Raw genomic sequence first — 42,860 nt, forward strand, 5'->3', positions numbered from 1 at the left:
CACGTACAGTCTGTTGCCGCACGCCGGGGACTGGCGCGCCGCCGGGGTCCTCGCCGAAGCGGCCGCGCTGAATGCTCCATTGCACGCAACTCCGCTACCGTCCGACCAGTCCGGCCCGTTGCGCGAGGCGTGGGCACCGTTTACACTCGAGCTGCTGGGAGCCGTGGCCGTCGAGGTGACCGCCCTCAAGCCGTCCGAGGAAGATGACCGGTTGATACTGCGCCTGGTCGAGCTGCACGGCGGCCGCGGGGCCGTGCGAGTGCATTGGCACCTGCCTGTCACAGCGGTGAACCCGGTGGACTTACTCGAACGGCCGTGCGAATGGAGTGGGGGTGAACATCACCGCGCGACGGGCACAACGGTGGTACCGTTGCGCCCGTTCCAGATCGTGACACTCGCGGTGACGCGCGCGTAAGATGGGCGCGTGACGTCCCGGTCAGCGACTCGGCACGTAGCGCTCGTAGTCATACGTGAGTTCGCGGCGCTCACGCGGCGCGAGATACAATACCCACTCGACCCAGCCACGTCGTTCTTCGAGCTTCAGTTGCTCGCTGTCGTTGGAGATGCGCCCGTTGTCCGACGCTGCTGTGAGCCGGCCCGGAACCAGTCGGCGGATCGTGAGTTCCACCTTGCGGTCCTCGTAGTTTTCTACCACCAAGCGGCCGCGCAGCGAGACCTGGTCGACCCAGTAGTGGAGCGTCGGCTCGTGGGCCTTCAGCTTCCGCTCAACCTCCGTCTCTTCAGCATTCGTCGCAATGTTGATCGCCGTCGTCACCGGCAGGTGGTGCCGGCCGCCGCGCGGCGTATAAAGAATGCGGTCCTGGCACAACGGTCGCGCCGCACTGACAGCGACCACCGGGCCGGTGGTCCAGGCCGTATCGGTGTCGTTGTGCAGCACGAGGAAATGCCGCAGCTCACCCGGTGATTCCCAGCGGTACGTGTGTCCATAACGGATGCGCTTCTGGAATATCGTCACGACCGCTTTTTCCCCGCAGCGCAACGTCAGCCCCGCACGGGTGTAGACCGTGTAATCACTCGCACCGGCTCCGTCCATCTGCGGTAAACTCCGGAGCATGCCGTCGACCGCTTCCGGGTTGCCCCCCGCAGGGGCCGGCTGCAGGATCAACTCGGTGCCGGCCCGGCTGTCGATCGCCAGCGCCGCCCTGTTCCCAATCGCGTTACTGGCGATCTGTGTGAGGAACTGCTCCGGCACCGCCGCGGCTGCCGTGCGAATCATCTGGCCGACCGCAAGCGGTGTGAGGTAGTCCGCGTAGGCAAAGTGGGGCACACCCACGACGAAGTGGACGTCGGTGTTGATGAGGTCTTCGACCTCGTTCACCAGCGTACCGCGCAGGGTCAGTTCCGCGGTTTCCTCGTCGATGATCCGTAGCGCGTACTCCGGAATCCAGGTAATCCCCTTGCGCAGGTAGGCCATGCCGAGTCGCACGGGCTTGTCCGCCGGCGCATCCGCGACGTGGACGCGCAGCGCATAGTCGAGAATCTGAGCTCGCCGAATCTGACCGATGAGCACCGCGTTAAGCTGGCCGTCATTCTCCAGAATCGCATACTCCCCTTCCACCTGCTTGAGCTTGCCGTGCGCCTCACGGTCGGCACCCGCAGCCGGGCGAAACGTCAGATTCAGCCGGAGCCCGATGTAACTCCGCAGCCACGCGAGGCGCCCGGGGATATCGGCGGGGCCGTCGACGCCATCAAAATCGACCACCTCCCCCTGCCCGGCGCCAAGGATGTCCACGTGCGCCCGTTCGTCCTCGGCGTAGACGGCCAGGGTGCCCAGCAGCGCCGGGGGCACCGCCCGCGCCACACACCACCCGTCGCGCAGTTGCACCTCCCCGTCACGAATAAAAAAACCAATGCCGTTCTTGAACACGGCTACACTGCGGACCGCCGGCTCCCACACCAGTGGGTGGGCCTCGTCTGCGGCCAGCACCACTTGTCCCACAAAAAGACCAAGCCCGACACCCCCGATCAGCAGTTGATGTCTCATGGCGATTGCTCCCTGGCTCACCCACCGAGCGCTGGCGGCGGCACAGCGCTGCCGCTCCGCTGGAACCATACGCCATGTTTGCTCCCCCGGGCGCAACCGCCGCGCAACAAGCCCGCTCCAGGCGCGGAGGCGACGAACCGCTTCAATTCGCCAGGCGCTGCCGCAGCAGTTCGATGACTTCCGGCAGCTTACGCGCTTTCAGTGCGGCAAACTCCGGTGGCAACTCATCCTCGCGGAGAAGGTAGTCAATCGTCGTGCCGTCTGCGCCCACCGGCACTCGCAGAATGGCCACAATGCGCGGGCCGCGCGCCACACCCGCATCGGCAACCGCCTCCGCACCGATCACGATGCCCGTCTCGTGCACCGCGTACCAGAGCCCCGTCCTCCCCGAAAGCAGCTCCAGCACCTGCCGCGCAGTCGTGCCGCGCTCCAGCAGGTCCACACGCCGCTCGGCCGCGTCCACGCGCTGCAACGCGCCCGGTTCAAATTGCACTGTCACGCCGGCCCGTCGTCCAAGGTCGAGCAGCAACTGGTCAAGCGGCATCTGCCGATAATGCACATCCAGGGGGCGATCCAAACGCTGGGCAACGTTCTCACGGGCATCGTAGATCAAGACGGTGCGCCCATCCGGTACCCACGACCAACCCAACCTTTGCGTCGCGGTTTCGAGTTGCCGCAGAGCATTGAGCTGCGCGGGGGCCTCGCGCAATGCGGCTTCCAGCCGCACGCGGCCCGGCTCGTCCCCCGGCAGCCGAAAACGCAGCCCAACCGCCTCCGCAGGCAGCGCATTCCATGGCTGAACTGCGAGTTGCCGCAGGACTCCGATCTCATCCACTGTCAACCGCCGCCCCAGGCGATCGAGCCACGGCGCCGGTTCCACATACACGAGGTCCCCCTCGACTCGCATCGCGAGCCCCAGCCCGTCAAGCACGGCTGTCAAACCCGCCCGCACCGACACGCGCTCGAGCTCGATCGTCAACCGGGTCTGCTCACCGTAGGGCATCCAGTCGATGGCCAGCCCGTGCACCTGAAACCGCAATCCGGTGCGCTGCTCGAGCCCCGCGAGCGCCTCTCGCATCGGCAACTCGCGCAGCACGATCGCCTCGGCAATCTGCTCGTCGAGAGCGGCCTCGACAAGGTCACGTATGTCCTGGGCTTTGAGCGACAAACCCGACAACAGGCCCACCACCAGCACCGCGAGATGCCTTAGCGTTGTGCTCCGAAACCTGGAGTGGGGCAGGTACCATCGCGTCATACATTATCCTTGGTACAGGTCCAACACGCTACCGCCCGAGCGGGCCGGCCGGGCGGGTTCGATGCTAAAGAACACGGGGGTTCGTTCCGGAGGGCTCCCGGTTGCCGGAGCCAGCACGGCAACGCGCGCAATGGCATCCGGCCCCACCGAGAGCGCTGGTCCACCGAACTCGACGCGCACCACCACCGGCCCATGTTCCGTCCATGGATCTGGGACACGGACGGCTGGGTCGCGGTCGGGCGAAAACGAGAGGTATAGCACGGCCGCTGCCGCGGTCGCGGTGGCCGCCACGGTGAGCCAGGTCCAATTTCGCCACCTGCGCCACTGACGATCGCCCGACCGCTGCACCGCTCCGGAGATCCGCGCGTGTAAACGCTCCCAGTTGACCGGTGGCGCTACCGCGGCGGCCCCCACTAGCAGGGCATCCAAGCGGTCGTCATCCTCGCCAGCGTCCCTCTTCGAATCGACCGGTAACGCCAACAAGATGCGGCTTCGCAGCCGATCCCAGTCGACGGGCAGACCCCGTTCGGCCGTGCGATGTAGCCAGCTCTCCAACTGCTCGTAATCCGCAAGCATCGCTGCGAGCGCCGGGTCTTCAGCCGCTGTGAGTATCTGTGCGCGAAGCTCCTCCCGCGCCGGTTCATCCAGCCACGCGCTGACCAGTGCTGCGAAGGCATCGGGAGTCATCGCTATGGGCACCTCAAACTAAGCTGGGGCCAACCGGCCTTACAGGTAGTCTGCAAGAAAAACACGCATGCGCTTGCGCGCTTGAAAAACGTGCCACTTCACCGCTTCGACGCTGCACGCCATGATTTCCGCAACCTCTTTCTGCGGCATCTGCTCCATGCTGAAAAGCACCAGGGCGGTCCGCTGCTGCTCGGTCAGTTCCCCGAGCGCCGCCTGGATGCGCTCCTCCAGTTCGAAGGCGGACAACCGGGCACCGGGGCGGGTGTCGTGGTGCTCTGCGTCCGCCAGTCCCGGCGCCCGGCTCGCGTCGTCGCCAAGAATGCAGTCCTCGAACGAGATCCGTGGTCCGCGCGAACGGCGATAGTTGAGCGACAGGTTGCTTACGATCCGTAATAGCCATGGTCCAAACCGCTCCCGGTCCGAGAGGGTCGCCAGCTTCGAGAATGCTCGGACAAACGACTCCTGGCATACTTCCAAAGCATCGTGCAGGTTACCGAGCAGCCGATAACTCACGGCAGTCGCCCGCCGCTGATACCGCTCGATCAACAAGTCGAATGCGTCGCGATCCCCGGCCAGCGTCTGCTGTACCAGATCCGCATCGGCAGGACCTGTGGTCGGCGGTCGTAGCTCCACGGGCTCTCCTTCCAGGAGAGACACGGTGGCGGCCCGGAAGTTGGTTGGCAAGGGGCTCCCCCCCTTCCCTGGGGAGCTTGTGGGTAAATAACCGGGCGCGGGTTCAGGCCAGTACGTGGGTGGAGCGCGGCAACAAGCCGTGCTGGCGCAGGGCATCTTCAAACTGCTGCCAACGCTGTTCGAGCGTGCCCGTGTACCCAATGGAGAGTCGGACGTAACCGGGTGAGATACCGGCACGGGACTGGTCTTCGGGTGCCAGTTCGCTCGAAGTGCTGGCCCCGGAACAGGACATCAGCGTGTCGAAATAACCAAGCGAAACAGCCATGAATCCGAAGCGGTCCTCATTCTGCAGGGTTTCCATGAACGCGTTGGCACGGGCGGTGGTGCCGAGGTCGAGGCCGAGCAGGCCACCGTAGCCGTAGTCGGGGTTGGCTATTCGCCGGAGCACTTCGTGCTGGGGGTGTGTGGGCAGACCGGGATAGGTGACCGGCAGGCCGAGCGCCGCGAGGCGCTCCGCAAAACAGGCCGCACGCCGGCTGTGCTCAACCATCCGTAATCCCAAGTGCGGCAGGCGCAAACTGATGTTGAACGCCACATGCGGATCCATCGTCGGGCCAAGCAGCATGAGCGCCCCGTCGTGGAGGTCCATCAGGTGGATGATGAACTCCTGCCGGCCGCAGATCGCGCCCGCGATGCAGTCCGCGGCGCCGTTGATGAACTTGGTCAGACTGTAAACCACGACATCGGCACCGAGTTGTGCCGGTGAGACGATCAGCGGGGCAAACGTATTGTCGATGACAAGCTGGGCCCGATGACGGTGGGCGATCTCAGCCAGGCGCGGGATGTCAGCCACCATCAGGGTGGGATTGGTCAGCGTCTCAAAGTACAGCACACGGGTACGCGGTGTGATTGCCGCCTCGATCGCAGCCCAGTCGTCCACGTTCACGAACGTCGTTCGGATGCCACAGTTGCGCGGGAAGAATTCCTTGAGGAGCGCAAACGTGCCACCGTACAGGGCATTGCCGGCCACGATATGATCGCCCGTCTCGGTCAGCCCCAGCAAACTGCAGGCAATCGCACTCATCCCGCTGGCACAGCAGTACGCAGCCGCGGTGCCCTCGAGCGCCGCCAGTTCGCGGCCCAGCACATAGACGGTCGGGTTGAAGTGCCGGCCGTAGAGATAGCAACCCCCCGCCTCGGGGCCGCGGGCCCCCTGAAAGATCTCTGGCATGGTCGCGGCACGGAGCACCGTGAAGGTTGCACTGGCCTCGACGGACATGTTGACCCCGCCATGCTCGCCGAACTCGTGCCGCATGTTTGCAAGGGCCGCAATCGGATCAAAGGGGGGCATCAGTATTCTCCGGGGCCGCCCAAGGCCGGGGCGGCGGCGATATGCGTATCGATATATCAGGATAGTCCCGCGGCGGGGGTGTCGCAAGCGCAGCGGTTTGCAAGGCGGCGTTGCGTTTTCCGGTCTCACGCCCGACAATACCGGGCTCCGGTCGTGGTGCCCTGCGGGCCCGCTGCCACCGCGAGGAGTAGGACCCGCGCGCTCCGTGGCCGAGCGGCCCTCTGGTGCGTGGAGCAGGTGGACGGAACCGGCCGTCCGCCGAGGGAGTTTGGATGGCACGACGTCGCAAGAAGCTGGGCGAGATTCTCACCGGCTGGAACATCATTTCGCCCGATGCGCTGCAACAGGCAATCTCGTACGCCGCTGAACATGGGATGCGGATCGGCGAAGCGCTGGTCAAGCTGGAACTGGCCAGCGAAGAGGATGTGACCAAGGCGCTCGCGGCCCAGTTCGACCTGGAGTACGTCGACCTCGACAAGAATGTCCAGGTTCCAGCGGCCATGAACCTGCTGCCCGAAAAGGTCATCAAGGACGAGCGGGTCCTGCCGCTCAAGCAGGAGGGGAACCGGCTCAAGATCATCATTTCCGACCCGCTCGACCTCGAACTGCAGGACAAGCTGCGGTTCCTGCTCAACATGGAGCTGGACTGCGCCCTGGCGCCGCTCAGCAAGATCCAGCGGTTCATCGACCACTTCATGAACCGCGTCGACGAGAAGAGTATCGACGAGGCGATCCAGGAGATCGACCGCGACGCCGACCTGCATGCCAAGGAGACCGAGGCCCTCAAGAAGGCGATGGAGGAGGAAGCCGAGGCCCCGATCATCCGGCTCCTCAACCTGCTGATCGGCGAAGCCGTACGCATGCGCGCATCCGACATCCACATTGAACCGATGGCCGACCGCGTGCGGGTGCGCTATCGCATCGACGGCGTCTGCATCGAGCGTGATACCATCCCCAAGAGCATGCAGGGGCCGGTGATTGCCCGTCTGAAGATCATGGCAGGTATCGACATCGCCGAAAAGCGCCTCCCGCAGGACGGCCGCATCAAGATGCACTTCGGCACGTCGGCAATCGACTTCCGTGTGAGCGCGCTGCCGGCGTACCACGGTGAGAGCGTGGTCCTGCGTATTCTGCGGCCGGACTCCGTGAAGGTCGGCATCACCGGCCTCGGTTTCGAAGAGGACGACTACGAGCGGTTCCAGCAGATCATCCGACAACCCAACGGCATCTTTCTCGTCACAGGCCCGACCGGCTCGGGCAAGACCACCACGCTGTACGCCGCCTTGCAGGAACTCAACCGGCCGGACCGGAAGATCATCACGGCGGAGGATCCGGTCGAGTACAACTTCACGGGCATGAACCAGTGCCAGGTGCGCGATGAGATCGGGCTGTCGTTCGCCCGTATTCTGCGCGCCATGCTGCGCCAGGCGCCCAACATCATCCTGGTGGGTGAGATTCGTGACCGCGAAGTCGGCGAGGTGGCCGTACAGGCCGCCCTCACGGGTCACCTGGTCTTCAGCACGCTGCACACGAACGACGCGCCGAGCGCCGTCACGCGCCTGATCGACATGGGGATCAAGCCGTTTCTCGTGGCGTCGTCGATCCAGGCGATCATGGCGCAGCGGCTCGCTCGCACGATCTGCAAGGAGTGCCGCGAGATCGACGCTTCCCCCGACCGCTTCGTGCTCAAGATGGTCAACATCACCGACGACGACCTGGTCGGCCACCATCTCTACAAGGGCCGTGGCTGCAATCGCTGCCAGAACACCGGGTACCGCGGCCGGCAAGGCATCTTTGAGATGCTGGAAATGACGAACGAGGTGCGCGAACTCGCCTTCCACCGGGCGCCGGCGAGCGATCTGCGCCGGGCCGCCGTCGCCGCCGGAATGCGTACCCTGCTGCAGGACGGCAAGCGTAAGATTTTGCGGGGCATCACGACGGCCGAGGAAGTTGCCCGTATCACGCAGGCCGAGGGTATTATTGCTGACGAGTAAGCTGCCGATCTCCGGCACCGCGCGCGGGTGCGTGGACCGGGGCCTGGTTGAGGATCCGCCGTGGCTACCGTACACATTGATCGTCTGTTGGAAACGTGCATCCGCGTCGGCGCATCCGACATTCACCTGCATGTGAACCGCCCGCCCGTACTGCGGGTGGATGGCCGCCTGCGTTCGCTGGAAACCAAGTCGCTCGAACCGGATGACACCGTCGCGCTGATGAAGTCGGTCACACCCGAGCGCAACCAGCAGGAACTACAGGAGGAAGGCGGCACGGACTACGGCTTCGCCTTCGGCGACAAGGGCCGCTTCCGTGTATCGGTGTTCCGGCAGAAGGGCAACATCTCGATGGTGCTGCGCCTCATTCCGTCGAAGATTCTGTCCTTCGACGAGATCGGCCTGCCCAAGATCGTAAAGAGTCTCTGCCACCGCCCGCGCGGACTCTTCCTGGTCACGGGGCCGACGGGTTCCGGCAAGACGACGACGCTCGCGACCATGCTGGACTACATCAACCGCAATCGCGATGACCACATCATCTCGATCGAGGACCCGATCGAGTACTATCACACGCACGTGCGCTGCTGCTTTACGCAGCGCGAAGTGGGCGTCGACGTGCCGAGCTTCGCGGAAGCTCTGCGCCGCTCGTTGCGCATGGATCCGGACGTCATCCTCGTCGGCGAAATGCGCGACTTGGAGACGATTGAAGCCGCCATCCGCGCGGCGGAAACGGGCCACCTGGTGTTCGCCACGCTGCACACCACCGGCGCCCAGGGCACGATCAACCGCATCATCGACGCCTTTCCGGTGAACCAGCAGGAGCAGATCCGCGTCCAGCTCAGTACCAACATGCTCGCGGTGCTGTCGCAGACGCTGGTGCCCAAGAAGGGCGTCGGCGGCCGTGTGGCCGCGTACGAGTTTCTCGTGATCACCCCCGCCATCTCCAACCTGATCCGCGAGAACAAGACCTACCGCATCGACTCGGCCATCCAGACCGGCAAGAAGTTCGGCATGCAACTGCTCGACGACCACCTCTGGAACCTCTACGAGGCCGATGTGGTGGCGGCCGAGGAATGCGTCGACCGAGCCCGCAATCCTTCCGAGTTCCAGGCCAAGATCGATGCGAAGCTGCGCGGCCTGGCCGGCCCCGGCGGCCTGATGCAGAAGAAAAGCTACGAGGAGAAGCAGCTTGAGGAGGAGGCGGGCAGCTGAGGCCCGTCGGAGCCACAGCGCGGGCGGTGGTTGGGGATCCGTCGCGCTTCACCGGCATATCGGCCGGCCACAACACCTTCCGCCAGCGCGCGAGCTTCGCCCTGCCGGGGATGCTATGATTCCGCGCTGACAGGCAGACAGCATGGCCCCAGTGGCGTCAGGGAGTAAGATGAGCAGCGACAACACGGCGAAAGTAGTGATCATTGGTTCGGGACCGGCGGGTTTGACGGCGTGCATCTATGCCGCCCGAGCCGCTCTGGAACCGGTGTGTTTCGAGGGTTACAACGCCGGCGGACTGATTCCCGGTGGCCAGCTCATGTTCACCACCGATGTGGAGAACTATCCCGGGTTTCCCAAGGGCATCATGGGTCCCGAGATGATGAAGGCCTTCCGGGACCAGGCCGAGCGCTTCGGCACACGCCTGATTCGTGAAGACGTCGAGAAGGTCGACCTGTCGCAGCGCCCGTTCGTGGTCAAATCCTATGAGCACGAGATTCGGGCGCACGCCCTGATTATCGCAACCGGCGCTCGGGCCAATTGGCTGAACCTCGAGAATGAGCAGCGGCTCGCAAAGAACGGCGGCGGGGTTTCGGCCTGTGCCGTGTGCGACGGGGCGATCCCGCTGTACCGCAATCAGGATCTGATCGTGGTGGGCGGGGGCGACTCGGCCGTCGAAGAAGGCACCTACCTGACGAAGTACGCCCGGAAGGTCTACCTCGTTCACCGCCGGGACGAGTTACGCGCCAGCAAGGCGATGCAGGAACGTTTTTTCAAATATGTCGAGCAGGGCAAAATGGAACCGCTCTGGAACACAACCATCGTCGATGTGCTGGGCGACGACCTGATCACCGGCGTCCGCTTGAAGGACGTCCACACGGGTGCGGAGCGCGACTTCCCGTGCAAGGGACTGTTCCTCGCCATCGGGCACACTCCGAATACCGAGCTGTTTCGAGGCACGCTCGACGTGGACGACAAGGGCTACTTGCGCATTGCCAAGCCCGGCTCGACCTATACGAACGTCGCGGGTGTTTTTGCCGCGGGTGACGTCGCGGACCACGTCTACCGGCAGGCCGTGACGGCCGCCGGCACGGGCTGCATGGCCGCACTCGATGCGGAACGCTGGCTGGCGGCGCAGGGCATCGACTAGAAAACCCGCCACAGCCACCCTCCGTCACGGCTGACCGGCGGCTCACTGAACAATCACCGCTCCATCACCGCCCCGAATCGTAAGCGGACGGCTGAGCACGCGCTGGACGGTGATCACCCGTGCTTCGAGACTCCAAAGCTGTCCGCCGGTGGGGGTCTGATTGTACCGGTGCGGCCACGACTGACATGGCGATCCGTGTCTTCGTTGAGCTGGTGTTCATGGGCCGTACTCCGATCCGTGCCGCGCGCCGCGCCAGAGCTGGCGCGGGACACGACGGGTTGTGCTGCTTACTCGCCGATGACGGCGCTCGCTCCCGGGCTGGCCAGGCGCACGACGCACGGCCGGCCCAGATAGGCACGACCCCCATGTGAACTTCCAGGCGCGATCAGGATTGGATCCGTCTTCACCACTGCGAAAGCGGCGCGGGCGAGGGAGCGCAGGGGCTCGGCCGCGGTGCCGCGTTCAAAGCCGACGTGCGCCGGGTTCACGTAGATCGGCCGAACAGGGTCGATGAATGGACGCAACTGCGGTTCGGTGAGATCAAGGCGGGCGCCGCTGGCGGCCTGGACGACGCCGCAATCCGCGGCCGTAAGGATGCAACTGAGCACCGAGATGATCCGGTTGTCGCCACCGAGGAAAATCGGGGCACCATGCGATCCCGGCTCGGCCCGGCCATCACCCACAAATACGAGTCTGTAACCATTGGCCGCGGTACATGTGCCTACCGAGCTGCGCAGCGGCTCTTCATCGAACGGGCCGCACTTCTCGAGCGCCGTGTGACGCAGGTGCGAACCCTGTGGGTGATGCAGCATGAATCCGGCAGACGAGAAGACGCAGGAGGTGGCGAACCAGTAATTCGTTGTGGGGGCATTCCAAGAGTAAACCGGAACACTGGCGAAGGCCTCCGAGCCGATGCCGAGCAGGGCGATATCCGTCTGCGAGTTGTTGATCAGTACAGTTTCGGCGCGTGCCTGCGGCAATGTCGCGAGGTCCGGCGGTGGACCGCCACACCCGGAGGTGTAGTGCTTGAAGATCAGCACCGTCGTGTGCAGATTCTGACTTGTCACACCGCAGCTCGCCGCGGTCAGGAACATCAGCGGATTGTCGTGCGCGCAGGACCACTCGTTGTTCCACCAGTTACACCAGTTGCGATTCATCAGCGTGCCGCTGCACAGGTTGCAGCCCTGGCTCGTGCAGACAATCCATGTCGCCAGCGCATCCCGGTCCACGGTGGGGAGCGGGCCGACGCAATTCCAGTCCGTCTGGCAGAAAAGGGGGCCGCCGCGGTCCGGCGCCGAAGCAGAACCCACGGCTCCAGGCGATTGGACGTCGAATCCGCGGTACCCGCAGACGACCAGCGCGAGACGGGCCGTGGCTTCGCGAGCGTCGATGCCAACGGCACGATACTCGACGATCACCTCGTTCGTGAAGAAGATCGGCGACCAGTACGTACCGTCCGGACCTGGGGCGCCTTCCAGCTTTTGACTCGGAAGCTCGGGACGCCTGGGATCACTGACGGAGATCGCGGCCGCGGCGGAGCCGGCCCAGTCCTCGAAAACCAGCCGCAGCCACGCCGCTTCCGGAGCATGGACGCGTACAAGAGCTGTCATCGCGCCGCTCTCCTCCAGTACCAGGAGCCCGGCATCAGGCAGGACCGTTTCAAGCGGCTGAATAACGGCCACGCGTAACGGACCCAGGGGTTGGGCCGCGTCTTCCGCCGCCAGTGCTGCGAGATCGAGCGGGGCGGTCTCAACGACGGGGATTTCGCCGGGACCGTCGAAATCGCGCCAGTCGAGGGCGGCGCCATGCGCCGCAGCAAACATGCCTAGCGTCAGCGCCGCCAGGCACCAGCAGAAAACACGAGTCAAGGGTGTTTCTCCTGCCATTTTCCCGCAGTGATCCCAGGCACTCAAATGCCGATCGTCGTGCTCCCGTTGAAGGCGTCGAGGACGGCCGCGCGGGTATAGGTTCCTTTTTCACCAGACGAGCCGGACTTGATGACGACCCGCCCACCCGTCGGCACGCCATTCAGCCCGGCGCTGAGAGTGGTATACGGATTCGTGAAATCTCCGTTCGGGAAGATGCTGGATGCGCTGAAGTCGACCCAGGCGATGTTGGGCTGACCCGCCTCGATGAGACTTGGACGCAGGTTCGTAAGTGTCGCGAGTGCACGGGCGCGCTGGCCCGGGCTGAGTCGATGCGTGCAGATCATGGGAGCATAGGACATGACATTCGTCTGGTCGGGACTAAATCCGGTGCCGCAGCGCTCCTCGTCTCCCACGTATTCGCAGAGATCATTGACGTTCTCAGAACTCAGGAAGGGGTCGGCGGGCGTGTCGCAGAGCAGATCGCCGGCGGAGGTGCAGTTCGAGCCGTTCGGACACTCCGCTCCCCATACCGTTTCATGCGTGTGGTAAAGATCGAAGTAATGGCCCAACTCGTGAGCCAGCAGGGAATTGAAGCCCACTGTGCATGCGCCGTTGGTTGATACAACAACGCCCTGGATCGGACTGAAGGTGAAGCTACCGATTCCGCACAGTACACTCGTTTCTGTGTCGGTGGTGAAGCCGCCCACGAAGTAAATGTTGACGTGATTGGCAACGACGTTTGTGCTCCACAGAAACGGTAAGCCAACGTCTGGATCGAGAATGAAGAACCCAGTGTCATTCATCATGTCCACTGGCACAGTCCGCACGAAGCGCACACCGGTCGCGGCCCAGAACATGTTCGCGTTGTCGACTTGCGCATCGGCATCGCCCACACTGATGCCACCCGTACCATTATTACGCCGCACGATGTGCAATGCGACTGGGATGTTGATGACATAGCGTTCGTCGGCCGCTGCTTCATAGTAGCCGCCGGCCTGAAGCTGTGCGACGATGCGGGCGTCCTCAGGACTTAGTTGCGAGCCGCACCACGACTGCTGACCGAGCGCGGCGTGTGCAGAAATGCACAGAAGCAGGAGCGCTAGAAAGCCCCTGAGCGCATGAGCACATGACCACGACGTTGAGTTCGCAGGCATAGTCCGTCAATCCTTATTGCAGGTTGATGAGCACCAGCACCAGTCCCCTGCCCGTGTCCAGCGATCCCATCGCCTTGCCGATGATCGCGCCCTGTGCCGCCGCGTAATCCTGCACCTTCATGGCGTGGCCAGGCGTCTCGGAGGTGGTCAGCATGTCACCCGGCCGCACCGGGGCCGTGTCCGCGTCGACCCAGACATAAACTCGGCCGGCCAGTGCGATCGGCGGATGGTCCGCGCTGTCGGTCTTGCTCCCCAGGATTGCACCAACGGAGAAGCCGTTCGCGCCACTGGCCACGCCAGCGACCGTGCGGTTGTAGGCCCCGCGGGCAAGGCAGAGCTGGCCCTCGTTACGCGTGTCGATCGCGACGACCATCCCCGGCGCGATCACCTCAGAGGTGGGAAACTTCTCGGCGAGGTCGGCGCCCGTGATCTCCAGTACGTCCGTGATCACGCGGCCGACACCGGTGTTGTTGTAATTGCCGGTAATCTGTACCGTCGCCACCGGTGTGGCTGCATTGTTCTTCATCACGATATAGCCGCGGCCGGTGTCGCCGTAGTCGGCGTCAATCTCAATAAGGGGCAAACCGGCGTTGTTGTACAGTGTCAGGTCGGCACCGCGGTTGAGGCCTTCATCCGCATTCAAGTCGATACCAAGTTGACCATTGCCGCGCCAAAGCATGATCCGCGCGCCTTGGCCGGCATCGTCCTCTGCCTGAATTCTGACGGTTTCAGTTGTTCCATTCGAGCGATACATCCGTAACTCAGGGGCGCTGTTGCTGGAATCGGAGTGAATCTCCACGGCATTGGCGCCCGTACCGTCGTACAACTTCAGATAGGAGGCGCCGCCGGATCCGGTCGGGGCCGTTGCAATCCCAAGTTCGACTCCGGTCTGATTGGCCTGATTCACAAGTAGCAACCCGGCTCCAGCGCGACCGGTGTCCAGCAGGTCGGAGGTGCCGGCCTGTAATGAGACGCGCAGTTGACCCAGATGGTTGAGCCGCAAGTAGGAACCAAGGCCGGCTACGGAGATATTACCATTCAGGAAGCCGAACTGGGCATTCGGGTTGGTCTGGGCACCGATGCGCACGAGTGCGCCGAGCAGGGTATCGCCGACAACGTGCAGCTTACTGGTCGGCGTGTTCGTTCCGATCCCGACGTTGCCCATGTTGTTGTTGAAGATGTTTGTGCCGCTGACGCTCCAGAAACCCGTGCCGCCCGTCGCCGCCGTCGTCTGCGTCGTCCCGTCGGGGAAGACGAAACCGCCGCTGGTCGAATGAATCGCACCGACGACGCTGAGCTTGTTGTCCGGAGTATTCGTGCCGATGCCGACCTGGCCGCTGCTCGTGATCGCCAGACTTGCGGGATTCGTTGCGTAATTGTCGCTGGGACCATAAGTAAATAGGAGCGCAGAGGGATTGCTCGTGGTCGAAGTCCGGCGCACGATCGCCCAAGTGTCCACCAACGTCCCTGCGCTGATTTCCTTGAGAGAGACTGCCGACCCCCAGGCACCCGCTGGTGAACTGTAGAGCCCGAGCGACGCATCCTGGGACTCAATCACGATGCCGTCGTTTTCCAACGCGGCGGTAGTCAAGTCGAGTTCGAAGGTAGCGACGTGCAGCCGCGCGAGCGGTGCCGTATCGCCGAGACCGACTCTGCCCGCGTTGTCAATCGTCATGACGGAGTGCGTCAGGTTCACGGGGTCGTCGTTGGCGGAGGGGTGCTGAAGAAAGTGGAACTTGCCGCGCCCGAACGTCGCCGTGCGCTCGTACGCGAGCGCGGCCTTCGGCACGATCGTTCCGGTGACCTTGAAGCCGATCGAGGTCGAGGTCCCCGCGGTCGAGCTGACATTGTCGATGCGCAGCGGCATCGACAGCTCGCCGGGGAGCGTGTCGACGACCTGGAGCCGGTGGGCCGGGCTGGTCGTACCGATGCCGACGAGCCCGTCATCGTTCACATACACAGCACTCGCCGGACTACCGTCCCGCGCGTCGAGTGCCGAGGCCGCGTTGGCCTTCAACGCGTAGGGCGTGGGAGCAACGCGCTGACGGGGTGCAAGGGCCGTGTAAGGGCCGGTGCTCGCCCCGTCACGCATGCGGATCTCCATATAGCGTTCATTGCCGTCGAATCCCGCGGCGCCGAAGTTCAGACCGCTGATCGTGAAGGCGCCTGTGCGGGAGAAGGCGGCGAAGTCGTTCACGGTCAGTAGAGACCCGGCCGTGTTGCCCAGGGTCAGGGCATCATAGAGTTGGAATTGAAAGTCGATCGTCGAATTCGGTCCGCTGGTCGGGGGCGGGGAGCCATTGATCAGCAGTACGCCCTGGTAGGTGATCCCGGCACCGATATTGACGCGGCCCTCATCACCGTCATCGTCCGGATCCATGAGGATCTCCAGCTCCTCGAGTTCTTCCGTCGACTGATAGGGTGGCTGCCCGCCGCCCTGAGCCAGGGACCATGCCGTCATTCCCAGCGCCGCCGTTGCAATTCCAAGCCACGTGCTCAGACCATTGAACGATTTCATGTACCACGACTCCTCAAGATGTGGATGCCGGAAGGTCGCCTGCCGCGCGGCCCGGGCGCGGCATCAGCCCAGTGGTAAACTACCGGTAGGCGCAGCCCAAGCGTTTGGCCGCTACTTCTGCGTGACCCGACACCCAGACGCCTCCTACGCATAGATAGAGCCGCCCAACGCCCCGTTGGACAAACTGGGGTGTGAGAAATCGCGCTATCCTGGCCGCGTGCTGCTGGTCTGGGGCGAATCCGGGGGAACCAGCTCTGCCCCCCGGGAACCATTCCCTTTCGGCCAAGTCCCGACGCACCGATCAACTACGGAGCGGGGCCGGCGCAATCCAGCCGCAGACACCGGGAAGTCTGCCAACCCTGATTCCGGGGGATTGGGTAGCACCTGGCCGGCCAATCCGCGGGCTGAAGGGTGCCCCGCTGTGCTGCGACATCCCCAGCGTCGGCCGAGTCGATCCCGCGAGTCCGCCACATGGGCTGCTAAGCGGAATCACGGCGCCGGCGCCGGTTCAAGTTCCGCAAGCAAGCCCCGTGCCTGCTCCGCTTCAGTGTGAAGGTGTTCGCCGGCCGCGGAGTAAATCGCAACCGCCGTGCGCAGGTGCTCCGTGGCGCGGTGCGCCTCGCCGACCTCAAGGAGTAAGCGCCCGAGGGCGAGATGCACGTCCGCGGCGCGCGGGTCTCCGGCAGTCGTACGGGCCGCGTCGACCACCAGCACGTCGACAAGCCGCGTGAGGGCCTCGCCGACACAGCCCGAATCGCGGAGCACTTCGGAAACCTGCACCGTGTTGGTGAGCACATCACCCCACCGCTCGTTCGCGAGGAAGATGGTTTCGGCCGCAGCCAGGAGTTCGAGGGCTTCCAGTGTCCGGCCGTCGCGCGAGAGGAAACGCGCGTAACGCTGCAGGAGCAATCCGAGGCGCGGGTGTTCTCGGCCGTGCAACGCCACCAGCATGCGCTGAGATTCCTCGTAAAGTGGTTCTACTTCGCTGGCGGGTCGGCCGCGCTTCGTGAGTACGTCGGCGAGATTGGACATGGCCCATGCGGTGTCGAAATGCGGCGTGTCCTGATGCAGACTGCGACAGCGTTCGACCGACTCGCGCAGGTGCGCTTCGGCCTGCTCGAATTGCCCCAGGTGAACATGCACGATGCCGAGGTTGGTATGGAGCACGGGCATGGTGTTGTTGTCGGGTCCCCAGCACTCCGTGTAGCGTCGCAGGGCTTCATGATACCACTGCAGAGCTTCGTCGTATTTACGTAGCGAGCGTTTGACGAGTCCCATGCTGCTGGCCGTCACCGCCAGGTAGCCGGAATCGGGCGGCAGGATCCGGACATAGATCTCCCAGGCACCTGTCACGGCGGCCTCGGCCTCCACGGGACGCCCCAGCACGCGGTAGGTACGACCAAGCGCATCGAGACACTGGGCAACCTGCGCGGAATCCTCACCGAACACTTCCCGGCGGCGTTCGAGTGCCATGCGGTAGTGCGGTTCCGCCGCGGCATCTAAACCCAGTTCGCGGTAGGCGTCACCGATCGTGAGGCGCAGCGCACCCTCGGCCGCCGCATCCATCCGCGTGCTGGAGTGGTCAAGGCGCTCGGAGGCCCGGTCCAGCATTTCGCGGACGGTGAGTGTTGGCCCCTGCACGGAGCCAGTACGCCCAGCGGACAACAACATGTTCTGTAGGAATTCACGAATGGCGAAAGCCGAATGCGACTCCCGGGTGGCCTGCCCCAGTGCGACCTGTGCCTGCTGGGCTTCGGAGTCCGCGCGGCTGCGCTCCTGCTCCGCACGCCAATAGAGGGTGGTACTGATCGCGGTCGCAGCCGTCGCCAGCAGCACGTATCCCAAGGCGAAACCGACAGTGACGCGGTGACGCAGGGCGAATTTGCGCAGGTGATACGCCAGGGTCGGAGGGTGCGCGAGTACCGGCTCTCCGCGCACATAACGTTCGAGATCCAGTCGCAGCGCATCGACCGACGCATAGCGATTCCGTGGCTCGGCTTGCAGGGCCTTCCTTACGATCGCACACAGTTCGCGACCGATGCCGGGTGCGAGGCGCTCCAACGGTCGTGGACCTTCACGCTCGATACAACGGGCAAGCTCCCCAGGGGGCAGTTTCGGGTCCACCGGCGGCTCGCCCGCCAGGCACAGGAACATCATCGCACCCAGGGAATAGACATCGCTGCGCACATCCACTTTGGCAGCCGCACAACGCAACTGTTCCGGCGGGGCGAACGCAGGCGTGCCCAGCATGGCGCCGGAGAAGGTCAGTCGAGCGGTGGCAGCCGAATCATCCGGCCGGGCCGCAAGCCCGAAATCCAGGACGTGGGGCTCTCCGGCCGCATCGACAAGCACGTTGGAGGGTTTGAGATCGCGATGGATGACGCCGCGCTGGTGGGCATGCTGCACGGCGTCGCAGATCTTGCGGAAGACGCCCACGACCTCGCTGATGTCACGCGGCCGGGTTCCCGCGGGACGGGCCCAGGCATCCAGCGGCACGCCGTCGATCCATTGCAGGGCGACGATCAGTTGACCGTCGACGTCCTGGGCGCCGAAAACCGCGACAATGTTCGGGTGATTGAGGGCCGCTGCGGCCTCGATTTCGCGCTCGAAGCGGGCGCGCATCGCTGGTGTCGCGAACACCCCGGCCGCAAGTCGCTTGAGTGCCACATCGCGCGCCGGCCGGGACTGCCTGGCACGGTAGACCACTCCCTGACCGCCGCGACCGGCTTCCACGAGCAGCTCGAAAGGCCCGACGTGCCCGAGGATCGGACGTTGCACGTACTCGGCGACTTGTCGAAACCACGCGCCATCTTCCAAGGAGCCGGTGCATAGGGCGCGGATCGGATCCGGCAGCGGAGCCGATCCGCCGTCGACAGCGCTGCTCCACGGTTCATCGGGTTTCATTCCATCTGATCCTCTTCCGCTACCTGCGTTGCGATCAACTGCTCGAGGCGGCGCCGGATTCGCTGTCGCGCCTTGTAGACGGCCTGCTCCTCCATCGCGAATTCGCCAGCCAGTGCGTGGATGTCGATGCCGGCCAGACTGCGCTCCAGGATCAAGAGATCCCGCGGGGAAGCGTCGGCTCGCAAGGTCGCAAAGGCGAGCCGGAAGTGGTGTGCCACCCACTCCTCTTCCCAGATCCTCGCTGCGGCCGGGTCGCTGTCACCATTTATGGAATCACCCAGGTCCACCCTTATATCTAGCGGTCGATGCCGGTGGCCTGGACAAGTTGCCCAAGCAGATAGAACGTGCTGGGCACAGCGGAAGAGGTAGCCGCGGAAACTCCCGCGCTTCCGATCGTAGACGAACTGGGGCAGTCCCTTCAGCAGCCCGGAAAAGACGCGCTGAGTGAGATCCTCAGCGTCGATGTGGCGTACTCCACGGCGTCGAAAGAAGCGGATCAGCCAATCGCGGTAGCGACGGTCGAACTCCGCCCAGGCGACGTGGTCCGCGGGATCACGCACGCGCATCAATAGCGATGGAGGCGTCGTATCCATCTCGTACCAGCCATGTCGAGGCCAGAAGCCGCTAGGCAGAAGTGTGCGAAATTCCAGAGGACCCCGCAAAGCACTGGCGGGGGCCGGTTTCAGCCCGATTTTGAATCTAAATCATTCTAGCGGCGGGAGTAGTGTTCTTCCAAGTCGAAGTCGGCGGAAGCTTACATGCCGGAGTCGGCCGGGCATCCGCCAGGAGCTGGACGCGGACGAACGTCTCCGCCGGCGACAGGCCGAGGCCGTGCCGCTGCTGGACGCGTTGCAGGCCCTGCTGGTCGAGCAGAAGGAGAAGTTGCTGCCCAAGCATCCGCTGGCCCACCTGCCCGACACGCCCCTCTGCCAGCTCGACGCGTGGCTGCCGGACGCGTGGAAGCAAAGGTCGGCCAGCCCATCCTCGAACTGGGCCCCCACGCAGTCCTGACCGCGAACCCACGCCGCACACGCCACCCACGCCGAATCCGTCCTCACCCACCCGCCACCGCACCACAAGGGCGCCGTTCGTCCAACGGACACTACCGTTCCCCCCCGAGAAGGAACGTCAACGCTTCGCCCGCAAGCCCGGCTTCAGCTTCAGGACGAACTGGTGTTCCGGAGCCGTCAGGTAACGGTCCAGCGACGGCGAGTACGACTTCATCTGGACGGTCTCCCCGTCCGGCAGAAATTCGATGATCCGCAGGTACCCCTCACCGCCTTCGCGCCAGGTCTGGTAGTTGCAGAGCACCTGATGGATACGATCGCCGTGGGCGCCCTCTTCCGTGAGCAACGCCTGCCCATCGTTCAGCACGTGCCCGTTCATGGTGAGGATGAAACCCGAGTGCTGACTGACCAGCCGCTCCCACAATTCCTGGCCATCCGTCACGCCGCCGGGTTGCTTCGACGTCCCGTACAAGTGCGGATTCCAGCGCTGGTCCGCGCCACGTGTCTTCCAGTTGTAGCGGGTTTCGTCGGAGTACATGTAGGCGTGTGTAATCAGTATCTTGCGGTGCTCCGGATGCTCGGCCGCAATGCGATTGGCCCAGGCGACGGTGTCCAGCCGCGGCCCCCACTCGAGCGCCAGGACCAGGAATTTCGCACCGCCCGCTTCGAAGACGTGGTACGAGTTATCCAGCTTGCCCGGTTCCATCACGCCGCCAAACGTCGGCCACTTGGTATGTTCAGCCACACTGAAGTACTCGTTCAGGAGGGTCGTTCGGTCGGAGGCGTTGCCCCCCGGACCGTAGTCGTGGTTACCCGGTGCGAGCGCATAGGGCACCTTACCGTCCAACCGGCGCAGGGCCGCCTGGGCCACCTCCCACTGCTCCGGGGTGTTGCGGTTGGTGATGTCGCCTAAGTGTAGAACGTATTGGATGTTGAACTTTTCCCGATGGTCCACAATCCACTGCGTCTGGTTGTGAAAGTGCTGCGGGTAGCGCTCCGCGTACATCTGTGTATCCGGTAAAGCAATCAGCGTGAAGGAGCCGGGGACAAACGGCAGCAGCTCCGGATCCTTGTAGGGTGGCGTCACCGTCACCTCAGGCGACTCCCCCGCCACCACCGCCTGCACGTAGCCGCGCAGATTGCCAAAGAGGGAGCGGGCCGCCGCTTCGTATTCTGCAGGTGCCGCGAGCGTCCCATCAGGCGCGTACAGCGCGTCGAGATACAGCGAAGACAGCACGTACCGCCCCTTTCCATGCTGCCCCTCGAGCAGGATGGGCCGCCGATTCGCCTGATCGACAGACATCAGCACCCGCATCCCTTCGAAGCCGGAGAGCGACTCCCAGTTCCCGGGGCGGCCGAGGTAGGTGGGCAGCCGCAAGGTCGGCGGTTCGCCGATGGTCACCAGTCCGGCCACCAGCGGGTGGTCGGGGACGCGCACGACCAGGGGCGCGATATCGTCGTCGCAACGCTCCGCGCGCATGCCTTCCGGCAAGAATGGCACCCGCGCCTCCGTCTGGTCGGCCTGCGTGAGTTGGAGTACCACTCCGCCGCGCTCGACAAACTCGATCAGCGACGGCCCGTGTCGCTGCATGTATCCTTTGTAATCAGCGTGCTCGCTGCTGAAACTGCTGAACGCAATCAGCGCTGCGCCCTGCTGCGTCGCCGGCTTCTCGATGTCCAACGCCTGAACGGAGAACCCCGCCTGCTCCAAGCCGCGCGCGAGCCCCGTGGCGTTTTGCAGCCACTCCTCGTGCGTTCGCTCGAGAACGGCCGCGCGCGGCGTTCCGGCCTGGCTCGTTACCATTGTCGCCCACAATGCACACGCCATCGCGAGACCTTGTCTGCCAAAGCCCCGGCTCCAAGCGTACCCCATGCTGCAACTCCTGGCGCCCCGCACTTCTTAAAAATCAACCCGGTGACCGCATGCAAGGTACAACCCGGGCGGCCACAACATCCTCACGGCCGCAGTGTGAGCCCGCGCCCCCGTGCCGGCAACCGCTGAGTCCGCGGATGCACAACTCCCCAACACCCAATTAACCAGGCGTTCACACAATGGCGTGCGGCGGCTACCCGCACTTCGTTTCTCAGCCACGTGTCAACAGCAACTCCGCGAAATTTGTGATCACCGCATGTTCACTGGTAGGTACGGACTTATTTCCAGGCCGTGTCACGAGCACCGTAAGCATCCCGACCGCAGCGGCGGCATCGAGTTCGGCGGACACATCGGACAGGAACACGATCGTGCGCGGCGCCAGCCCGAACTGCGCTGCGATCTGCGTATAGCTCGCAGCCGCCTGTTTCGGACCCATGGTGGTGTCGTAGTGGCCGCGCAGCCACGGCGTCAGGTCACCGTACTCAGTATGTGCAAAGAAAACTTGCTGTGCCGTGCTGCTGCCTGACGAGTAGATCCGCACGTCCAGGCCTGCCTGGTTCCACCCCGCCAGCGCCGGCGGCACATCGGCGAACACGTGCGACCGCAGTTCCCCGGCCGCATAGCCGCGCGCCCAGATGAGGCCCTGCAGGGCCTTCAGCCCCGTGGCCTTGACGTCACGCGTCATGAGATCGTGCAGGTGAGCCACGAGCGCGCGTTCGTCCGTAAACTTCGCGCCGGCGTCCGCCTCGACCTGTGCCCGGGCCTGCCGCACCTCCGGATCCGCGCCGTGCAGGGCGAGAAACTCCGCGAGCCGCGCGCGCGCGTACGGAAAGAGCACGTCGTACACGTAGGACACCGCCGAGGTCGTGCCCTCGATATCGAGCAACACCCCACGGACCCGGTAGGCCACCATCAGCGCACCAATCCCGGCAGCGCGCCACCGGGCGGCAGGTAACTCGGCCCCCAACAGACGGGCTCGAAGTTGTTGTGCAGCCCCTGCTCTTCGTAGAACGGGGTCCAGCCGGCCGGGTCTTGAAACAGGCGGATTGCACGGATGGTGCGGTCGACACACAGGTCGAACCAATGCCGCATGCCCGCCGGCACGGTGAGCAGGTCGCCACTCTCAACGGTAATCGAGAACACGTCATGCCCTTCGGGGTGCAGATGAAACAGCCCGCGGCCCTTCACGATGAATCGCACCTCGTCCTCCGTGTGGCGATGCTCGCGGCTGAACTTCGCGAGCAGCGCATCAAGCCCCGGCAATTCCGGCTTGATGTCAATCACGTCGGCTGTAACGTAACCGCCGCGCTCCTTCAGCGTCGCGATCTCCGGTGCATACGCAGCAAGAATCTCTTCCGCGGGTGCATCGGGGGAGCACTTCTCCTGCACCGGCCAGCGCTCGTAGGTCAGGCCGAGCGGCGCCAAGAACGCCTGGATCTCCACGGCCGCATCCAGTGTGCGGTTCTGCGCGGGAATGTAAACGGCTGCCATACGGTCGGCACCTCCGGGCCCTTGTTGTGGCCCATGTGGGGAACTACGGGCGGGTCCGAGTCCATTCATCCCGGCGCGCCGCGAGTTCCAACAGGAATTCGAGGATCTCCACATGTCGCCGGGCTTCGGCGAGGTCGCGGCCCCACGTGTAGAGCCCGTGACCGCGCATCAGGAAAGCATGTTGCGGGGGTTGCCCGGGCGTGGCGAACTGCGAGCGCAACTGCTCAGCCAGCGCCGGGATGTCCTGCGTGTTGTCATAGATCGGAATGTGCACGCGCGCGTGGTGGGTGGTAATGCCGGCCAGGCCCTTGAGCATCTCGAAACCAGCCAGCTCGACCGCCCCGGCCGCAAAGTGCACTTCCGAAAGCAGCGTGTTCCAGATCGAATGCGTGTGCAGGATCGCGCCGACGCCGGGTTGCTGCGCCAGCACGACATGCAGCCAGGTTTCCGCCGAGGGCTGCGGCGCACCCCGACGCACGGGGCGTGCCTGGGCATCGACGACCACGAAGTCGTCATCGCGCAGGGCGCGTTTGTCACGTCCGCTCGCAGTGATCAGCAAGCGCAACGGCTGGCGCGCCAACACCACGCTATAGTTCCCGCTTGTGCCGTACGCCCACCCGTGTTCGTAGAAAAGCGCCGATACATCCTGCAGTGCCCGGATGGCGGGCAAGTACTGCCGCACCTCGCGCTCCGCCGGTGTGAAACGCAGCCGCAGCGCGGCCAGCAACCCCGGCACCGCGGCCGGCGTCGGACGCGTATCCGCAGCCGCTCCGGTCTTCCCCGGCACGAATGTGGGCACTTCAGACATGGACGGCAGCTCCTCTGAACTGGCGGATGCGGCCGACGGCCTCCCGCAGAATGTCGTCTTCCTTCGCGAAGCAGAACCGCAGCAGCTCCTCACCCGTCGCGCCCTGGTAGAACGCTGTGCCGGGGATGCTCGCGACGCCGCACTCCTCGAGCAGCGCCATCGCCGCGGCCTTGGCCGACGTGAATCCCAGGTGCCCGATTTGCGCCAACACGTAATACGCGCCCTGTGGCACGATCGGGTGCAACCCTGCCGTCGCCAGCCCCGCGCACAGAATGTCGCGTTTGCGCTGGTAATCCGTGCGCAGGTGCTCGAAGAATTCCGGGGGAGCGGCGAAGCCCGCCGCGGCTCCGTGCTGGAGCGGCGTCGGCGCGCAAATGTAGAACAGGTCGTTCACCAGTGTCAGCGCGCGTGCCTGCGGCTCCGGCGCCACCGCATAACCCAGGCGCCAGCCAGTAATGCTGAAAGTCTTCGAAAGCCCCATGATGCTCACGGTGCGCTCCCGCAGCCGGCCGACCGTCGCAGGACTCACGTGGCGCTGTCCGTCGTAGGTGATGTATTCGTAGATCTCATCCGTGATCAATAGCAGGTCGTGCTCCGCCAGGACCCGGTCGAGCATGCGGAAGTCTTCTTCCCCGTACATCCGGCCGCTGGGATTCGACGGTGTACACAAGACGAGCGCCCGCGTATTCGGCCGAATCGCGGCGCGCAGCCGCGCTTCGTCGAGGGCGAAATCGGGTGGGGCGAGCGTGATGAATTGGGGCTCGAGCCCGGCCACGACGGCCGTGTTCAAGTGGTAACCATAGTAGGGCTCAGGCAGCAGGAGTCCGTCACCGGGGTTGAGCAAGCCGAGCAACGCGCAGCCGAATGCGCCGGAGGAACCGACCGTGACCACGATCTCGCGCTGCGGGTCGGCGATCAGATCATTGTCGCGCGCGAGCTTGGCAGCGATGGCCGTGCGCAATTCCGCCACGCCCTCGGGGAACGAGTAGGTACTGCGGCGGTCGCGAATCGCGGCAATGGCACCCTCGCGGACGAGTGGCGGGGTCGGCAGATCGCCGAGCCCCTGGCCGAGGTTGAGGCCACCCCGGCGCTCGCATTCGCGTGTCATGTTGCGGATCTCGGATTGCACCATGCCGGTCAGTCGGTTCGAAAGATACGGTCGCATGCAAGCATCCTGCGTGTTCAGAAGGAAACCGGGACGCGGAAGGACGGTCTCAATCGGTCAGGAAATCAGGAAATTCAGGGCGAATGTTCGATCCTGGGGCGCGCCGCGCCGACGGGGAGCTTTAACAGGTGGGACAACAACAGCGTGGGTAGATTCCTGCGGCCATGCGGGGAGGATAGCGGCGGTACGAGTGAAAATCCAGCACAATGCAATCCCCCCACCTCGGGCTTGCGTCTTGCCCCACCCGGGCCGCGGAGCTACACTGGCCCCTGCTAGTGAGGGGGCATCCGGCCTTTGACGACGGAGAGCGTGCATGGCTTCGACGGCGGCGTTACACCACAAGGCAGTGGAACTTGGCAAACTCGCGGTTCGCATGACCACCAAGTCCGGCTCCGGCCACCCTTCGAGCGCCCTCTCACTCGCCCATCTCATCACCTGCCTGATGTACCGTACCATGCGATACAACGTCGCCGACCCGTGGCACCCCTCCGCCGACCGCCTAGTGCTGTCCGAAGGTCACGCCGTGCCGATCGTCTATGCCGCGCTTGCCGATCTCGGCGCCACCGTCGGCAAATCCAGGGCGGCGGCCTCGAAGCTGACTCACGCCGAGCTCGACCAGTTGCGCGCCCGCGACTCCGTGCTCGACGGACACCCCAACCCAGCCGAGGGCATGCCCTTTTTCGATGCCGCCACCGGCAGTCTCGGGATGGGGCTGAGTGTCGCGGCGGGTTTGGCGGCGGCCGCACGGCTGGATGGCTCCAACCGCCGGGTGTACTGCATCATCGGGGATGGCGAAGCCCGTGAAGGGCAGATCTGGGAAGCGGTTGACTTCATCGCCGACCACAAGTTGGCCCACGTCTGTGCCATTTTCAATGCGAACGCCCAGGGCCAAGCGGCGCCCGTCTCCGAGCAGCAGTCCGCCACGACTCTCGCAGCCAAGATGCGGGCCGCGCATTGGGAGGTCGTCGAACTGGACGGCCACGATCCGGATGCGATTCTGACCGCCCTCGCCAAGGTCGGCACCACGCCGCGCCCGCTGGCCTTGATCGCCACAACCGTCAAGGGTTGGGGCTGCGAACCACTGCTCAAGGGCAACTGGCACGGCAAGCCCATCCCGGAGAATGAACTCGCTGCTGCCCTGGCGGAACTCGATATGACGGCCACCCGGCTCGGCAAGGCCGCAAGTCTGGACGGACCGCCAGCCGCCCCCCCCCTTGGCATGGGCAAGCGTACGGAACCGGAGGATGTGACATGGCCGGCCTTTGACGCTGCGATGGCCGCGAACGGTCTCGCCACCGCGCTTGAGAAGGGCGCGCTGTCGACACGGCGGGCGTACGGGGCCGCGCTCAAAGTGGCCGGCGACCTGCTGCCGCAGGTGGTGGCTCTCGATGGCGACGTGAGCAATTCAACCTTCTCCGAGGTTTTCGGCAAGGCCTACCCGGAGCGCTTCTTCGAGTGCAAGATCGGCGAGCAGAACATGATCTCCGCAGGCGCGGGCCTGGCCGCCGGGGGCTACATCCCGTTCGCCAATTCCTTCGCGAAGTTCATCTCCCGGGCGTACGACCAGATCGAGATGGCAAACATTTCGCGGGCCAACCTGAAGATCGTCGGATCGCACGCCGGCATCTCGCTCGCGGCCGATGGCCCCAGCCAGATGGGCCTCGTGGATGTCGCTTTCTTCGCGAGCTACACGACCGTCCGCGGCGATGACCGCGAGAGTCCGTTGCTGTGGTTCTTCCACCCGGCCGACGCGCTGACGGCCTATCACTGCACGCGCCATATGACCACCCTGCGCAGCATGTGCTACATGCGAACGCACCGTCCGGACGTCCCGCTGCTGTACGAAACCAGCGCGACCTTCGAACTGGGTGCGTGGAACGTGCTCAACCCCGGCGACGACCTGACAATCATTGCGTCGGGCTACATGGTCCACCCGGCCAAGCAGGCGGTCGCCCTGCTGGCCAAGCAGAACATCCGCGCCACCCTGATCGACGCGTGGTGTTTGCCGGTGCAACCGGAGCGGCTCGCGGAGCAAATCCAGCGGGCCGGCTGCCGGGCCCTCGTGGTCGAAGACAACTACGGCGGCGGGTTCGGGTCGATCGTCGCGGAGATCGCGGCCCGCACCGGCAACCTGCGGGTCGAAACGCTCCGCTGCCAGCGCATCCCCAAGTCGACCCGTTCACCCGAGGAAGTGCTCGACTACTGTGGCGTCGGTGTTGGGCAGATTGCCGACCACGCACTCGCGATGCTGCGCCGAGCGCGCTGACGCAGCGCCGGGTGCATCCCGCACCGGACCTGAGCTGCTGCGCCACCAGTGGCGTGTGCTGCGTTCTACGCTACACTCTGGCCCTTTGGGTCGTCGCGCGGCGCGCACCGCCGACGGTAGTTTCGGGCCGTACCTGGTTCCCGCGGAGTCTACCTACCCATGAATCTCGTCACCGGAGCCACCGGGCTGCTCGGCAGCCATATCGTCGAGCAACTTCGCAAACGCAACATGCCGGTTCGGGCGCTCGTCCGGCGCGGCGCCGATCGCACCTGGCTGGAAACCCAGAGCGTCGAGTTCGCTGAGGGCGATATCACCGAGCCGCAGACGCTTGCGGCCGCCTGCCAAGGTGTGGATGTGGTCTACCACTCGGCGGCCAAGGTCGGCGACTGGGGCCCGTGGGAGGATTTCCAGCGCATTACGATCGACGGCACCCGCGCCATGCTTGATGCCGCTATCGCCGCCGGCGTACGACGCTTCGTGCATATCAGCTCCATCAGCACCTACGGCTACCACACCCACGAAATCACCGTCGATGAGACCTTCGACCTCGGATACAAGCTCTACCAGTGGGCCTACTACAGCAAGTCGAAGGTGGCTGCCGAGCTGCTCGCCTGGGAGGCCTTCAAGGCCGGGCGCATCGAGCTGACCGTCATCCGTCCGGCCTGGATATACGGTGAGCGCGACCGCGTGACGATCGGCCGGCTTTACAACATGATCAAGGGCGGCAAGGCCAAGATCCTGGGCGACGGCACCAACCGTCTCAATGTCGTGTACGCCGGCAACATCGCCGAAGCCGCGATCGAGGCCGCCGGCCGTGCCGATTGCAACGGCGAAGCGTTCAACTGCAGTAATGACGGGGAAATCACCCAGCAGCAGTACTTCGACCTGCTCGCCAAGGCGATTGGTGCGCCTCCCGTGCAGCGCCAGGTGCCCTACAAGCTCGCGTATACGGCCGGCTTCGTGCTCGAGTGCCTCGGCCACCTTTTCCGGACGAAGGAACCGCCCTTCATCACGCGCTACGCGGTCTGGCTCATGGGCCGTCGCTCCTTCTTCAGTGCCGAGAAGGCCCGCCGCATGCTCAACTGGCAGCCAACCATCACCTACGAGGTCGGTGTACCCAACACTGTGCGCTGGTACCGCGAGCAGCTCGCGAAGGGGTCCTGAACGCGCGGGCTCTCCGTAGGCAGCTCTGCCGGGCGGTCGTACAATGGAGCAGGTTCGCGCCACGGAGACCGACGATGCGCATACGCGAATTCCAGCAGCTCATCGACCGCATGTACTCCGACAAGGATCGGGCGCGCGGCGCCGCAAAGACTTTTCTCTGGTTCACCGAGGAAGTTGGAGAACTCGCCCGGGCCATCGCGCGCGGCGACGATCGCGCTAATCTCGAAGAGGAGTTCGCGGACGTCCTCGCCTGGCTCGTCACGCTCGCCAACGTCGAAGGGGTGGATCTCGAGAGCGCCCTGCGGAAGTTCACCACGGGCTGCCCCGGTTGCGGAGAACTGGTGTGCCATTGTGTCGCCAAGCTAACGTGAGGGCGCCCGCCCGTACCGCCCTGGGGAGTGCCTCGATGACACCCAGCCGCACTGCGCTCCTGTCGCTTGTAGCCGCCGTGCTGACCTGCCAGGCCGTCCCCGCGACCGCGCAGCGGAGCGCAATCCAACCGCTGCGCACCATCGAAACGCGCTACTACATCCTCCATACCGACCTCGACGACGACCATGTCCGCGAGGCCGTCCAGCGCATCACCCTGATGGCCGAAGAGTACCACCGCCGCACCAGCGGACTCGGACGCACCGTCACCCAGCGATTGCCCTTCTATCTCTTCAGCGATTTCCGCGCGTACGAAGCCAATGGCGGGCTCCCGGGCTCCGCCGGAGTTTTCACGGGCGACCGCTTGATGGCCGTCGTCATGCCTCAGAATCCCGCCTTTACCTGGTACGTCGTCCAGCACGAGGGCTTCCACCAGTTCGTCTACGCCGCGATCGGCCCCAACATACCCATCTGGGCCAACGAAGGACTCGCGGAGTACTTCGCCCAGGGCATCTTCACCGGCCACCGCTTCCTGCTGGGGGCGGTGCCACCAGAACGTCTCGCACGGGTGAAGCTCGCGATTCGCGAGCAGAAGTACCTGCCGCTGGCGGAGATGATGCGTCTGCCACAGGTAGCGTGGAACATCGACCTGCGCAGCTATCACTACGACCAGGCGTGGGCGATGGTGCACTTCCTCGCCCACGGCGACAACGGCCGCTACCAGGATGCCTTCTTCGACTACCTCCGCGACGTGAGCCGCGGCGTTGCGGCCGAGCGCGCCTGGACCAGCCGCATGGGGACGGACATCCGCGCCTTCCAGCAGCGCTGGGAGGCCTACTGGACCAGTCTGCCGGACTACCCCACCGAGGAACTCTACGCCGAGGCGGCGACCGAGGTGTTGACGGCATTCCTTGCCCGGGCCTTCAGCCAGCGGCAGTACTTCGAGGAGTTCGAGCCATTCGCGACGGCCATACTCTCCGGTGAAATCCAGATGCACGCACAAGACTGGTTGCCGGCTACACTGGCGCAGCGGGTGCTCGAAGACCGGGCTCGTTTCGGTACATGGGCACTGGTCCGCCGACCCGGGCAACGACTGCTAACACTCACCCGCCCCGATGGAACCGTGTACGAGGGAAGCTACCGGGTCGAGCGCGGGCAGGTACGACGCGTGGAAATCAAGGTGCGGCCGCCCGCGCGGCGGCGCTAGCCGCGCGGATGGAGCACACCCCGAGCAGCCGGGTAATGACACTGTCGCGGTGGGGCGTGCGTTCGCACAGGAGCAAACCATGAACCGAAATGCGCAGTCGGTGGCGGAGTATCTCGCGGCGCTGCCCGCGGACCGGCGCGCGGCACTGGATGCGGTACGGACGGTAATCTGCGCGAACCTCAGTGGGGGCTACGAGGAGGGCATGCAGTACGGGATGATCGGGTACTACGTGCCGCACAGCATCTACCCGGCGGGCTACCACTGCGATCCGAAGCAGCCCCTGCCCTTTGCGGGTCTCGCATCACAGAAGAATCACATGTCGCTGTACCTCGGCTGTGTCTACGGCAACCCGGAGCACGCGGAGTGGTTTCGTACGGCTTGGAAAGCGACGGGGAAGAAACTCGACATGGGCAAGGCCTGCATTCGGTTCAAGCGGCTCGAAGACCTACCGCTCGACGTGATCGGAGAAGCGGTCGCCCGCGTACCGGTAGAGAAGTACCTCGCGAGTTACGAGGCCAACCTGCCCGGGAGCGTGAAGCGGGCGAAGCCCACCAAGTACGCGGCCGCGAACGCAAAACGAGTGACGAATCGAGGAGCTGCCAAGCAGACCAGCAAGACCGTGCGCAAGACGGCCGCCAAACGGGTGCGGAAGAAAGAGTAGCAGAACGGTCCGGCGTGCTGGCCTGCAGGCCGGTCCGTCTCTGCCGCAACCGACCGTGGACAGCCGGAGTCTGACTCAATGTCTATCTGGTCTTCTTCTCGCGCACAGGGATCGCTTCCCCCATGGAGAACACCACAATCTCTTCGCCGCGCACGGTGCTGATATCATGATGCATGCTCAGCGGCTTCGCCCCGGTAACGCTCTCGATGAGCTGCTCCAGGATCGGTCGCGCGGTTTCGATCAACTGGGTCCGCACCTGCTTGAGCAGATCGCGCCCTTTTTCCGGCGGATAGGTTCCCACCAGTTGCTGCTCGGCTGATGTCAGAACCCCCTGCAGGCGGACGACGAGCAAGTCGCCAATCAGATAGGCGTGTACGCCCTTGGGACCACGGCCCATGTACTCCTGCTCGAAACGACTCATCGCCTGGCAAACTGCGGCCTCGATCTCGCCCTGCGTGTTCACCGGTCAGTCTCCAACCCTCGTCCTCTCGACCTAAGCAGGTTACGTGCGACAAATCGACAGCAAAGAACAAAAACGCCTCCTCGCTATTTTGTGTGGGTAACCTGAGCGATGGCCGGCAGCTTGAAGTCGAGTTTTCCGGCGATCAGGTAGACCATGGTGATCAGGTAGTGGGTCGAGCGGAAGCCGCGGGCTTTTCTCTTGGCCGACTGGATCAGGCTGTTGATCGCCTCCAGCGGTCCGTTACTGATTCGCGAAGTGAACCGCAGCACTTGCCGCCCAGTGCTTCTTGATCGTCTTGGCCGCCTTGATCATGGCCGGAATCCGGCTGTGGTGGCGCTGAAGTACCACTGCTTGAGCAGCGGTTCAGCCTCTTCCACGGTGTCGCAGGCGAAGAGATCCTGGAAGACACTCTTCATGTGCGTGGCCCGCACGGTCGCCAGCTTGCTGGAGCGCAACTCGTCAAAGACGCGGGCCTGCTTCTCGGTGCGGTTCCAGTCGTTCTTCAACCAGACGTAACGCGTGCCCTTGAGTTCCGGGTGTGTCCGCTGTTCCTCACGCCGGACCTGATCGACCGCAGCCCCAGCAGCTTCATCAGGTGGGTTGTCGAAGGTCAGTTGGGCCTCCGGGAACTGCTCGCGCAGACCGTTGATGAACGCCGCCGACATGTCCAGCAGGCCTCCTCAATCTGCTCGGCCCGCCCGCCGTGAGCCTCCAGGTCGCGCTTGAACGCCGCGACGGTCCGGGCATCCTTGCCTTCGGTGGCGAACAGCACCCGGCTTGGCTCGTTGCCCAAATCCATGAACACGCTGATGTAGTTGTGGCCGCGCGGAAGTCGTCCACGCCGATGGCGGTCACCGGCGAGAAGTCCGCCGCGGCGCGGGCCCGCTCGACATAGTGCTGCAAGACCCGCCACACCCGCGTGTCGTGCTCACCGATCAGAACGGCCACCTGCGCCGGGCGTCATGCCGCCCTGCACCAACATCAGGATGAACGCCTCCATCAGCAGCGTAAAACCCGAACCCGGCCGCGACCACGGCACTTCAACCGTCTTGACCCCGTGGTCCGGACACTCGACCCGCGGTTGCCGGGCGTGCAATAGCGTCTTGTGCTGAAAGAAGTTCAGGTGCCGCCAGGTCCGCTCCGTGCCTGTCGTAGGCCCCGCAACCGGCGGTCCGCACTCCGGGCAAGCGAAGCGGCTGCCGGAAGGGAAGTCCAGCCAGAGTTCCAGCTGCTGCCGGTCCCCGGAAAACTCGATCTTGCTGACGACCCACGGCTCGGCCAGCCCCAATGCCACCCGGAACAGCTCCTGCATCTGATCGCGCATCACTCGGCTTCCTTGCAGTCTGGCCGCGAACTCTCCGGCGGCTTCCTTCTCACCGGAGGAAAGAAGCCGGGGTTCAGGGGCAGAGCCCCCGGCGGGGTTTGGGGCGGAGCCCCATCGGATGCCGCTGCGGCCGCCTGATCCGCCGCATCCTCTCCGACCGCCGCCCGATCGAAAAGCGCCAGACCCCGCACAACTTACGTCACCAAGCTCACGGTCTTACCCACACAAAACAGCGAGGAGCCACAAAAACTCGGGGGGGGCCGAGTTCCGGATGATCTGCGCATGGAGATGGTATCGCAATACAATGCATTCGTAAAGGGCCGAGAAAAGTGTAGATTTGCTTTCGCCCGCACATCTGCTACAATAGATTACAGCGAGCTGGAGTGTTACCGCAGGCAACACACCCAGCTAACGCTTCGCAGCGTTCGGACGACTAAGTAAAGAGCAGCCCCGACTTGAGTGGTGGTGGCTCGTTATTGAGTAGGCCGATGTGGTCAGGCACTTCCAAGTGCGCAACCGCATCGGCCTATTTTTGTTTCAGGTCTGACATGTACGCGAGTGACGCAATGAACGGCAGAGTTCGACGGAGCGCTGCGAACCGGTTCCGTCCGTAGCGAACTGCACCGTCGTCACTTATGGCACCGCTCCCGGTTGCGGAACCGCTTGCGGGTTGAAGCGTATTGCCAAGAGGCAACGCGCGACCAGCAAGACTAGTAATTCGGATGACTGATTGAAGGGCAACCCCACTTTGCGGTTGGTGGCCCGTCAAGGAGTAAGCCGACCCGGCGACACGCTTACAGAGCATGTTGCCAGGTCGGCTTTTTTTGTTGGCTGTGTTTGCCAGGGCGCAACGGCCACGATGAACAGGATTTTGTGATGAAAAATGCGGGCCTGACTATGGCGCAACAGATCGCCGCCGCCGCCTCGGCCTTGGAAACGAAGCGCTCGGGGCTGATCCCCAAAGCTGTTACGGTGGTACAGAGCGATGGCACCCTCGTGGTCACGCTGCACGGCGTGCTTTCGGCAGCGGAACAGGCGCTGGCCCAAACCCCTGCCGGCGCCGCGCAGGTGCAGGAGTTTCACCGCCAACTGTTTACGAGCAACGCCGCCGGACTGCGCGCAGAAATCAAGCGCATCACCGGGGTCGAAGTACGGCAGGCAACTGCGGAAGTGGAACCCAGTTCCGGAGCCGTCGTGGCGGTTTTCACGACGGGCACGATCGTCCAGGTCTTCCTGCTCGCCGGACACATCACTCCGGAAGCGTGGTCTGCGGGTGAGGCCGTCAGGACATGACAGCACGAACATACCAATCCAGGCGCTTGTTCGCGGCATTGGCCACACGAACACGACGCCAGAAGGAGTAACACCATGAGAGGCAAACTTACAATGCGACGGATGACGATCGGGGTCACGGCGGCTCTAGCCGTGCTGGCACTCGGCGGGCTAGCACTGGGCCAGCAACAGCGCGGCTCGGGCACCCCCACGACACCTGCGGCGGGGGCCGAACGCCGGGCAGATGCGCCGATGACCGCCGCGCACTGCGCGGCGATGCTCAAGAACGCGAAACACACGCTTGCGGAAGGTATCGCCGCGGCGGAGAAGCACTGTGGCGGACGCGCGGTCCGGGCCGAGTGCATGATGAAGGCGGGCGCCGGGGAAGGGCCAGTCTGCGTCGTCACGCTGCTGGTAGGTGAAGACCGCCTGGTCGAAGCCACCGTGGACTCCAAGACCGGCAAGGTGATGAATCAGCGCGATCTGGACGGCCCGAGCCAGGGCCGCGCTGACCGGTCCAAGGACCACTGGGACGATTTTGCGATGGCGCGGAGCTGGCAAAAGTCGTCCAATCTGACCGGAAAGAAAGTGACCAACCCAGCCGACGAGGACCTCGGAACCCTGCAAGAAATCGTCGTGGACGCGAACTCCGGACGCATTCTCTACGGCGTGCTGTCGTTCGGCGGCTTCCTGGGCCTCGGCGACAAGCTCTTTGCGATTCCGTGGTCGGCGCTGCCGCTCTCGGGCGACGCGCATGCCTTTGTGCTGGACGTCGATAAGGAGCGACTGGAGAAGGCGGTCACGTTTGACAAGCGCCAGTGGCCGAACTTCGCCGATGAGCAGTTCGCCCTCGCCACCTTCAAGCACTACAACCAGAAGCCCTACTGGCAGAACGAGGACGGTGACGTACGCCAGGCGTCCGACGTTGACCGTCGCCAGGCCAACGCCTACCGGGCGCGCTGGAATCAGCGTGCCACGGTCTGGCAGAAAGCCAGTGATCTGGCCAGCAAGAATGTCCGTAACCGGCAGAATGACGACCTCGGCAAGATTGTCGATCTGGCCATCGATCCGCAGGCCGGCCGTATTCTCTACGCCATTCTTGCGACCCGCGGAATGCATTTCGCAATTCCGTGGCAGGCGCTGAGTCTGAGCGCCGATTACAAGCATTTCATCCTGGATATCAACAAGGACCAGCTTACGGACGCCCTCGGCTTCAGCAAAGACAATTGGCCGAACATGGTCGATTCGCGCTGGGCCACCGAGACGCACACCTACTTCAAGGTTGAGCCGTACTGGACCGACGCGCGGAGTGAACACTCAACCGCAACGCCCTGACGCGTTGCGAAAGATCCAACCTCCGGGGTACGCCGAGGACTCAGAGGGGAGTCGTCCGGCTCCCGGAGGTTTCCTTCGACACCGCGCCACCTGGCAGCGTATGCCGGCCGAGGACCGTCAAATGGAATCCATTGAGAAACAGGCAAGATCGTTTCTGCCGATCGAGCAGTGCGGCGTGCTGGTCGCGGACGATGAACCAGCCATTCGGGAATGCCTGCAGGTGGGACTCGCACGGGAAGGTTTCTCGGTCTGGCTTGCGGCCGACGGGCAGGAAGCGCTGGAAGTGTTCAGGGCCCACAGCGACGCCATCGACGTACTCCTGCTCGATGTGCGCATGCCGCATCTGGATGGGCCGGCGACCCTGGCGGGCCTCCAGCAACTGTCGCCGCAGGTGCCCTGCTGCTTCATGAGCGGCCATCTAGGGTCCCATACAGCCAACGAACTGCTCAGGAGTGGAGCGCACGCGCTGCTCCCGAAGCCGTTTCACTTGTCAGAGGTCGTCCAACTGCTGCGCGCGGCGACCCGCGGCAACCATTGTTCCGCGGCTTGCGTGCCGCGCAGCGCCGCGGCGTTCGCACCGGCGTGGACTCAGGATCACGGGGTTTTGTTCGCTTGAAGTGCGGCGTGGGCCGTGCCAGACGAGGTACCGTATCATGCTGTGGACTCTTGCTCTGATCCTTGTGCTGTTATGGCTGGTGGGCCTGATCACCTCCTACACGTTGAGCGGCTTCATTCATGTACTGCTGGTGGTCGCACTCATCGTCGTGGTGATTCGCCTCATACAGGGCCGCCAGGTTTCGATCTGAACGCTGCGGGCAGGAAGGATGCAGCCCCGTGGTGGGCTGCCCTGCCCGCTGTTTCAGGGAGGTAAGCAAGATGTGCAGGACTGGACTCATGAACTCTCGGCCTTGGGCAAGTTTCCGCCGGATGCTGGGGGGCGCCCTCTGTTTGGGCGCGCTGGTGTGCATTTCCGGGTGCGCCACGCTGGCCGGCCATTGGACCGGCGAAGCGCTGGCGCCGGAGATGGCGCGCGACCAGTTCAAGCTGCTGCGGCCGGCCGAGCAGTCCGGCCGGCTCGTGCGGGCGGAACTCCGTTTGCAGGATGACGGCAGTTACACGGCCGACCTCAATTATGACGGGCGCGTGGAACAATCGCGCGGTACCTGGAGCATGGACTCCAAGGGTGGATACCTCACCTTCGTCGATACGCAGGGACGGAGCTACGGCTATGCCGTGCGGCGTCCAAACGACGTAACGCTCGAGGTGATCAAGGGTGTCAAGGGTACTGATGCGACGCTGACGCTGAAGAAGCAGCCGTAAGGCGCTCCTCTGGACCCGTGACCGCTGCGGCCGCCCGGAGCGGTCACGGTGTCGGCGGGGGGACGCGGTTGCAAGCGGGCGGGTCCGACAGACACCACGCGTGGTGGCGGCTTTGGTAGGACGTCGCCCGCAATCAGTTAAGGGTACACCCATGAACAAGACCGGCATCGGCATTATCGGCGCAATCGTCGTCGTCCTGCTCATTGTCCTGCTGCTCGGCGGCACGAAACTCTCGTGCAAGGAGAGCTTCTGGGACAAGGACAAACAGGTCATCACGATCGAGAAGTGACAGCCACACGGGCGCGCCAAGAGCCCGCGCCAGCAGCGAGCTGGAAGTGGTTGTGACGCTGCCTGGCACGAAGATCCACTGTCACCTTGCAGCAACTCAGCAGGATCAACGCGCATAGCCCCGAGGTGAAACTTGCAGATCACGCGTCCGCTGTTCGTGTCCACATATCCACCGGAGGAGTGCGGCCTGGCCACCTTCACGCGGGACTCGGCGGACGCGCTCGACCTGGCCGCGGGCGCTCCCATCGCGGCGCTGGCCGCGATACAGAAGTCCGGTCCGGTGGAGTACGCGGATCCGCGTGTTGTGCATGTCATCGACAATGGCCGGGCTGACGCCTATCGCGAGCTCGCGCGGTTCGTCGACCACAGCCCGTACGACGTGATCAGTCTGCAGCACGAATTCGGGCTCTACCCGGGCGAATGGGGCAATGCGGTGCTCGACTTCATGCTCGCGTGCCGCAAACCCATTGTCACCACGTTCCATACGCTGATGTCGGAACCCGCACCGTTTCCACGGTGGCTCACCCGGCACGTCGCGGCACTGAGCCGCGCGATCATCGTGATGACCAAGAGCGCGGCCCATCGCCTGGTGAGCTCGTACGACGTACCCCGGCGCGGTACACGTCATCCCGCACGGCGTCCCGCAGCTCGGCGACCGGTCTGACGCGGACTGCAAGGCACGGCTGGGCCTGGCCGGTCACCGGGTCATCTGCACGTTCGGCCTGATCGACCGCGGCAAGGGGCTGGAACACATGATTGCCGCGATGCCGCGCATCCTCGCGGCCTTCCCCGACGCGCTTTATGTCATCGTGGGCGTCACGCATCCGATTGTGAAACGCGCCGAGGGCGAAGTGTATCGCGAGTCGCTGGTCGCAGCGGCCACAGCGCTCGGCGTCGAAGGCCGCATGTCCGCTTTGTGAACCGCTTCCTCAGTCTCCCGGATCTGCTGGAGCACTTGCAGGCGTGCGATGTCTACGTGACGCCGTACGCCGGCAAAGACCAGATCTCGAGCGGCACGCTGGCTTATGCCGTCGCAGCCGGCCGGCCGGTCGTCAGCACGCCGTACCTGTATGCCGAGGAAGTGTTGGCCGAAGGCCGGGGCCTGTTTGTGCCCTTCGGGAACAGCGCTGCGCTGGTCGAGGCAACGCTGCGCTACCTGAATGACGAAGAGCTACGGGTGCGTACGCGCCTCAAGGCATACGAGTACGCCAAGCTGATGCGCTGGCCCAGTGTCGGCCGGAAGTACCTGCGCGTCTTCCAACAGTTGATGGTGCCGCCGATGCAGCGCGACCACGACCAGCGCGTCGTGCCCCCCGTCTGGCAGCGGGTTGATGCGTCAGTGGGAGAGGTGCGTGATGCCCGTGTCCGGTGAGATCGCCCTCGACCACCTCGACCGCCTGACGGACTCAACCGGGTTGATTCAGCACGGCATCTACTGTTTGCCGCGTCGGGACAGCGGCTACACCATCGACGATAATGCGCGCGCCCTGCGCTTGTGTGTGCATCTCTGGGGACGGCGGCCGGAACGGAGCATGCTGAGTCGCATCACGGGCTATTTGAGTCTGCTGGAATACGCACGTCGTCCGGGTGGCGGATTCCACAACCTGATGAGCTACCAGCGCCAATGGCTGGACACGGATAGTTGGGGTGATTGCCAGGGACAATCGGTACGTGCGCTGGCCGAAGTGCTCGGCAGTGAATTGCCCGACGGTTACCGCGCCTTGGCCCGCGAGCTGATTGACGCGGTAGTGCCAACGCTCGCAGAACTGAAGAGTCTGCGTGCCCAGGCCTACGTGATTCTGGCCTGTGGGCACCTCTGGTCCGAAGCTGTGCCGGACATCGCGGCGCTTGAGCACGTGGCCTGGTGCGCCGCGGAACATCTGGTCGAGTGCTACCGCCGTTCTCGACGCCCGGACTGGCACTGGTTCGAGTCACGGATGACCTATGCCAACGCGGTCATGCCGCATGCCCTGTTTGTCGCCGCCGCACACTGGCCGGACACGCCTTTCCTTGAAGTGGCCGAGGAGTCCCTGGCGTGTCTGAACCAGGAGACGACCATCGACGGTTTATTCTGGCCGGTGGGGAGCAACGGGTGGTACTCGCGCGGGGAGTCCAAGGCGGCCTATGACCAGCAGCCCGTGGAAGCGGGCACGATGGCGGACGCGGCGGTGGCGGCCTTTCGACTGCATCCCACGGAGGGGCTTCGCGCCCTGTATCGGCGCGCCCACGGCTGGTTTTACGGACAGAACAGTCTGGGCCTGGCACTCGTCGATGAGCGCACGCGCGGTTGCTATGACGGGCTCCAGGCCAGCGGTCTGAATCGCAACCAGGGGGCCGAATCGACACTGGCACTCCTCTGGACGCAAGTCTTGCATCGCGATTGCGGCGACGTGAGCGGCGCCGCGACGATCTCGCCGCAGACCCAGGCCTAGCAGTCTGCCACCAAGAGAACAGGAACCTACGATGCACCGAGATGCGCAGCCGGCAAGTCTCTATACGGAGTTGTTTCAGCGCCATCCGAACAACCCGATCCTGACCGCGCGGGACTGGCCCTATCCGGCCCACACCGTTTTCAACCCGGGTGCTTGCCAGGTGGACAATGAGACCGTCCTGTTGGTGCGCGTCGAAGACCGTCGCGGACACTCTCACCTGACGGCCGCGCGCAGCAACGACGGAGTGTCCAACTGGCACATCGATCGTCACCCCACGCTCGCGGCGGACCCCAAGCGATGCTCCGAGGAGGCCTGGGGGATCGAGGATCCGCGCCTCACATGGGTGGAGGAGCGGCAGGAGTGGCTCATTGCGTACACGGCCTTCTCGGCCAGTGGGCCGCTCGTTTCGCTGGCGCGCACCACGGACTTCGTGGACTTCGCACGTCTGGGGCCGGTCATGCCACCGGAGGACAAGGACGCCGCACTTTTTCCACGCCGTTTCGGCGGCCGCTACGCGATGATTCATCGGCCGGTGTCCGCTGGCAGCTCCGGGGCGCACATCTGGCTGTCGTTCTCGCCGGACCTGACGCACTGGGGCGATCACCACATCTTGCTGCACGCACGGCGCGGCGCGTGGTGGGACGCGAACAAGATCGGACTCAGCCCCCCGCCCATGGAGACGCCGGAGGGCTGGCTGCTGCTGTACCACGGTGTGCGACACACCGCGGGCGGGTGCCTCTATCGCTTGGGGCTGGCCCTGCTGGATCTCGATGATCCGCGCCGCGTGCTGCACCGTGGTGACGAGTGGGTCTTCGCACCCGAGGAACCCTACGAACGGCACGGCGACGTCAACGGCGTCGTGTTCCCGGGTGGCTGGATCCTGGACAAGGCCACCGGCGTGATCCGCATTTACTATGGTGGCGCGGACAGTTGCGTAGCGTTGGCTACGGCACGCTCAGCGACCTGCTCACCTATGTGCGGAAGTGCCCTGCTCCGCCGGCGTAATCGTTCGGTATGGCGGCGAGGTCGTGCCCAGCGAGTGGAATCAGACTGGACGGCGTCGGCCGCTTCGCGGAGCGAGCCGGGTTGTAGCCGTGTGTGGAGCGAATACCGCGCGATGGAGCCGCAGATTTGTCATCCTTCGGGGGGCCTGATTGACGCCTGCGACATGTGCTGGAAATCCACCGCGCTCACCCGGGGCGCGAAGTCACGATCGCCAGCAAATTGCACCCCGGCGGTTGACCGTGGACCTTCTCCTTGCATAATAGAACAACGTGGAGTTGCCCGAAGCAGCCACGTATGGCCTTCAGTAGTGAGTAACCGCGTTTTGCGGGCGTAATTCAGTGGTAGAATGCCAGCTTCCCAAAACCGCGCGCCGCAACTTAGGCACCTCAAAAACCGCCTTGGCGCTATCAGGAACGCGGTTTTGTCGGGTCGATTCAGGGTGGTCCAACTGCCTAAGTTGTGTCGACTCGATCGCTTAAGTTGTGAAAGCCAAATTGGTGGCGTCCGCGACCATCCGGTCCTGAAGGCTCCCCACATCTATCCCCAGACGAATCGCTTATAACTCCATCAAGTGCATCTTATCCAACACGGCAGAGACACGGTCACGCAATGCCGCCTGATCAGACGGAACCTGTGCACTCCGTGCTATTCCTGCGCTTCCCGGAAGACAGTGATCGTTGAGATCAGTAAGCGATGCTCGCAGCGGCACCGGAAACCATGCTGGGGCGTACCACGCGAGGCACATGAAAATCGGTATCCAAACGAAGCCGATGCATATCCCGTAGTAGCTGGCCATGCAGACACCGACCATGTTAGCCGCCATGAGGCACCAATAAGGCGATAGTCTTGGTTGGCCGTCTATCTGTCCCGTGGCGACGCCGCCACCAGCCAATGTAGGCGTTGCCCGTTCTTGCCAACATAGAGCCAATTCAGTCGTCCAGCGACCAACACTCCAACTGCGGTCAATCACCCATACATCTCGCAGCAGCTCGGCACGTTCGCGACGCCTTCTCGCGTCGAATACGATGGCGTCAGCCGCGTCCCAGATAGCACCGATCCCCACCACAAGATGAGGCAGCCCTCACAGATCGATTCGGGGCGATCATCGAGAATTGCTTCACACGATTCCCGGATCCACGGGCCGCATTGTAGTGAAATCAATGCACTTGTCGAGACTGGCATGGGGGCTGCGGCTGGGGATCTCAAGTCACCAGCTTGATACCAGCCGCACCGCTCGGATGCCTGTGCTGCGTACGTGCTCCATCTGGATCGAATTCGAATGTTCGTGCGCCCAGACCACCCAGATGGCCAGAACGCGGCGGCCAAACAGGAAATCCGAGAGGCAACAGCAGGTGCGGGGGAGGACTGAACACTGTAGCGCCCCACGGAGCTCCAATCGCCTGCAGAATCGCCGCTAGTCTGGTCACCGACAAGCTCAACTTTCGTCGCACAGGAACAGCCAGATCATTGAAAACCGTCCAATCTCGGTCCGCAAGCATAACGATGCCCGAGTAGAGGGCAGGATCTCGAACGGGATCGTAGTCCCCGCCCATCGGTTTGAGCATCTGGGCTGCGTGGCATGCTCGGTCCTTCGCTGCACGCGTTGCGTCTCGCTCTCCGACGCGCCCCGTCGCGAAAAGCAGTCAGCGGGTCTGCCACTCATGAACATGGACACCGGGGTTGTGGACCCCGAGCACATCCACTTGACGCAGTACACAATAACGGGAACTAATGCGGGTCCGAGAAGCACAATGCTTGATCCGTACGCACTGACGAAGACGCCGGTCGCGATAAGGGCTAACGGCGGCAAGACTACGTGAGCAATCAGCCGCGAAAATGTCGCGGATCGCCACGGCACACGGCCAAAGTCCAACCGGCTGCCGAGTTCGTCGCGGGCTGTGTAGGTGCCCAGGAGGAGTTTGGCCGAGAAGCGTAAGATTCTCCCCGAGGAATTGAGCAGAACGATGATGCGTTCAGGCACGTTGTCCTCAAGAATCGTTGGCATCTTCAGGTTCGAGCGAGTGAGGCGTCGTGGTGTCGAATTCCTGCGCAACGACCATGCTGGGCCGGCGCGGAGCCTTGGCCAAGGGCTGGCGGCCGTCCAGAAAACTCTCGACGAATGCGCGGCTCGTGGCGACATAAGATCGCCAGCGGCGATTCGCCCAAATCGTGAAGAGTAAAGGGGACGTGGTCAATAGCATCCCAAGACAAGAGTTACCCACCGCACTTCCGTCCGGGTAGCCGTCACGGGACCGGAATTGCAGCCCAAGGCCCATCTCGCGCGACAAAGCCGATTCCGAGCCCCAGTGTCACGAGTCCGATTATCAGGATCGTCTTCAAGGTTATTATTCCGGCCAGCAATTAGTGACGGAGTTTGTCACCCGGATGACGGAACTCCGTTCCAGACCAACCCGGTTGGCAACCAGCTCAACCCTATAGTCGCGGGACTCCAAAGTTCGAATAGGGCGCCAGAGCCAATCCACGGAACACCGATCGCACGCAGAACCTGTGCCATACCGAACACCGCTGCTATGACTCCGACCAAGGTCAGGGAGCACATCGGGGCACCTCGTTCGATTCTGTCAGCTCTTGTTTGCGAGGCGGCTGGTCGAACCAGGTACGGAGTACGTGAACGCCCCGCTTGCGGAGGTCGCCTATCTGGCTTGGATCATCCCGTCGGGCGGC

Annotated in this window: 37 protein-coding genes and 1 pseudogene (1 of these 38 only partly in view); 21 read left to right on the top strand and 17 right to left on the bottom strand. The window is 64.1% G+C overall.

What is annotated here, in order from left to right; translation table 11 throughout:
- Positions 1–415, top strand: the final stretch of a protein-coding gene (locus IPM18_13785; protein MBK9120650.1) for an alpha-mannosidase. 2,711 nt of this gene lie to the left of the window's left edge; only the last 415 of its 3,126 coding nucleotides appear in the window; the start codon falls outside the window, past its left edge; it ends in the stop codon at positions 413–415.
- A 21-nt stretch (positions 416–436) separates the two neighbouring features.
- On the opposite strand, the gene IPM18_13790 is transcribed toward IPM18_13785, so the two are convergent.
- From IPM18_13790 to IPM18_13810, 5 genes are all read right to left on the bottom strand, one after another.
- Positions 437–2,005 carry a hypothetical protein gene (locus tag IPM18_13790; GenBank protein MBK9120651.1) on the bottom strand — a complete coding sequence of 523 codons (1,569 nt, stop codon included), beginning with the start codon at positions 2,003–2,005 and terminating at the stop codon, positions 437–439.
- Positions 2,006–2,147: 142 nt separating this feature from the next.
- On the bottom strand, positions 2,148–3,260 hold the full coding sequence (locus IPM18_13795) for a hypothetical protein (protein ID MBK9120652.1): 1,113 nt from the start codon (positions 3,258–3,260) through the stop codon (positions 2,148–2,150).
- 3 nt (positions 3,261–3,263) lie between these two features.
- Positions 3,264–3,947: a hypothetical protein gene (locus IPM18_13800; GenBank protein MBK9120653.1), complete on the bottom strand. Its 684-nt coding sequence runs from the start codon at positions 3,945–3,947 to the stop codon at positions 3,264–3,266.
- Positions 3,948–3,986: 39 nt separating this feature from the next.
- Positions 3,987–4,580 carry an RNA polymerase sigma factor gene (locus tag IPM18_13805; GenBank protein ID MBK9120654.1) on the bottom strand — a complete coding sequence of 198 codons (594 nt, stop codon included), beginning with the start codon at positions 4,578–4,580 and terminating at the stop codon, positions 3,987–3,989.
- A 103-nt stretch (positions 4,581–4,683) separates the two neighbouring features.
- Positions 4,684–5,931, bottom strand: a complete 1,248-nt coding sequence (locus IPM18_13810; GenBank protein MBK9120655.1) for an aminotransferase class V-fold PLP-dependent enzyme — start codon at positions 5,929–5,931, stop codon at positions 4,684–4,686.
- A gap of 272 nt (positions 5,932–6,203) precedes the next feature.
- On the opposite strand from IPM18_13810, the gene tadA reads away from it, so the two are divergent.
- The 3 genes from tadA (at position 6,204) to trxB (ending at position 10,281) form a co-directional block, all read left to right on the top strand.
- Complete coding sequence (gene tadA / locus IPM18_13815; protein MBK9120656.1) at positions 6,204–7,925, top strand: Flp pilus assembly complex ATPase component TadA; 1,722 nt, start codon at positions 6,204–6,206, stop codon at positions 7,923–7,925.
- Positions 7,926–7,985: 60 nt separating this feature from the next.
- Positions 7,986–9,134 (top strand): type IV pilus twitching motility protein PilT, encoded by a 1,149-nt coding sequence (locus tag IPM18_13820; protein ID MBK9120657.1) that lies wholly within the window; start codon positions 7,986–7,988, stop codon positions 9,132–9,134.
- Between the two features lie 169 nt (positions 9,135–9,303).
- Positions 9,304–10,281, top strand: coding sequence for a thioredoxin-disulfide reductase (trxB, locus tag IPM18_13825; protein ID MBK9120658.1), 978 nt, complete (start codon positions 9,304–9,306; stop codon positions 10,279–10,281).
- A gap of 287 nt (positions 10,282–10,568) precedes the next feature.
- On the opposite strand, the gene IPM18_13830 is transcribed toward trxB, so the two are convergent.
- The 5 genes from IPM18_13830 to IPM18_13850 form a co-directional block, all read right to left on the bottom strand.
- The gene (locus IPM18_13830) at positions 10,569–12,149 is read right to left on the bottom strand and encodes a hypothetical protein (protein MBK9120659.1); all 1,581 of its coding nucleotides are present in this window, start codon (positions 12,147–12,149) and stop codon (positions 10,569–10,571) included.
- Between the two features lie 41 nt (positions 12,150–12,190).
- Positions 12,191–13,303: a hypothetical protein gene (locus IPM18_13835; protein ID MBK9120660.1), complete on the bottom strand. Its 1,113-nt coding sequence runs from the start codon at positions 13,301–13,303 to the stop codon at positions 12,191–12,193.
- Between the two features lie 13 nt (positions 13,304–13,316).
- Positions 13,317–15,821 (bottom strand): hypothetical protein, encoded by a 2,505-nt coding sequence (locus tag IPM18_13840; protein MBK9120661.1) that lies wholly within the window; start codon positions 15,819–15,821, stop codon positions 13,317–13,319.
- A gap of 489 nt (positions 15,822–16,310) precedes the next feature.
- Complete coding sequence (locus IPM18_13845) at positions 16,311–18,725, bottom strand: serine/threonine protein kinase (GenBank protein ID MBK9120662.1); 2,415 nt, start codon at positions 18,723–18,725, stop codon at positions 16,311–16,313.
- Positions 18,722–19,318, bottom strand: coding sequence for a sigma-70 family RNA polymerase sigma factor (locus IPM18_13850; GenBank protein ID MBK9120663.1), 597 nt, complete (start codon positions 19,316–19,318; stop codon positions 18,722–18,724). Before IPM18_13850 ends, IPM18_13845 begins: the two co-directional genes overlap by 4 nt.
- Positions 19,319–19,556: 238 nt before the next feature.
- On the opposite strand from IPM18_13850, the gene IPM18_13855 reads away from it, so the two are divergent.
- Positions 19,557–19,736, top strand: coding sequence for a hypothetical protein (locus tag IPM18_13855; protein ID MBK9120664.1), 180 nt, complete (start codon positions 19,557–19,559; stop codon positions 19,734–19,736).
- 117 nt (positions 19,737–19,853) lie between these two features.
- On the opposite strand, the gene IPM18_13860 is transcribed toward IPM18_13855, so the two are convergent.
- The 5 genes from IPM18_13860 to IPM18_13880 form a co-directional block, all read right to left on the bottom strand.
- Positions 19,854–21,035: a metallophosphoesterase gene (locus tag IPM18_13860; protein ID MBK9120665.1), complete on the bottom strand. Its 1,182-nt coding sequence runs from the start codon at positions 21,033–21,035 to the stop codon at positions 19,854–19,856.
- A 781-nt stretch (positions 21,036–21,816) separates the two neighbouring features.
- A complete protein-coding gene (gene mtnC / locus IPM18_13865) occupies positions 21,817–22,518 on the bottom strand; it encodes an acireductone synthase (GenBank protein ID MBK9120666.1) in 702 nt (233 codons plus the stop codon).
- Positions 22,518–23,096, bottom strand: coding sequence for a cupin domain-containing protein (locus IPM18_13870; GenBank protein MBK9120667.1), 579 nt, complete (start codon positions 23,094–23,096; stop codon positions 22,518–22,520). Before IPM18_13870 ends, mtnC begins: the two co-directional genes overlap by 1 nt.
- Before the next feature lie 43 nt (positions 23,097–23,139).
- A complete protein-coding gene (gene mtnB / locus IPM18_13875; protein MBK9120668.1) occupies positions 23,140–23,904 on the bottom strand; it encodes a methylthioribulose 1-phosphate dehydratase in 765 nt (254 codons plus the stop codon).
- Positions 23,897–25,069, bottom strand: a complete 1,173-nt coding sequence (locus IPM18_13880) for a pyridoxal phosphate-dependent aminotransferase (GenBank protein MBK9120669.1) — start codon at positions 25,067–25,069, stop codon at positions 23,897–23,899. Before IPM18_13880 ends, mtnB begins: the two co-directional genes overlap by 8 nt.
- 313 nt (positions 25,070–25,382) lie before the next feature.
- On the opposite strand from IPM18_13880, the gene IPM18_13885 reads away from it, so the two are divergent.
- The 5 genes from IPM18_13885 to IPM18_13905 all read left to right on the top strand — a co-directional run bounded on the left by IPM18_13885 (position 25,383) and on the right by IPM18_13905 (position 30,736).
- The gene (locus IPM18_13885) at positions 25,383–27,335 is read left to right on the top strand and encodes a transketolase (GenBank protein MBK9120670.1); all 1,953 of its coding nucleotides are present in this window, start codon (positions 25,383–25,385) and stop codon (positions 27,333–27,335) included.
- Positions 27,336–27,494: 159 nt separating this feature from the next.
- On the top strand, positions 27,495–28,499 hold the full coding sequence (locus IPM18_13890; protein ID MBK9120671.1) for an NAD-dependent epimerase/dehydratase family protein: 1,005 nt from the start codon (positions 27,495–27,497) through the stop codon (positions 28,497–28,499).
- Positions 28,500–28,573: 74 nt separating this feature from the next.
- Positions 28,574–28,870, top strand: coding sequence for a nucleotide pyrophosphohydrolase (locus tag IPM18_13895; protein ID MBK9120672.1), 297 nt, complete (start codon positions 28,574–28,576; stop codon positions 28,868–28,870).
- A gap of 35 nt (positions 28,871–28,905) precedes the next feature.
- Positions 28,906–30,075, top strand: a complete 1,170-nt coding sequence (locus IPM18_13900; GenBank protein MBK9120673.1) for a DUF1570 domain-containing protein — start codon at positions 28,906–28,908, stop codon at positions 30,073–30,075.
- Positions 30,076–30,154: 79 nt separating this feature from the next.
- The gene (locus IPM18_13905) at positions 30,155–30,736 is read left to right on the top strand and encodes a DUF1801 domain-containing protein (protein ID MBK9120674.1); all 582 of its coding nucleotides are present in this window, start codon (positions 30,155–30,157) and stop codon (positions 30,734–30,736) included.
- A gap of 82 nt (positions 30,737–30,818) precedes the next feature.
- Here the strand turns inward: IPM18_13905 and IPM18_13910 are convergent, their stop codons facing one another.
- Positions 30,819–31,199, bottom strand: coding sequence for a DUF2294 domain-containing protein (locus IPM18_13910; GenBank protein MBK9120675.1), 381 nt, complete (start codon positions 31,197–31,199; stop codon positions 30,819–30,821).
- Between the two features lie 83 nt (positions 31,200–31,282).
- Positions 31,283–32,523: pseudogene (locus tag IPM18_13915) on the bottom strand (ISL3 family transposase).
- Between the two features lie 876 nt (positions 32,524–33,399).
- On the opposite strand from IPM18_13915, the gene IPM18_13920 reads away from it, so the two are divergent.
- The 11 genes from IPM18_13920 (at position 33,400) to IPM18_13970 (ending at position 40,509) form a co-directional block, all read left to right on the top strand.
- Complete coding sequence (locus tag IPM18_13920; protein ID MBK9120676.1) at positions 33,400–33,816, top strand: DUF2294 family protein; 417 nt, start codon at positions 33,400–33,402, stop codon at positions 33,814–33,816.
- A gap of 132 nt (positions 33,817–33,948) precedes the next feature.
- Positions 33,949–35,130: a PRC-barrel domain-containing protein gene (locus IPM18_13925; protein MBK9120677.1), complete on the top strand. Its 1,182-nt coding sequence runs from the start codon at positions 33,949–33,951 to the stop codon at positions 35,128–35,130.
- Positions 35,131–35,251: 121 nt separating this feature from the next.
- Positions 35,252–35,746: a response regulator gene (locus tag IPM18_13930; protein MBK9120678.1), complete on the top strand. Its 495-nt coding sequence runs from the start codon at positions 35,252–35,254 to the stop codon at positions 35,744–35,746.
- Positions 35,747–35,783: 37 nt separating this feature from the next.
- Positions 35,784–35,936: a lmo0937 family membrane protein gene (locus IPM18_13935; GenBank protein MBK9120679.1), complete on the top strand. Its 153-nt coding sequence runs from the start codon at positions 35,784–35,786 to the stop codon at positions 35,934–35,936.
- 88 nt (positions 35,937–36,024) lie between these two features.
- Positions 36,025–36,450: a hypothetical protein gene (locus tag IPM18_13940; protein ID MBK9120680.1), complete on the top strand. Its 426-nt coding sequence runs from the start codon at positions 36,025–36,027 to the stop codon at positions 36,448–36,450.
- Positions 36,451–36,601: 151 nt separating this feature from the next.
- Positions 36,602–36,739: a hypothetical protein gene (locus IPM18_13945; protein ID MBK9120681.1), complete on the top strand. Its 138-nt coding sequence runs from the start codon at positions 36,602–36,604 to the stop codon at positions 36,737–36,739.
- 132 nt (positions 36,740–36,871) lie between these two features.
- A complete protein-coding gene (locus IPM18_13950; GenBank protein ID MBK9120682.1) occupies positions 36,872–37,402 on the top strand; it encodes a glycosyltransferase in 531 nt (176 codons plus the stop codon).
- Between the two features lie 88 nt (positions 37,403–37,490).
- Positions 37,491–37,658 (top strand): hypothetical protein, encoded by a 168-nt coding sequence (locus IPM18_13955; GenBank protein MBK9120683.1) that lies wholly within the window; start codon positions 37,491–37,493, stop codon positions 37,656–37,658.
- Complete coding sequence (locus IPM18_13960; protein MBK9120684.1) at positions 37,655–38,110, top strand: glycosyltransferase; 456 nt, start codon at positions 37,655–37,657, stop codon at positions 38,108–38,110. The genes IPM18_13955 and IPM18_13960 overlap by 4 nt, the downstream gene beginning before the upstream one ends.
- Positions 38,094–39,170, top strand: a complete 1,077-nt coding sequence (locus IPM18_13965; GenBank protein ID MBK9120685.1) for a glycosyltransferase — start codon at positions 38,094–38,096, stop codon at positions 39,168–39,170. Before IPM18_13960 ends, IPM18_13965 begins: the two co-directional genes overlap by 17 nt.
- 31 nt (positions 39,171–39,201) lie before the next feature.
- On the top strand, positions 39,202–40,509 hold the full coding sequence (locus IPM18_13970; GenBank protein MBK9120686.1) for a hypothetical protein: 1,308 nt from the start codon (positions 39,202–39,204) through the stop codon (positions 40,507–40,509).
- The last annotated feature ends 2,351 nt before the right edge of the window (positions 40,510–42,860 follow it).

The sequence above is a fragment of the Phycisphaerales bacterium genome (assembly GCA_016716475.1).
Taxonomy (GTDB): Bacteria; Planctomycetota; Phycisphaerae; order UBA1845; family Fen-1342; genus JADJWG01.

Bases quoted from the DNA above. Each gene is read 5' to 3' on its own strand.
- IPM18_13795 (MBK9120652.1), bottom strand. From the start codon at position 3,260: ATGACGCGATGGTACCTGCCCCACTCCAGGTTTCGGAGCACAACGCTA.
- IPM18_13860 (MBK9120665.1), bottom strand. From the start codon at position 21,035: ATGTCTGTCGATCAGGCGAATCGGCGGCCCATCCTGCTCGAGGGGCAG.
- IPM18_13880 (MBK9120669.1), bottom strand. From the start codon at position 25,069: ATGCGACCGTATCTTTCGAACCGACTGACCGGCATGGTGCAATCCGAG.
- IPM18_13930 (MBK9120678.1), top strand. From the start codon at position 35,252: ATGGAATCCATTGAGAAACAGGCAAGATCGTTTCTGCCGATCGAGCAG.
- IPM18_13945 (MBK9120681.1), top strand. From the start codon at position 36,602: ATGAACAAGACCGGCATCGGCATTATCGGCGCAATCGTCGTCGTCCTG.
- trxB (MBK9120658.1), top strand. From the start codon at position 9,304: ATGAGCAGCGACAACACGGCGAAAGTAGTGATCATTGGTTCGGGACCG.
- IPM18_13845 (MBK9120662.1), bottom strand. From the start codon at position 18,725: ATGAAACCCGATGAACCGTGGAGCAGCGCTGTCGACGGCGGATCGGCT.
- IPM18_13810 (MBK9120655.1), bottom strand. From the start codon at position 5,931: ATGCCCCCCTTTGATCCGATTGCGGCCCTTGCAAACATGCGGCACGAG.
- IPM18_13900 (MBK9120673.1), top strand. From the start codon at position 28,906: ATGACACCCAGCCGCACTGCGCTCCTGTCGCTTGTAGCCGCCGTGCTG.
- IPM18_13870 (MBK9120667.1), bottom strand. From the start codon at position 23,096: ATGGCAGCCGTTTACATTCCCGCGCAGAACCGCACACTGGATGCGGCC.
- IPM18_13800 (MBK9120653.1), bottom strand. From the start codon at position 3,947: ATGACTCCCGATGCCTTCGCAGCACTGGTCAGCGCGTGGCTGGATGAA.
- IPM18_13955 (MBK9120683.1), top strand. From the start codon at position 37,491: ATGATTGCCGCGATGCCGCGCATCCTCGCGGCCTTCCCCGACGCGCTT.
- IPM18_13835 (MBK9120660.1), bottom strand. From the start codon at position 13,303: ATGCCTGCGAACTCAACGTCGTGGTCATGTGCTCATGCGCTCAGGGGC.
- IPM18_13970 (MBK9120686.1), top strand. From the start codon at position 39,202: ATGCACCGAGATGCGCAGCCGGCAAGTCTCTATACGGAGTTGTTTCAG.
- IPM18_13935 (MBK9120679.1), top strand. From the start codon at position 35,784: ATGCTGTGGACTCTTGCTCTGATCCTTGTGCTGTTATGGCTGGTGGGC.
- IPM18_13940 (MBK9120680.1), top strand. From the start codon at position 36,025: ATGAACTCTCGGCCTTGGGCAAGTTTCCGCCGGATGCTGGGGGGCGCC.
- IPM18_13840 (MBK9120661.1), bottom strand. From the start codon at position 15,821: ATGAAATCGTTCAATGGTCTGAGCACGTGGCTTGGAATTGCAACGGCG.
- IPM18_13895 (MBK9120672.1), top strand. From the start codon at position 28,574: ATGCGCATACGCGAATTCCAGCAGCTCATCGACCGCATGTACTCCGAC.
- IPM18_13890 (MBK9120671.1), top strand. From the start codon at position 27,495: ATGAATCTCGTCACCGGAGCCACCGGGCTGCTCGGCAGCCATATCGTC.
- mtnC (MBK9120666.1), bottom strand. From the start codon at position 22,518: ATGGTGGCCTACCGGGTCCGTGGGGTGTTGCTCGATATCGAGGGCACG.
- IPM18_13920 (MBK9120676.1), top strand. From the start codon at position 33,400: ATGAAAAATGCGGGCCTGACTATGGCGCAACAGATCGCCGCCGCCGCC.
- IPM18_13790 (MBK9120651.1), bottom strand. From the start codon at position 2,005: ATGAGACATCAACTGCTGATCGGGGGTGTCGGGCTTGGTCTTTTTGTG.
- tadA (MBK9120656.1), top strand. From the start codon at position 6,204: ATGGCACGACGTCGCAAGAAGCTGGGCGAGATTCTCACCGGCTGGAAC.
- IPM18_13905 (MBK9120674.1), top strand. From the start codon at position 30,155: ATGAACCGAAATGCGCAGTCGGTGGCGGAGTATCTCGCGGCGCTGCCC.
- IPM18_13850 (MBK9120663.1), bottom strand. From the start codon at position 19,318: ATGGATACGACGCCTCCATCGCTATTGATGCGCGTGCGTGATCCCGCG.
- IPM18_13885 (MBK9120670.1), top strand. From the start codon at position 25,383: ATGGCTTCGACGGCGGCGTTACACCACAAGGCAGTGGAACTTGGCAAA.
- IPM18_13965 (MBK9120685.1), top strand. From the start codon at position 38,094: ATGCCCGTGTCCGGTGAGATCGCCCTCGACCACCTCGACCGCCTGACG.
- mtnB (MBK9120668.1), bottom strand. From the start codon at position 23,904: ATGTCTGAAGTGCCCACATTCGTGCCGGGGAAGACCGGAGCGGCTGCG.